This is a genomic window from Aeromonas sp. FDAARGOS 1406 (genome assembly GCF_019048565.1).
Lineage (GTDB): Bacteria > Pseudomonadota > Gammaproteobacteria > Enterobacterales > Aeromonadaceae > Aeromonas > Aeromonas caviae.
The window spans coordinates 4,551,332-4,608,417 of the sequence record NZ_CP077378.1 but is presented as its reverse complement, the minus strand read 5'-3'; the positions used below and the strand labels follow the sequence as shown (position 1 = coordinate 4,608,417).

Below are 57,086 nucleotides of genomic sequence, written 5' to 3'. Positions count from 1 at the left end.
TCCCGCAAACCCTGCATCACGCGCTGGTAATAACGCAGGTTGTGGATGGTATTCAGACGGGCACCGAGGATCTCGTTGCACTTGTCCAGATGGTACAGATAGCTGCGGGTGTAGTTCTTGCAGGTGTAGCAATCGCAGTCCGCATCCAGGGTGCTGGTGTCTTCCCGGTACTTGGCGTTGCGGATCTTGACCACGCCATCGGTGGTAAAGAGATGACCGTTGCGGGCGTTGCGGGTCGGCATCACGCAGTCGAACATGTCGATACCGCGGCGCACCCCTTCCACCAGATCCTCCGGCTTGCCCACCCCCATCAGGTAGCGCGGCTTGTCGGCCGGAATTTTCGGGCAGACATGGTCAAGGATGCGATGCATGTCCTCTTTGGGCTCACCCACGGCGAGACCGCCGACCGCGTAACCGTCGAAGCCGATCTCAAGGAGACCGTCCAGCGACACATCCCGCAGCGGTTCGTAGACAGAACCCTGAATGATGCCGAACAGGGCGTTCTTGTTGCCGAGCGCATCGAACTTGTCACGGGAGCGCTTGGCCCAGCGCAGGGACATCTCCATGGACTTGCGCGCTTCCTCATAGGTGGCCGGGTACGGGGTGCACTCGTCGAAGATCATCACGATGTCGGAACCCAGATCGTACTGGATCTCCATGGACTTCTCGGGGTCGAGGAAGATCTTCTCGCCGTTGATGGGATGACGGAAGTGCACCCCCTCCTCGGTGATCTTGCGGATATGCCCCAGACTGAACACCTGGAAACCACCGGAGTCGGTCAGGATCGGCCCCTGCCAGTTCATGAAGTCGTGCAGATCGCCGTGGGCGCGCATCACTTCCTGACCCGGGCGCAGCCAGAGGTGGAAGGTGTTGCCAAGCAGGATCTGGGCACCGGTCTCACGTACCTCTTCCGGTGTCATCCCCTTGACGGTGCCGTAAGTGCCGACCGGCATGAAGGCCGGGGTCTGGACCACGCCACGCTCGAACACCAGTTGACCGCGACGGGCACGCCCATCGGTGGTTTTCAATTCAAATTTCATTGCTACCTCTATTCAGTCAGAGAAACAGTCTGACAACAAAGGGCCCGAGGAGCCCGGTAATATGAAGCCGGCCGGCATACTGACAAGCAGAGCCTGAACGACTTCTGAAGGGCAAGGCTTAACCCTGCACCCGGCGACGGGTGACGAACATGGCGTCCCCGTAGCTGAAGAAACGGTACTGTCCCGCCACGGCGGCCTGATAGGCGGCCATCACGTTGTCATAGCCGGCAAAGGCGCTGACCAGCATGATCAGGGTGGATTCGGGCAGGTGGAAGTTGGTGATCATGGCATCGACCACCTGGAACTCGTAACCGGGGAAGATGAAGATGTCGGTGTCATTGAAGAAGGGCGCCAGCGGCTTGCCCTGGGCCAGGGTCGCCTTGGCTGCGCTCTCCAGGGATCGTACCGACGTGGTGCCCACCGCAACCACCCGACCGCCGCGGGCGCGGGTCGCCGCGATGGCATCCACCACCTCCTGGGGCACTTCGGCGTATTCCGAGTGCATGTGGTGATCTTCAATCTTGTCGACGCGCACCGGCTGGAAGGTGCCCGCCCCCACGTGTAGGGTCACGAAGGCCATCTCCACGCCCTTGGCACGGATCTGCTCGAGCAGCGGCTCGTCGAAGTGCAGACCGGCGGTCGGCGCCGCCACGGCACCCGGCTTCTGGTTGTAGACGGTCTGGTAGCGCTCCTTGTCGGCATCCTCGTCGGGACGGTCGATATAGGGAGGCAGCGGCATGTGGCCGATGGCATCCAGAATGGTCAGCACAGGGCGCGGGTCCAGGAAGTGGATCTCGAACAGAGCGTCGTGGCGGGCACGCATCTCGGCCTCGACGGGCACGCCGTCGGCACCGCCATCCAGAAGGAGACGGGTACCTGGCTTGGGGGACTTGGACGAGCGGACGTGCGCCAGCACGCTGTGCTCGTCCAGAATGCGCTCCACCAGCACCTCAAGCTTGCCGCCGCTGGCCTTCTGGCCAAACATGCGCGCCGGAATGACACGGGTATTGTTGAACACCAGCAGATCGCCGGGGTTGAGCTGGTCAAGCACATCGACAAAATGACCGTGGCGCAGGGCGCCGGTTTGACCATCGAGCTGCAGCAGGCGGCTGGCGGTACGCTCCGCCATGGGATAGCGGGCAATCAGCTCGTCTGGCAGATCAAAATGAAAATCGGATACTTGCATCTTTCACCTCGGGGGAATCGGCGGCTAGTCTAGTTATCCCCCTCTTCCAAGGCAACCCAAAAGACTAAAAACCCAAGGAAGACAAGGGATAGCGGGCCATTTTGTGAGGTTGGGCCCGTTAAAAAACCTTTAAGGTTTTGTATTGACCCCGATCATGTTCTGGCGACGGGGGCTGGGCTAGGGTGGAAGCAGACACACAAGGAGGCCCACTATGATGACCCTCTCCGAGATCATGACTGAACACCCCTTTACCCTGGGTCCGGAAAACAGCGTCAAGCAGGCGATGGAGCTGATGCAGCAGGAGCGGATCCGTCACGTTCCCATCGTCGATGAACACCAGCATCTGCTCGGTCTGGTCACCCTCTCGGACATCCTGGCCACCCGTGAATCCAAGCTGCTGCTGATCAACCTCGAGCGGGAGGCGGAGTTCACCGACAGCGTCCAGCTCGACGAGATCATGACCCGTCAGGTTGCGAGCGTGGATCCCCACGCCGGCATCAAGGAGGCGGCTCTGTATCTGCAGCGCCACAAATATGGCTGTCTGCCGGTACTCAAGGGGCGCAAGCTGGTTGGCATCGTCACCGAGTCGGACTTCATCGCCGTGGCCATCAATCTGCTGGAGCTGATGGAGGAGCAGGAGCCCCCAACCGACTTTTGATCTTAAAATTATGTAATAAAATTACAATAAAAGCGTTTTCAGCCTAATTAAACGGCCATTCAAGTGAAACACTTTCAATTTGACTGTAAAATTACACCACAAAACTTGCGTTGTGACATTCATCACACTATGATGCCCACCATGCAATGGTTGCCGAAGAGGAGATGAGGATTGTGCACCCGCCATCTTCTCTTCATATGTCTGCAAGTTTGCACACCCCGTAGTTAGTCTTTGCTGTAAAGCATATTTATCGCCATTCCTTGTTTGATGACCCGGCCCTGTCTGTGCGACGGCGCCGGGATTTTTTTATCCCTCTTTTTTCTACTGCGCCGCCTCGTCTGCCCCCTTCTCTGCTCACGCAATGAAAACAAATCCGGCCCAGCCCTTGAAAATGTGACATGCAGGACAGAAATTGAACTTCGACAATGAGTTATCTCCGAAGGCCTGAGATATTCATGTTAGGTACAGTTGTGATGGTCTATCTAATAAATAGATTTATGTGATTCAAAATTGTGGCTTTGACCGATTAGAAAAAGTCACTATGATGACTCCATCGAAAGTTAAGCGCCTCGTCTGGCACGACTCTTCAACACCAGACAGGCATATGTACATCACCAAGGAGCAAATACATGTCTACCTACATCAACACTGAAATCAAGCCGTTCAACGCCACCGCCTACCACAATGGCAAATTCGTTCAGGTGTCTGACGCTGACCTGAAAGGCAAGTGGTCCGTGGTGTTCTTCTACCCGGCTGATTTCACCTTCGTCTGCCCGACCGAGCTGGGCGACCTGGCCGACAACTACGCCGAATTCCAGAAGCTGGGCGTCGAGATCTACGCCGTCTCCACCGACACCCACTTCACCCACAAGGCCTGGCACGACACTTCTGACACCATCCAGAAGATCCAGTACCCGATGATCGGCGACCCCACCGGCACCATCACTCGCAACTTCGGCGTGATGATCGAAGAAGCTGGCCTGGCTGACCGCGGTACCTTCGTCATCGACCCGCAAGGCGTCATCCAGATCGTTGAAATCAACGCTGGCGGCATCGGCCGTGACGCACTGGAACTGCTGCGCAAGGTCAAGGCTGCCCAGTACGTTGCTTCCCACCCGGGTGAAGTGTGCCCGGCCAAGTGGAAAGAAGGCGACGCCACCCTGGCCCCGTCCCTGGATCTGGTAGGCAAAATCTAAGCCTCCCCGCTCTGAAGACCGGCCCGTTCAAGGGCCGGTCTTGTTTACGGCCCTCAGAAAATGCGCCGGTCTGCTGTGTGGACCTCTGTTTTCTGTATCCGGTCATCGTGCCGACCCGCATTCAGCAAGAAGGAATTCGACCATGTTAGATACCAACCTCAAACAACAACTCAACGGTTACTTGCAGTACATCGTCAATCCCATCGAGATCAGCGTGTCCGGCAATGACAGCGACAAATCCGCCGAACTCCTGGCATTGGCCAGCGAGATCGCCGAGATGTCCCCCAAAATTTCCCTGACCGATGGTCGTAACGCCCGCAAGCCTTCCATGAGCATCGCGCCCCAGGGCCAGGCCCCGCGCGTGCACTTTGCCGGCATTCCCATGGGTCATGAATTCACCTCCCTGGTGCTCGCCCTGCTGCAAAGCGGCGGTCACCCCTCCAAGGCCGATCCGGCCGTGCTGGAGCAGGTGAAGAACCTCAAGGGCGAGTTCCACTTCGAGACCTATATTTCACTCTCCTGCCACAACTGTCCGGACGTGGTACAGGCCCTGAACCTGATGTCCACCCTGAATCCCGGCATCACCCACACCATGATCGACGGTGCCCTGTTCCAGGATGAGGTGAACGAGCGTCAAATCATGGCGGTCCCGAACGTCTACCTGAACGGTCAGCCGTTCAGCCAGGGCCGTATTTCGCTGGAAGAGATCGTCGCCAAACTCGACACCGGCGCTGCCGAGCGCAAGGCGCAAGAGCTGAGCGAAAAAGCGCCTTATGACGTGCTGGTGGTGGGCGGTGGCCCGGCCGGCGCCGCCGCGGCCATCTATGCCGCCCGCAAAGGCATTCGCACCGCCATTGTCGCCGAACGTTTCGGTGGCCAGGTGATGGACACCGTCGGCATCGAGAACTTCATCTCCGTGCCCTACACCGAGGGCCCCAAGCTGGCCGCCAGCCTGGAGCAGCACGTCAAGCAGTACGGCGTGGAAGTGATCACCGAGCAGCGTGCCGCCGCCATCAGCAAGGATGGTTACGTCAACGTGGACCTCGCCTCCGGTGCCACCTTGAAGAGCCGCGCCGTGATCCTGGCGACCGGTGCCCGCTGGCGCGACCTGAACGTGCCGGGTGAACTCGAGTACCGTACCAAGGGTGTGGCCTACTGCCCGCACTGTGATGGCCCCTTCTTCAAGGGCAAGCGCGTGGCGGTGATCGGTGGCGGCAACTCCGGCATCGAGGCGGCCATCGATCTGGCCGGCATCGTCGAGCACGTCACCGTGGTGGAGTTCGCCGATACCCTGCGTGCCGACGACGTGCTGCAGAAGAAGGCCCGCTCCATGGGCAATATCGACATCATCATGAGCGCCCGCACCACCGAAGTGATCGGCGACGGCAGCAAGGTGGTGGGCATGGACTACGAAGATCGCACTACCGGCGAGATCAAGCATCTGGCGGTGGCCGGCATCTTCGTCCAGATCGGTCTGGTGCCGAACACCGAGTTCCTCAAGGGGAGCGAAGTGGCCCTGACCCGCTTTGGCGAAATCGAGATCGACACCAAGGGTGCCACCTCCCTGCCCGGCGTCTATGCCGCAGGGGATGCCACCACGGTACCGTTCAAGCAGATCATCATCTCCATGGGGGCAGGTGCCACCGCCGCCCTGGGTGCGTTTGATTACCTCATTCGCAACCCGGCGCCGGAAGCACAAGCTACCCAGGCCGATGCCGTGACCGCCTGATAACCGCCGCCCAACAAAAAACCGACTCGCTGGAGTCGGTTTTTTTATCCCTGTCGTTGGGTCGCCAGCCTTCAGCGCCCCTGCGGCGCGTCCCTCTCCTGCCCCTCTTCACTCACCGCTCTCTCTTCTGCATCAGGCACGGCATAGCTCGCCGGCACTGCCTCCCCTTCCAGATCCGTTCTTGGCTCCAGCTCCGCCGTCATGGGGGTGTTGGGGGGCACAGGCATGAAGACCTGATGCTCCGTCAGCGGAATGGGGGCTCGCTTACGCCTGCGCCAGCCGAGATAGGCCGACAGCAGCAGACCGCACAGGGCAAAGTAGACGAACAGCCCCTGTGGTCCGAACGTCGCCATGGTAAAGGGGGCCAGCAGCGGACCCGTCATGGCTCCCAGGCTGTAGGCAAGCAGCAGCCCCTGGTTTGCCCCCAGCACCTGATCCGGGCGCAGTTCATCGCAGGCATGGCTGAGGCTCAAGGGATAGATGGAGAACGCCATGCCCCCCAGCAGGAAGACAAGAGTCCCCTCGATTGGCTCGCGCCAGGGCCCCGGCAGCAGCACCATCAGCAACGCGATCAGGGTCAGCAGGGTGCAGAGCAGCAGGATCACCAACCGTCTGTCGTAGCGATCAGATGCACGCCCGATGGGATATTGCAGACACATCCCCCCCAGGATCACCAGCGCCATCATGTCCGCCACCTGGGAGAGGGAGGCGCCGCTGTCGGTGAAATAGAGCGGCAACAGCCCATAGATGGCCCCGAGGATGAGGCCCGAGGTAAAGCTGCTGCCCATTCCCGCCGGAGTGAGGCGCACCAGCTCCAGCACTCCCACCGGCTGGGGTGCCACCATGGCCGGCGTCGCCACCCGGGAGAGCGCCAGAGGCACCACGGAGAGGGTCGCCGCCATGGCGCACAGGGCGAACGGCGTCAGCACCATGGGGTCCACCTGCTTGAGCAGCAGCTGGCCCAGGGCGAGTGAGCCGTACAGCAGGATCATGTAGAGGGACATCAACCGCCCCCGGTTCGCCGGGGTGCTTGAGACCAGCATCCAGGACTCCAGCACCACGAACAGGCCGCCGGTGGCAAACCCCCCGATCAGCCGCAGCGCCGCCCAGGTGACAGGCTCCACCACCATGCCGTGCAGCAGAAACAGAAAACAGAGCAGGGAGGCATAAGCCGCATAGGCCCGGATATGACCCACCCGGATGATGAGGCGGGCATTGATGAAGGTCCCCAGCACCAGGCCGCCGAAATAGGCAGCCGACACCAGACCGATGGCCTGGGCGGACACCTGCTCGGCGGAGAGACGCACCGTCAGCAGGGTATTGAACAGACCGTGACCCAGAATGAAGATCACCAGACTGGTCAGGGGGGACAGCAACCTTGTCAGTGCCATGGAGCCTCCTCGCAACAAAAGGGTCATGGTAGCCCCTGCCTCCCGCCCCCTTCAACCCGAATGCCCTCCCCCTGCGGGCTATGCTTGACGGGAACCCCACATGGAGATCCGAAAGATGAGACTCATGCTGTTGTTGGCCGCCCTGCTCTTTTGCGGCAGCGCCCTCGCCTTCCACTGCCCCATGGACATGAAGAAGATAGACGACGCCCTGGCCGCAGGCCCCGCCCTCAGTGCCGAGCAACTGGCCGAGGTGAAGCAGTTGAGGGCGGACGGAGAGACCCTGCACAACGCGGGCAAGCATCAGGAATCGGTCGATACACTGGCCAAGGCCATGACCATTCTCGGCATCGATCAGGGCTGATACCACCCCTTCGCCGCGCGACGGTCTCTTTCGCATCACCCGGATACAGACCGCCAAAATGAAACAAGGCCCTCGCCATCACTAACGGGGGCCTTTTCACTGCGGATGTCAGCGCTGAACGGGGCTACACCCGGCCACTGTAGACCAGGGTGCAATAGTTGAAGGCTATCTTGCCGTCAACGGCATGGCGAGCAAACTCGCGGCGAACGAGCGCCGTCATCTGATCGTGGGCCGGCGTGCCCGCCACAGGCGCATAGGAGGAGGAGTTGAGCCGTCCAAGCACCCCGTCAAGATCGAACAGCTGGCTGTTCTCGAAGCGATCGAGCCGGTACTCCCCGGTGAAGAAGGCGCGAAAATCCGCCTCGCCGAGGTTGCGATGATTGACCTCCTCGTAATCCCCCGAGTAGGCGTGCAACCCCTCTTCATAGGCCTTGAGAAACGGGGTATTCGTCAGCCTGTCATTCCAGATGAGGGCGACCTGGCCACCGGGCTTGAGCAGCCGCTGGCACTCCTGCCGAAAAGCCGCGCGATCGAACCAGTGAAACGCCTGGGCGACCGTCACCAGATCCATCGCCCCCGTGGGCAGGCCCGTGGCTTCCGCACTGCCGTGCAGCCAGCCAATGTTCCCCACCTGGGCGAGCAGCCGTTTGGCGGCTGCCCGCATATCGTCGTTGGGCTCCACCGCCCAGACCCGCGCGACCCGGGGGGCCAGCAGGGCGGTCAGGATGCCGGTGCCGGCGCCGATGTCGGCCACCTGGGACTCGGGCCCCATGGCCAGCTCCCTTGCCAGAAAATCCAGCATGGCGGCGGGATAACCGGGCCGATACTTCACATAGGCCTCGACCCGGGTCGAGAATCGCTGGGTACTGTCCATGGCAGACTCCTCTCTTGCTGCGGCCTTCATGCCGGCTCCCGGCCTGGTGACCAGGATCCCCATGCCACTACACTTGACCCCATCATGCAAGCCCCAAGCGGGTGGCAAACGGCGTACAGGCTGGCTTGTCACCCAGCGAAGCAGCAGGCGCTGCGGGCGGCAGGATACCCATCGGGGCGCCCGCTCACGGGCGTCGAAGGACAAACACCAGGATGGAGCTGCGACACAATGAGACCAGTCAAGAACAGGATTTGCCTCTGGTATGACGGGGATGCCGAGGAGGCGGCACGGTTTTACGCCAGCCTCTTCCCCGACTCCGCCATCGGAGCCGTACACCGGGCCCCGGCCGACTATCCCGCCGGCAAGGAAGGGGATGTGCTGACGGTCGAGTTCAGCGTGATGGGGATCCCCTGCCTCGGCCTCAACGGCGGGCCCGGGGTCCGCCACAACTGGGCGTTCTCGTTTCAGGTGGCCACCCAGGACCAGGCCGAGACGGATCGCTACTGGCACGCCATCATCGACCATGGCGGTCAGGCGAGCGAGTGCGGCTGGTGTCAGGACAAGTGGGGCATCTCCTGGCAGATCACCCCTCAGGTCCTCATCGAGGCGATAAGCGATCCCGACCCCGAGGCAGCGAGACGCGCCTTCGAGGCCATGATGCAGATGGACAAGATTGACATTGCCACCATCGAGGCGGCGCGCCGGGGCGAGTAGCCCGTTCGCACGGGCGCCGCACACAACAAGGCCACCCCTGGGGGTGGCCTTGTGCATATTGGCTGTCAGCTCTTCACGGCGCCACGATTACTTGGCGTAATCCTCGGTGGGTACGCAGGAGCAGAACAGATTGCGATCGCCATAGACGTCGTCGATACGGTTGACCGACGGCCACAGCTTGCTGGCGCGCACCGCGTCGGATGGGAAGACCGCCTCGGCGCGGCTGTAGCCACGGTTCCACTCTGCATCCATCACGTCGTCCTGGGTGTGCGGCGCATGGACCAGGGGGTTGTCGGCAAGGCTCCAGTGACCGTCCTGCACCCGGGCTATCTCGGCGCGGATGGCGGTCATGGCTTCCACGAAGCGATCCAGCTCGCGCTTGGATTCGGATTCGGTCGGCTCGACCATCAGGGTGCCCGCTACCGGGAAGCTCATGGTCGGCGCGTGGAAGCCGTAGTCCATCAGGCGCTTGGCCACGTCCATCTCGCTGATGCCACTGGCTTCTTTGAGCGGGCGGATGTCCAGAATGCACTCGTGGGCCACCCGGCCGTTGCGACCTGTATAGAGCACGGGGAAGGACTCGCCGAGCTTCTTGGCCAGGTAGTTGGCGTTGAGGATGGCGACCTGGGTGGATTTCTTGAGCCCCTCGTCCCCCAGCATGGCGATGTACATCCAGCTGATGGGCAAAATGCTGGCCGAACCGAACGGAGCGGCAGACACGGCGCCGTTGTCACGGCTCTCCTTGTCGGTCTTGACCACGGCGTGACCGGCCACAAACGGTGCCAGGTGTTTCTTCACGCCGATGGGGCCCATGCCCGGACCGCCACCGCCATGAGGAATGGCGAAGGTCTTGTGCAGGTTGAGGTGAGAGACGTCCGCGCCGATAAAGCCTGGTGCCGTCAGCCCGACCTGCGCGTTCATGTTGGCGCCGTCGAGGTACACCTGACCACCATACTGGTGAACGATGTCGCACACCTCCTTGATGGTCTCCTCGTACACCCCGTGGGTGGAGGGGTAGGTCACCATCAGGCAGGAGAGCTGGTCTCCGACCTCGGCGGCCTTGGCGCGCAGGTCGTCCAGATCCACGTTGCCTGCCTTGTCACAGGCGGTGACGATGACCTTGAGGCCCGCCATCTGGGCGGAGGCCGGGTTGGTGCCGTGGGCAGAGGCCGGGATGAGGCACACATCGCGATGCCCCTCGCCGCGGGACTCGTGGTACTTCTTGATGGCGAGCAGGCCCGCGTATTCCCCCTGCGCGCCGGAGTTGGGCTGCATGCAGACCGCATCGTAGCCGGTCACCTTCACCAGCCAGTCTTCCAGATCTGCCAGCAGCAGCTGGTAGCCCTGGGTCTGCTTGAGCGGCGCGAAGGGGTGCAGCTTGCCGAATTCGGGCCAGGTCACCGGGATCATCTCGGCGGTGGCGTTGAGCTTCATGGTGCAGGAGCCGAGCGAGATCATGGCGTAGTTCAGGGCCAGATCTTTCGCTTCGAGACGGTGGATGTAGCGCAGCATCTCGGTCTCGGAGTGGTACTTGTTGAATACCTCGTGAGTCAGCACGGCGTCGGTGCGCAGCAGATCCTGCGGGATCGCCTGATGCGTCTGGGCGGCCTGGTCGAGGGCCTCCACATCGAGGCCGTGACCCGCCCCAAGGAACAGATCGAACAGCTCGGCCACATCGCCTCGGGTGGTGGTTTCAGAGAGGGACACACCGACCGCACCATCGAGATCCGCACGCAGGTTGATGCCGAGCCCTTCGGCCTTGGCAATGAGTGCAGCCTTGTCCGACGTCAGTACAGTGAGGGTATCGAACCAGCTTCCGTGCTTGAGGGCCACGCCCTTGGCGGTAAGGCCGAGCGCCAGGATGGTGGTCAGACGGTGCACGCGGGAGGCGATGGTTTTCAGCCCCACCGGCCCGTGGTAAACGGCGTAGAAGCTCGCCATGTTGGCCAGCAGCACCTGGGCAGTACAGATGTTGGAGTTGGCCTTCTCGCGGCGGATATGCTGCTCGCGGGTCTGCATGGCCATGCGCAGGGCGCTCTTGCCACGGGCATCCTTGGAGACGCCGATGATGCGACCCGGCATGGAGCGCTTGTAGGCGTCGCGGGTGGCGAAGAAGGCGGCGTGGGGGCCACCGTAACCCATGGGCACACCGAAGCGCTGGGCACTGCCGAACACCACGTCGGCACCCAGTTCACCCGGGGATTTGAGCAGCAGCAGGGAGAGCATGTCGGTCCCGACGCAGGCCAGCCCCTTCTGGGCCTGGACGGCGGCAATGAGGGAACGCAGATCGGTCACATTGCCGGTAGTGCCCGGGTACTGGAACATGGCACCGAATACCTCTTCGCTCACGGCCTCGCCCGCAGGGCCGACCACCACATCGAAACCGAAGTGGACCGCGCGCTCCTTGACCACGTCGATCACCTGGGGGTGAACGTCGTCGGCCACGAAGAAGAGGTTGGATTTGGATTTGGCCATGCGCTTGGCCAGCGCCATGGCTTCGGCGGCGGCGGTGGCTTCATCGAGCAGGGAGGCGCTCGCCAGATCCATGCCGGTGAGATCCAGGGTGAGCTGCTGGAAGTTGAGCAGGGCTTCGAGACGGCCCTGGGCCAGCTCGGGCTGATAGGGGGTGTAGGCGGTGTACCAGCCCGGGTTTTCCAGCACGTTGCGCAGGATGACGTGGGGCACGTGGGTGTCATGGTAGCCCATGCCGATGTAGCTCTTGGCGATCTGGTTCTTGGCCGCATAACCCTTTAGCTTGGCCAGGGCCTCCACTTCGGTCATGGGGGCGCCGATACCAAGCGGCCCCGGACGACGGATGGCAGCGGGGACCGTCTGCTCAATCAGATCGTCCAGGCTCTCGGCCCCCACGGTGGCGAGCAGGGCCCGCAGTTCTTCCTCACCCGGGCCGATGTGACGGCGGATGAAATCGGTTTTTTGCTCGAGTTCAAACAGTGACTGGGTCATTTCCCTATTTCCTGGTAATAGGTCCTGGCATGACATACTGACAACCAAGACCTGATGTTCCTGTAGCCGGTCGATACCGGCTCCACTCATGTTCTGTGTCCGCCGCGGGCAGACGGGGAATGCGGCAAGGGCATCCCGAAGGCGCAAAGACTGCGCCCTTCCTGCAACCGCCATGGCCGCATGATGGCAGTCATACAAGAGGGCCCTGCTGTGTTGGCAGGGCCCGGGGGCATTACTCTTCGTCCACCACGTTCTGGTAGCCTTCGGCATCCAGCAGGTTGGCGAGCTCGCCCGCGTCGTCCAGCTTGATGCGGAACAGCCAGCCGGCGCCGTAGGGGTCGGAGTTGACCAGCTCGGGGCTGCCTTCCAGCTCTTCGTTGACAGCCAGGATCTCGCCGCCCACCGGGCTGTAGATGTCGGAGGCGGCCTTGACGGACTCCGCCACGGCGCAATCTTCACCGGCGCTCACCTGCTTGCCCACTTCCGGCAGATCGACGAACACCATGTCCCCCAGCAGATCCTGGGCGTGCTCGGTGATGCCGACCACGGCTTCGCCGTTGGCTTCAACACGGACCCACTCGTGGGAGGTGGCATATTTCAGTTCGCTCGGGATATGGCTCATTTGTGCTTCCTTTATGCTCTTGGATCGCTTCAACAAAAATGGGGCGGGGAAGGTCAACCCTCGCCGCAATCAATGATTACACCAACGGCTGGCCGTTGCGCACGAAGGCCGGCTTGGTGACTTTCACGGTGACCTGCTTCTTGCGGATCTCCACCTGGGCCTGTTCGCCGATATCACGGGGCACCCGCGCCAGGGCAATGCTGTAACCCAGGGTGGGCGAGAAGGAGCCGGAGGTGATCACCCCTTCCCGTGTCTCGCCGCTCTCGCTGGTGAAGGTGACCGGCATGCCGGCACGCAGCACGCCCTTTTCTTCCATCACCAGACCCACCAGCTTGGGCTGGTTGCCGGCGGCCTTCTGGGCTTCCAGGGCGGCGCGGCCGATGAATTGGCGGGAGGCAGGCTCCCAGGCCAGGGTCCAGGCCATGTTGGCGGCAAGCGGAGAGATTGACTCGTCCATGTCCTGACCGTAGAGGTTCATGCCCGCTTCCAGGCGCAGGGTATCACGGGCACCCAGGCCACAAGGGGCCACGCCGTTGTCCAGCAGGGCCTGCCACAGATCGCATGCCTTCTCTTGGGGGACCACGATCTCGTAGCCATCTTCGCCGGTGTAGCCGGTGGTGGCGATGAAGAGATCCCCGGCCTGCACACCGAAGAAGGGCTTCATGCCTTCGACCGCCGCATTCTGCTCGGGGGTGAACACCTTGGCCGCCTTGGCCTTGGCGTGGGGGCCCTGCACCGCGATCATGGCAAGCTCGGGGCGCTCGGTCACGCTCACGGCAAAGTCGATGGCGTGATGGCGGATCCAGGCCAGATCCTTCTCGCGGGTGGCGGAGTTCACCACCAGGCGGTAGAAGGTATCGGTCAGGAAATAGGTGATGAGGTCATCGATGACGCCGCCTTCCGGATTGAGCATGCCGCTGTAGAGGGCCTTGCCGGGTACGGTGAGTTTGGCCACGTCGTTGGCCAGCAGGTGTTGCAGGAAGGCTTTGACCCGCTCGCCGGTCAAATCGACGATGGTCATGTGGGAGACATCGAACATGCCTGCATCGGTGCGCACCACATGGTGCTCTTCCAACTGGGAACCGTAGTTGATGGGCATCTCCCAACCGTGGAAGTCCACCATCTTGGCACCCGCTTCCAGGTGTTTCGGATGCAATACAGTAGTCTGGATCATCGCTGTGTTTCCTTAAGCGTTCGCGACAACACTCGCAATCCGCCCCGGCTCGTCGGGAACTACGGACCACAAGCTCTGTGCTCGTTCCCGCCCGGGCGGGCAGGAGTGATTCCTTGAACGGAGCGGATTATATGACAAGCGTGCCGGGGCACCGCTCAAAAAAAACTAATCCTCACCCGACTCACTGACACCAGACACTAAGGCAAAAACAGTGATAAAAACAGACAAAACCGCATTATTGCGGGATTTAATGTTGATTTTTACCGTTCCGTCACAATTTCCAGAAAAACGTTTCGCTTCTCGCCAACATTAAAGGCTGACACCCCGAAGGGGCATCTAGCCCAGTCAGATTAGTTTTTTTGTTAAAACCCCGGGGTAAGATTAGATTTTTTCACCCTTGGCCAGGGTGGGCAGCTCCCCATCCAGCCCCATGGCGGCCCGGATCATGCCCTGCTTGAGGGGGCCAAGACCGTCGACGGCGCGAAGCCCCACCCCGCGCACCAGCTTCTTGAGGGGGTTGCTGCCCGCAAACAGTCGCTTGAGCCCCTCCATGGCCGCCAGCATGCGCGCCGCCTCGCTCTTGCGCCAGCGCTCGTAGCCCCGCAGGTTGGCGAGCAGGCCGATGTCCGCGCCCTTGCCGTGATGAATGAGGATCTGCTCCGCCAGAGCGGCGGCATCCAGCAAGCCCAGATTCACCCCCTGCCCCGCCAGCGGGTGGATGGTGTGGGCCGCATCCCCCACCAGCACCAGGCGCTCGCGGGCAAAGTCGCGGGCGTAGCGGGCGGTCAGCGGAATGGCGCTGCGAGCCCCCTCCACCTTGCACAGCCCGAGGCGCCCATCAAAGGCGGCGGTGAGCTGGCGGTTGAAGCCGTCGTCATCCAGGGCGCAGAGCGCCTCGGCGCGGGCCGCGGGCACAGACCACACGATGGAGCAGAGGTCGGGCTGCCACAGGGGCAGGAAGGCGAGCGGCCCCTGAGGGGTGAAGATCTGGCGGGCCACCGCCTCATGGGGCTCGGCACAACGCACCGTCGCCACCAGGGCGTGATGACCGTAATCCCAGCTGGTGAGCGGGATATCGGCCTGACGGCGCACCCAGGAGTGGGCGCCATCGGCGGCCACCACCAGCTTGGCCGAGAGGGCCTGGCCATCTTCCAGCAGCAGCAGGGCGCCCGCTGGCCCGCACTGCAGGCTGGTGGCCCGGGCCGGGGTCAGCATCTGGATATTGCTTGCCCCCGCGATGGCGTCCAGCAGCGCAAGCTGGATCACCCGGTTCTCGACGATGTGGCCAAGGGCCCCCTGACGCAGGCTGGCAGCATCGAAATCGATGTGGCCGAAACTGTCCTGCTCCCACACCTGCATCTTCTCATAGGGCTTCAGGCGGCGCGCCACTATGGCGTCCCAGGCGCCGACCCCTTGCAGGATGTGCTGACTCGCGAGGCTCAGGGCACTGACCCTGTTGTCCGGCGTCTCACCGAGCGTTGCATCGGGCAGCCGGCCTTCCACGATGGCCACCTTGATCGCCCGGTTCTTGAGGGCGGCAGCGAGCCCCAGGCCCACCATGCCCCCCCCCACGATCACCACATCCACATCTTGCATCTGCATTCTCTTGTGTCCTTTCCGGGCGAGTCGCCAGGATCTGCGAGGCGACGCCCACAGGCGTGCCTCTTGCTCGAAATCGTCTTTGCCGCCGGGGCGACAGCGCTTATTGGCCGCACACCTCGTTCACGAATCCCAGGGTGCGGGAGGCGAGCGGTGCCTTGAGCCAGGGCACTCTGCCCATCAGGGAGAGCGCCAGATTGCGGCCCACCACCAGGGGAGCGTGATGGTTTGAGAAGAGCTGGGCCAGGGAGGACGTGAGCCAGACGGTCTGGGCCTGATCGTCCCGCCGCGACTGCCAGTAGCCGCTTAGCACCTCAAAGCCGCCGATGTCTTCCCCCGCCGCGAGCGCACGGGCCAGGGTCCGGGTCAGCACGTCCAGATCCCGCATGCCGAGGTTGAACCCCTGACCGGCGATGGGGTGCAGCAGGTGGGCGGCGTTACCCACCAGCACGGTGCGCTGGGCCAGCGGGTAGTCGGCCACCGTCAGCACCAGCGGATAGAGGTGGCGCACGCCGGTGCGCTCGATGCGCCCGAGGCGCCAGCCAAAAGCCTGCTGCAGACGGGCGAGAAAGGCGGCGTCATCCAGTGCAAGCAGCCCCTGTGCCTCGTCCCGCGGCACGCTCCACACCAGGGAGGAGAGGCCGTCCTGCATGGGCAGCAGGGCCAGCGGCCCTCCATCGGTGAAGCGCTCGAAGGCCCGTCCGGCGGGATCCTCGGCGGTCTTGACGGTGGCGATGATGGCGCTCTGGCCATAATCGTGGCGACTGACCGGCATCTTGAAATGCTGGCGCACGAAGGAGTGGCCCCCGTCGGCCGCCACCAGCAGCCGGGTGCGGTAGCGCGCGCCGCCCTCCAGGGCGAGCGTCACTCCCGCCTCGTCGGGGTCGATGGCCTCAAGCCTGGCCGGGCACAACATACGGATCTGCGGGCAGGCGGCGATCGCCTCTTGCAGCACGATACCCGCCGCCGACAGCTCGATCACCTGACCGAGGGCGGGTAGACCATACTCCGCCGCCGACAGCCGGGTCTGGCCACAGTGGCCCCGATCCGACACATGGATATGGGTGATGGGGGAGCAGTGGGGTACCAGGTGCGGCCAGAGGCCGTGACGAGCCAGCGCCTCGCAAGTACCGGCGGAAAGCGCGATGGCACGGGCATCGAAACCGGGATGAGCATTGAGCTCGGGCGCACTCGCCTCCAGCAGCAGGATCTGCAGGGGGGCGCCATCCTGTCCTTTCAGGGCGGCAAGGGAGAGGGCCAGCACGGCACCGCTCATACCACCGCCGACGATAGCCACGTCGACGTGAACCAGATCAGATTGAGACATGAGAAGAGGGCATAGGCGAAAAAACGTGGGCCAATCCTACCACAAAGGTGGCGGACGGGATGCGAAGCCACGGGCAAAAAACCGCTTTGGCGCCATGGGTTAGCAGAGTACCTCCCCTGCTCTCACCCCTTGTAAAACAGAAAGAGCGCCGTGATGCGCTCTTTCATTGACCCGCTGGGCGGGCAGATCAGTGCAGGGTCGGCGGCGTGCTCGGCGCGGCCGGGCGCTTGCCAAACTCCTCGAACGCCATCATGACCCCGAGGCGCACGTGTTCGTAGAGCACCAGGAAGGAGGCTTCGTTCTCTTCATCTTCCTGATCGAACTCGGCAGAGACCTGGGTGATGCTGGCGATGTCCTGAATCATCTCCTGCAGCTCTTCGGATGCCTTGGAGAGCTCCTGTTGGACCACGCCAAAGCCGGCTAGGAAGGCCTGGGACCAGTCCACCAGCGAGTCGATGCGCTCATCGAGCGGCGCCTCGTCGCTTGGCAGCAGCAACTCGACGCCCTTTTGTGCCATCAGGCTCTCGATCACCTCGTGATAGAGGTCGGTCATCACCTGGCGCACCGGTGCCGGCAGACCGAAACCGTCGTTGATCAGATCATTGAAATGGGGCTGCCAGCTTTTGTCGTCCAGGGCCACGCCACCGCACACCAGGCCGCAGATCACGCCATGGGCCTCGACGGCCGTCGCCATGAGGTCGTGCTGTGCCATCAGGTCCGCCACGGCGGCGTATTTCAGGGGGTTTGTTTTGCTCATCTAGGATCCGCTCAAAGTTCAGGCAAATATGCAGAATTTATGGCCGAGATCCTAGCATTCTCCCCCTGCCAGAGCCAGCAAGGCCTTGAAACTTCTGCATCTGCGCTATATAGTCCCGCCCAGTTGTCCACGTGGATAAAGGCGGAAATCAGCCCCGCCGTATTGAGGAAGGCATGAGCATAGAGGCCGTAGAAATCGTCATTCTGGGACGTCCCTACAAGGTGTCCTGTCCCCTGGGACAACAAGATGCCCTGCGCCAGGCCGCCGACCAGCTGACCGACAAGCTCATTGAGCTTCGTCAACGTTCCAAGGTCTCCAGCAACGAACAGCTGGCCGTCATGGCAGCGCTCAATTTCTGTCACGAGCTCTGCCTTGAAAAAGAGAAAAACCACCAATACTCTGAGACCATGGACAAGCGGATCAAGATGCTGCAACGCACCATCGAAGCCGCCTTGATCGAGCACGGACAATACGGTGAATCCAGCGAAGAGGCGCAACAGCCCTAATCGCACCGAGTTTTGAAATTCCCTGGAGTGTTTGTCAGCCGGTTCAAGTCCCCGAGCCGATATTCATACCAAACAGGGGGTCTGCCTTCTGGCTATTGAGCATGCTCGGCCCGACCGAGAAGCCTGCGGCCAGATTAGATCTCCGCCTTGAACCGACGGTTCAAGGGCCCAAACCGGCAACGGCATCTCCGGGGTACCTACCCAAAAAAGCCCGTCATCACGACGGGCTTTTTCTTTGCCTGCGCGGCAACCCCCTTCCACTCGACTGCGGCGTCTCGCCACCCGGCAGGAGGCAGTAAAAAGCCCGCCAACGGGGCGGGCTCTTGGCCGTGTCAGACGGCCATCTGCTCGTGGGGCGCGCCGTGGTGGCGCAGCCACACAAAGCTCAAGGCCACGATCAGCACCATCACCGTCATGATGGCCCCCAGGGTCACCTGCCCCGTCATCGGGAAGCTGGCGGCCAGCAGGGTTACCACGCCAGCCCCCAGATTCTGCATGCCCCCGAGCACGGCTCCCGCGGTGCCCGCCTGACCCGGGAAGGGCTCGATGGCACAGGAGGTGGCGGTCGGATAGAGGATGCCGCTGCCAATGAAGTAGACCGCAGCCCCGCCCACCAGGGAGGCAGCACTCACCATGCCGAGCAACCCGGGTACTAGGATGATGAGCGACCCCAGGGCCAGGAAGGCGATGCCAAGGCGCATCAGCTTGCCCTGGCTCAGGCGAAAACTCAGTCTGGCGGAAAGCCAGGCGCCGAACAGATAACCGGGCAGCGGCAGCACGAACAGTACGCTGACGGTGCGGGCACTCAGCTTGAGCACGTCCCCCAACAACACCCCGGCCGCCGCCTCGAACACCGCGAGGCCGGCAAAGGTGGCCATCAGACAGAGCAGGTTGCCTTGAAAGCGCGGGTTGCCGAGCACATGACGATAGGCGGCGCCCACCCGCAGCGAATGCTGGCGGGCGGATGCTGGCAGCGTCTCCCCAAACCAGGCCAGCAGCGCCAGGGTGGTCAAGGCACCAAAACCGAATAGGAACCAGTAGCCGGCACGCCAGTTGAACAGCTCGGTGAGCCAGCCGCCCAGCACAGGTGCCAGCAGCGGGGAGAAGATGACCCCCATGCTTACCAGGCTGTTGGCACGGTTGAGCTCGGCGCCACTGTAACGGTCGCGCATTACGGTCCGGCTCATGGCGCCCCCTGCCCCGGTGCCCAGCCCCTGGATCAGGCTGCCCGCCAGCAGGGCGGTGAAGCTTGGGATCAGCTGGATGGTGAGGGTGCCGACCAGGAAGATCATCATGCCGATGATGAGCACAGGGCGACGACCGATGCGATCCGACAAGGGGCCATAAACGAACTGGGAGAGGCCGTAGGGAATGAGGTAGCAGGCCATCACCGCCTGCATCTGGCCGGAGGCCACATGGAAGTCCCCCGCCATCATGGGAATGGAGGGCACATAGAGGGTCTGGGTCATCTGACCCACGGCGACCATCAGAATGGTCAGGAAAAACAGGGGATAGAAGCTGTGCCGATACATACTGTCGTCCGAAAAAGATCAAAAAGCCGCCACCCTCCGGGCAGGGATCTGCAGGAGGTGTCTGACAAAGGTCGTTGAAGAGGAACAAGGCGGAGGACCCGCACCCGCCAGCAGCAGGACGCTCTCTGGCTTACGACAATATTAGTGATTCATATCACAAAAAACGAACGAAACTTTATAATCTGCTTACCCAAGTTTTTCTAATGCGACGGGGCCCAAGGCCCCGTCACTGTCATCTCATCATGGGGGAAGGATTCATCCTGTCCCCTCTTTATCCCACTCTTCTCACCTCGGCCGACGCGCCTTCGAACATGGGGGTACCCGCCTCCCCCAGTCTCAGACAACGAGGAGCAACCTTGCCGGCCAGCCCCTCGTCATGGGTCACCAGCAGCAGGGCGCAGCCTATCTCTCCCAGTTCCTCCAGCAGACAGGCGATGGTCTGTTGCTGGCTCAGGGGATCGAGCCGGGACGTGGGCTCATCGGCGAACAGCAGCACGGGGCGCAGCAACAGGGCCCGGATAAGCGACAGCCGCTGCAGCTCCCCTCCCGAGACCTGGTTTGGCAGGCGCGTCAGCAGCCGTTCATCCAGCCCCAACCGGGCCAGATAGTCGACAAGCCGATGGCGAGGCAGCCTGTGCAGACGCAGCACATCATCGAACTGGGTGGCGAGGCGCACTCGGCTGGCAAAGGCCAGCACCGGATCCTGATAGAGCTTCTGCCAGCGGCAGGGGGCTATCCCTTCCCGGCGCAGCACCTCCCCTTGCAGGGGGCGTTGCAGACCCAGCAGCACGTTGCCGAGGGTGCTCTTGCCCGCGCCGCTCGGCGCCATGATGGCCATTCGCTCCCCTTGCGCCAGGGCAAGGTCGAGCCCCGTGAACAGGGGTTGATCCCCATATCCCATGGCAAGCCCCTTCCCGCGGATGAGCCAGTCACCGGTGGGAGGGATGGTCGCCTCGGGCCAGGCGGAGGGCTCCGCCGCCAGCAGGGCCCGGGTATAGGCATGGGATGGCGTGTGCAGCACACGCTCGGCGGGCCCCTGCTCCACGATCTCTCCTCCCTTGACCACCAGCACCCAGCCCCCCAATGCGCGAGCCAGGGAGAGATCATGGGTGATGGTCAGCAGATGGCGTCCACGGGCCAGGTAGCCCAGCAACAAGGCACCCAGCCTGGCTGCGGCCTGGCTGTCGAGCCCCTTGGTGGGCTCGTCGGCCACCAGCAGACGGGCCTCCCCCAGGGTGGCGGCGGCAAAGGCCGCGCGCTGGGCCATGCCTCCCAAGAGCTGGTGTACAAAAGCGCCCTCCCGCCCGGCCAGTCCAAGCCACTCGAGGGCGGCGCGGGCCCGCGATCGGGCCTCCTTACCCCCTGGCAGCCACCCCTCCTCCACCTGGGCAAGCAACCCCATGGTGGGATCCAGCGCCAGCACCGGCTCCTGGGGTAGCATCGCCAGCTCCCTCCCCCAGAGAGTGCGCAGGCGAGGCGTGTCGGCCAGGTTGTGATGGCGGCCACCCGACACCATCTCACCCCGGCCTGTCAGAGGGGCTGGCAACGTCCCCATCAGGGCATGAGCCAACAGGGATTTGCCCGAACCGCTCTCCCCGATCAGGGTCAGGGCGGTGCCGGGATGAATGGTGAAATCCAGCGCCTGCAACAGAGTTTTCTGGCCATCATCGACCTGCAACCCCTTGATTTTAATGGCCGTCATGAGGTGGCTCCTTGTGAAGATGGCATGTCAAGGCCGCGCGTCTGATGAAGCAGCACCAGAGCCAGCAACATCAGCCCCATGACAAGAATGGGGGCCAGTAGCAGACGGGGAGCCTCCTGATAGTGGGGCAGCGCCTCCGTCATCATCAGCCCCAGCTCGGGCGTGGGCGGCTGAATGCCCACTCCGACAAAGCCCAGGGTAGAGAGGGTTAGAATGGCACCCGCTAGGCCGAAGGCCATCATGGTGAGCAACTGGGGGGCGAGCTCGGGCCAGAGATGGCGCCGCACCACATGGGCATGGCCGAATCCCAGCAGACGGGACGCCTCCACCTGGGGCGAGGCGAGCAGCCCCCGGCTGCGGGCACGCACCACCCGGTAATACTCCACCCACTGGGCCATGGCCAACCCGAGATAGAGGATGGCAAAGCCCCCCTGGGCCATGGCGGAGAAGAGCAGCACCAGCAACAGGCCTGGCAGGGCCAGCACGCCGTCGGCCAGACTGCGCAGCAGACCGTCGACCCAGCCGCCGCGCCAGGCCGAGAGCCAGCCCAGCAATGACCCCAGCAGCGCCGCCGTGATGACGCACAGCAGTCCCAGCAGCAGGGAGAGCCGGGTCGCCGCCGCGAGGCGCGCCATCAGGCTGCGCCCCATCTGATCCCGCCCGAGGGGCTCCTGCCAGGAGGGATCAGCCAGAAACTGTGCCAGATCCTGAGCCGCCGGATCGGGCCAGAGCACGGGGCCCAGCAGGGCAAACAACACCACCAGCAGGAGCAGGCCCAGCCCCGTTTTGACAGACAACGACATGATCAGAACTCCTTGGGACCACGGGGGTCAATGGCAAGACAAAGCAGATCGGTGAGGGTATTGAGCAGCACGAAGAGCACCGCCAGCACCAGCACAGTCCCCTGAACCATGGGGATGTCGCGCCAGAAGATGGCGTGCACCAGCGCATGGCCGATCCCGGGCCAGGCAAACAGGCTCTCGACCACCACGACCCCCTCGATGAGCAGCACCAGCTGCACGCTGGTGTAGGCGATGATGCTGACCCCGGTGTTGCGCAGACCGTGGCGCCAGAAAACCCGGGCCGGCGAAAGCCCCTTGGTGAGGGCAAATCGGTAATAACCGGACTGCACCACGGTGAGCACGCTTTCACGCACCACCCGAGAGAGCACGCCGGAGAGCCCCAATCCCAGGGTCAGGGCGGGCAGCAGCAGGTTGCTCCCCTCCCCGTGCCCTGCCGCACTGACCCAGCCCAGCTCCACCGAGAGCATCACCATGAGCACCAGGCCGAGCAAGAAGGGGGGCAACGCACGCATCAGCACGCTCCAGCCCAGGGTCAGGCGATCACACCATCCCCCCGGGCGCAGCGCACTCAGGCTGCCAAGCGGCAGCGCCACCACCAGCGCCAGCACCACGGAGGCGCTCGCGAGCGTCAGGGTGGCGCCCAGGTGATGACCCACGTCGGTGGCGACCGGTGCGCCCGTCACCAGGGAGCTGCCGAGATTCCCTTGCAGCAAGGCCCACAGCCAGTCGCCAAAACGGGCAAGGGCCGAGCCGGCCAGCCCCAGCTCGCTGCGCACCGCGTTGGCCGCCTCGGCGGTGACATAGTCATAGCCATAACGACCCGCCGCGATGCGAAAGGCGATGTCTCCGGGCAGGGACTGCACCATCAGAAAACAGAGTCCGGCCACCAGCAGGGCAACCACCAGCGCCTGCATCAGACGCTGACCCAGTATCACCATGACGCGAGACAAGGGGGTCGCTGTCATCGTGCGCTCCATGTCAACTTGTCCAGGCCATAGCTGCGCTCCTGGGGATCGAGTTCAAACCCCTCCAGCCCCCGACTGACCGCCGCGCTCTGGCGGTACCAGGCGATGGGCAGGAGCGGCAACTCCTGTTGCAGTGTCGTGGCTATCTCCCGGCGAGCCGCGGCGGCGTCTGTGGGCGACAAGGCTTGCGTGGCAAGGCGGGTCAGTGTTTGCGTCATGGCCGGGGAGTGCCAGTTCATCACCCCCCAGTCCGCACCGGCAGGGGCCAAGTCCCCCAGCAAAGTGACCAGGGGATCCGGTACCAGGGCATAATTGCGGGCGTAGAGACCAAGCTGGAGCGAGCCGTCCTGATGGCCCGCCGGGATCTCGCTCGAGTTGCCCACCGCCACCTTGAGATCCACCCCCACCGCCTTCCACTGCGCCTGCAGTGCCGTGGCGAGGAGCGGCAGCTCCGGACGGTCAGGGAAGGTACGCAGGGTCAGGGCGAAGCGCTCTTCCCCCTTGCGCAGCACACCGTCCTCCCCCGGCTGCCAGCCTGCCGCCGCGAAGGCCGCCCGGGCCGCCTTGACGTCATAGGCAAGCGGCGTCAACCCGAGCTGGTGCCACTCCCCCAGAGTGGGAGGAAAGAGCTGGGTTGCCGCCATCTCGGGATCCCGCAACAGGGCGGCTGCCATACCACGACGATCGATGGCGAGACTCAGGGCACGGCGCACCACCGGATCACTCAGACGGGGATCGGCGCCATTGAGCTTGAGCTGGATGGTTCGTGGCAGGGTGACCGAGGCGATGGAGACCCGTGACGCCTGCTGCAAGCGGCGGATGCTGACCGGATCCAGCCCCCAGGCGATGTCGGCCTGACCGCTCTCGGCCATCAGGGTGCGGCTCTCTGCACGCCCCACCGTCAGGTAGCTGACCACCTCGATTGCGGGCCTGACCCCCTGCCAGCCGTCGAAACGCACAGTCTCTATCCGCTGGGGTTGTTGCAGGCGGGTGATGCGGTAGGGGCCAGAGCCTATCACCTGGGTTACCTCCCCCTTGGCATCGTAGGCGGCCTTCGCCAGGATCTGGGTGCTGGGATGGGCCAGCACGGCCGGCAGGGAGGCGAAGGGTTCGCTCAGGGTGACCTTCAAGACGCCATCTCCAGATCCGATGGACGCAATGGGAGTGCTGGTCATCACGCCGGGCTTGCGCCAGGCCTGTTGCAGGGCAAAAGCGGCCTGCTCGGCGCTCACCTCGCTGCCATCGTGAAAACGGGCCCCGGGGCGCAATGTGAATCGCCACTGCAGACCGTCATCGCTACGCGACCACTCACTGGCAAGCCCGGGTTGCAGATTGCCTTTCCCATCGACATCCACCAGGGTCTCCGCCACCTGCATGCGAGTAAAGAAGACCCCGTTGCTGGCGGGGTCGACACTGTGGATCTCCCAAGGCCCCACCATGGCAAGCGGTTTGCCGTCGGCTGCAGTCGTTCCTGCCATCAGAGCCAGGGCGAACCACCCGGCTGCGGTGCATTTTTTTGTCATCCTTTCCATCCAAGCTTCATGTTCATCAACCAAAGAGGCAACGTTATAACATAACAATTGATCAGGAAGAATGACTTTTGATTTTTGATAAATGGCTTATTTGAAAGACAAAAAGCGACTGCGATGCAGATCGTCAAACAACGGGGAGTCAAAGGGGAATAAAAAAGATGGCCCGTCAGGGCCATCATGATGGCGTCAGCGAGTCACCATCTGCTGCGCCCGCTTGACCTGATCCTCGGGGCTCTCATTGCGCGGTGGAATGGTGATGCCCTTCTGGCAGGCGGGCCTGGCTTCCATGCGTGCCATCCAGGCCTGCAAATGCACCAACCCCTCGATGGAGATACCACTCCAGTCGTGGATGCGCACCCAGGGCCAGGTAGCGATGTCGGCGATGCTGTACTCGTCTGCCAGATACTCATGGTGTGCCAGATGGCCGTCGAGCACCTCGAACAGGCGTCGCCCTTCCTTCTGGTAACGCTCGATGGCGGCCGGGATCTTCTCGGGGAAATAGCGATAGAAGACGTTGGCCTGCCCCATCATGGGACCGACGCCTCCCATCTGGAACATCAGCCACTGGATGGCCTGGGAGCGGCGCTTGGGATCCTGCGGCAGCAACTTGCCGGTTTTTTCCGCCAGATAGATAAGGATGGCGCCGGACTCGAACACCGCGAAGTCACCATTGTCCCGATCGATGATGGCCGGGATGCGGCCATTGGGGTTGATGGCCAGGAACTCGGGCTTCTTCTGCTCCATGGTCGCGAAATCAAGGGGAATGACCTTGTAGGGCAGCCCCAGCTCTTCGAGGGCGATCGACACCTTGAACCCGTTGGGCGTGGCGGCAGTGTACAACTCTATCATCTTGGACTCCTTGAACGTTCAGGGGAAAGGATCAGGCCTGGGCGCTGGACCGGGCACTTACCCGGTCATGCCAGTCCTGCAAATGGGGCTGTTCGGGGGTGAGACGCAGGCCGATCACCTTGCCAAAATCAATGGTACAGAGGGCAAGAATGTCGGCGATAGTGAAGCGTTCCCCCGCAATATAGGGCACCTCGGCAAGACGGGCATCGAGCTTGTCAAACCAGATCTGTGCCTGTTGCTTGCACTCCTCCCCCCATTCGGGGAAGACCCGCTCCCGGTCTTTGTAAAAACCGGTGATATGACGAAACGCCATACCGGTCGGCAACCAGAGGTTGAACTCGATGAAGCGACTCCACATCTCTATGGTGGCGCGCTCCAGCGCGGTGCTGCCAAACAGGTTCGGCTCGGGGTGGAGCTCTTCAAAATAGCGGCAGATGGCCAGGGTTTCACTCAGACAGGTTCCGTCATCGAGTTCCAGCACAGGAATGCGCCCGGCCGGGTTCTTGGTCAAAAAGGCGGGCGCCAGGTTTTCCCCCGCCCCCAGATCGACCTGTTGATATTCCATCTCGATCCCCTTCTCCGCCAGAAACATTCTGACCCGACGGGCATTGGGGGCTCGTCTCAGCTCATAAACCTTCATGTCACCTCCGTCGACGAACACACAGTGAGCCGCTGCGCAGGCCATAGCAAAGCGGCACAATATCGGTCAGTTATGACAAATATTGTGCCCCTTGAACAGCCCGCATCGAGGGGGAGATGATTAGCTGCTCAGTACCCCTGGTTGGCGCTGGCGCAGCAAGATAAGACGGGAAAGCAGCGGGAAATAGGATTCAAACTTGCTTTGCAGCACCAGGCTGCAGGCAGGATCCGCCAGTTCGGCCTCATCCAGCAGAATACCGTTGGAGACGAAATAAAAATGCGGATCCCGAACATCCGGCCCCTGTGGAGGATGTTCATACTGTCGATGCACCAACAGGGGAAGCACCGGCAATCCCAGTGTATTGCCTCCTGCAGGCCAGAGCGGAACAGGCCAGGCAGCGCCCTCTTCTTCCAGCAGCAGGATCGCCGCTTCGTCCTTCGACGGTTGCCACTGCTGGGGCTGCGCCACCCGGACCTCGGTGACATACTCGCTCTCTTCGCTGGCGGCACGCAGTGCGGCCAACACACCCATAGTCGTCGGCGACGACGGTTTCTGACTGACTAATGACAGATTCATGGCTCATATCCCTATGCTCACCACAGCCTGTTATCCGGCTGTCGCGATAAGACTAGTTGATTACAGGTCTTTATTGGAGCCGTCAGATCTGTCAGTCACCACCCTGACAGAATGAGGGTATAGCAGTTGCTATTCCCGAATATCTTGGTAAGATGTCGCGTCCTTTTATCCCCCGTTCTTTAACATCCAGTGGTGAACCTATGCATCCGATGCTGAATATCGCCGTGCGCGCTGCGCGCAACGCCGGTCAAGTAGTAGTAAAAGCCTTTTCTCAACCCGAGAACATCGAGGTTATCCAGAAAGGCAGCAATGACTTCGTGACCAACGTTGACCGTGACGCCGAAGCGGCCATCATTCACACCATCAAAAAATCTTACCCGGAACACAGCATCGTTGCTGAAGAGTCTGGCGAGATTGCCGGTACCAATCCGGACTACCAATGGATCATCGACCCACTGGATGGCACGACCAACCTGGTCAAAGGCATTCCGCACTTTGCCGTTTCCATCGCTCTGCGCGTCAAGGGCAAGACCGAACAAGCCGTTGTCTACGATCCCATCCGCGACGAGCTGTTCACTGCCACCCGCGGCAGCGGCGCCCAGCTGAACGGCTACCGCATCCGTGTCGGCAAGGCCAAAGAGCTCTCCGGCACTATCTTGGCCACCGGGTTCCCGTTCAAGCAGAAGCACCACATCGAACCCTACCTGAAGATGTTCCAGAGCATGTTCATCGAGTGTGCAGACATCCGTCGTGCTGGCTCCGCCGCGCTGGATCTCGCCTATGTGGCCGCTGGCCGCGTCGACGGTTTCTGGGAAATCGGCCTGAAACCCTGGGACACCGCCGCCGGTGAGCTGCTGGCCAAAGAAGCCGGCGCCATCGTCACCGACTTCGTCGGTGGTCACAACTACGAAAACTCCGGCAACATCGTGGTGGCCAACCCCCGCGTGCTGAAAGAGATGCTCGGCAAGATCCGTGAAAACCTGCCGGAATCCCTGGCCAAGTAATCCCGGATACCCGTGAAAAAAATGCCAGTCGGTTCGCCGACTGGCATTTTTTATTCCTTACTACAGCGAAAATCCCGCCCCTCTCGATGACTCAACGGGATCAGATAGTGCCGTTGCGTCCCATGTTGATCACCACCCGGCGGTTCTTGGCTCGGCCAGCTTCCGTTTCGTTGGAGGCCACGTGCTGTTTCTCACCGTGCCCTTCCACCGAGATCTTGCCCTCCTCGATGCCGAGATCCACAAACACCTGCTTGATGGCATCCGCTCGCTTCTCGGAGAGCTTCTGGTTTGGCCAGCGGCCGCCATAGCTGTCGCTGTAGGCGTCGATCACCACCACATCGATGCTCTTGTCTGCCTTCACATAGTCACCGATCATCGCCAGCCGCCGCTTGGAGGCCGGTGACAACTGATCGCTGTTCTTGTCATAGGAGAGCACGCTGAAGGCGATGTCGTTGAAGCTGTAGGGCAGCAAGCCACTCAGGCAGTCCATGAACGCCTGGTACTTGACCCTGAAATTGACCGACGAGAGCGATACCCGCACCGGCCTGTCCTGACGATACCAGTCGCGATACTGGAAAGTCGGCATACGCCCTCCTTCCAGCTCGTCCAGCATGGTCCAGGCGGTCTGCCCCGCCACCAGGCCGTCAAACTGCTGATAGAACTGCAACTGGCTGATCTGACGCCCGGCCACCCCGGGACGCCAGCTGGGGGGCATGATCCCGAGGCTCACTGTCTGGGTACGCGCCTGGGGTCGCTGCCCCTTGAGCTCGAAATCCAGATTGATCTTGCGCCCGGCCCGGCTGACAAAGGCCCCGGTTCCCCAGCGGGGAATAGGATGCTCCAGCCTGCACTCCACCTGGGTATCAGAGGTCAGGCGCCAGACGGATTGATCCAGACCGGCGCCAAATTCGGTCACGCCCGCCTGCAACTGCATACTCACTGATATGCTGATCAACCCCAACACCCAAGCATTCAACGGCTTGTCCTCCACACTATCTCGAATTATCTATCGGCAGCGGCAGGACAAGCTTTAGGTCAAAACGCTCAGTGGGGGGAAGAAGGGGCCATCAGCTTGAAGCTGGCGATGCGTCCCGCCAGATCCCGGGCCAGGGCATCCAGTTCGGCACTGTGTTGTTGCAGGGTATGGGAGTGCTGGCGATGGGCCTCATACACGTCACGGATGGTCATCACGTTTTGCTGGATGTCGTCGGTCACGTAACGCTGCTCCTCGGTGGCGGTGGCCACCTGGGCCGTCATGTCGCTCACCTTGCGCACCTCGTTGACGATGTCGGTCAGCTCGCTCCCCGCCCGTTTGGCCTCCGTCACGCTAAGGCCGGCCTGTTCGGTGCCCGTGTGCATGGCAGCCACCGCCTCGTTGGCCCCCTGGCGCAAGCGGCCCAGCATCCGCTCTATGTCATCCGCCGCCTGCTGGGTACGGGAGGCAAGCGCTCTCACCTCGTCGGCCACCACCGCAAAGCCGCGCCCGGATTCACCGGCACGGGCCGCCTCGATGGCGGCATTGAGGGCCAGCAGGTTGGTTCTGTCCGAGATCTGCTTGATGAGGCTCAAGGCCTCCCCCACCGACTCGGTATCCCGATGCAGGCTGTCCACCAGGTGCCGGGTATCCACCAGCGTGCCCGCGACCTGCTGGATGGTGTGGATGGTCTGATCCACCTCCTTGTCACCCTGCTTCGCCCGGCCGATGGCCTGCTGGGTCGCCTGGGAGGTCTGGGTGGCGTTGCGGGCAATCTCCGCGACAGTCGATGCCATCTCGGTGGCGGCAGTCGCCACCAGATCCACCTGCCCGCATCCCCTGACTACGCCGGCATTCACCTCGGCAATGACCTCGGCCGAGCTGGCGGCGCTGCGTATCAGCACGTCACAGGAGTGGCGCACAGCCAGCAGCAAACTCTCCAGGTGCCCGAGGAAATGGTTCAGATCCCGCGCCAGGGCACCCAGCTCATCCCCGGATCGCCAGTCGACCCGCACAGTCAGGTCGTTCTCCTGCACCAGGCGCTTGAAGGTCTGGTGCAGGGCCATGAAGCCCAGATGCAGATCCCGCACCACCCGCCAGCAGACGAAGGTGGTCAGGACGATGCACAGCAACACGCCAGCCGCCCCCCACCAGAAGTCACTGGCACTCCCGACCCGCATCTGTTCAACCCGCTCGAAGAGCTGCTGATAGAGGCTGTCTTCTATCTCCTTGAGCAGGCCTATCTTGTCGGTACTCAAGGCAAACCAGGCCTCCGCATCGACACCAAAACTGCCGCTTGCCGCCTTGTCCAGGGCCAGTTTCTCCATGGCGGCCACCTTGGCCACCACGGGTGAGGCGAGGCTGTCGTTCAGCAACTGACGCTGGGCTGGACTCGCCACCGCCTGGAAACGTTCGAGATAGGTGTTCTGGGCCGCCAGCAGGGAGATGAACTGCTGCAACAGCGCAGGCGTGAAGCTGTCACGGCCAAAGACGTTGCTGAGCGTCGCCCGCTCCAGCCCCGCACGCTCCTTGCTCTGCAGGAAGGCGGCGTAGGCATTGGTCTGCAGGGCGATGGTGGCATCCATGCTGTCGACGCTTATCTTGTCCACTACCGCCAGCAAGGCGGTCACGAGGCGGGTATAGAAGCCGACCTGTTCCGCCACCTCGACCCCCAGGGCGCTGACCCGCTCACGCATGGCGGTGAGTCCCGCCACTCCCTGCTGCACCTCCGTCAGAGCCAGCAAGGCAGGATCCTGATGAAAACGCTGCAACAGGCTGTCCACCACCTTGCGCTGGGCAGGCAGCGCATCGCGAAACTTGTTGCCGCCAGAGCCGAGGAAGCCGGCCGACATGCCGCGCTCCCGTTGCAGCTCATGGGCCAGCTGCGCCGCCTCCTTCACCACCGCCAGCGCGACCAGGGCGCCGCTCATCTCCTGTTCGACCCGATAACGTTCGTAGACGTACCGGCCGGAGAAAAACAGCAGGGCCAACAGCGGCAGACAGACCACCAACATCATCTTGTGTGCCAATCCCAGCTTCTTCATCGTCCTCTCCCTCCATGGTTGACGTCGCCAATTATAAGCACAGGTGTTTCAAAATGGCCCTCTTGCCGTCCCATGGCGGCAGATAAGGGACAAGGGCACGCTTTTTTGCCATAATGCCGCCTCCTTTCACGCCGACCGAGATACCATGACCGACGCCGTTCACACCCTCAAGGGCCGTTTTCGCGGCTTTTACCCCGTCGTCATCGATGTTGAAACCGCCGGATTCAATGCCAAGACCGATGCCCTGCTGGAAATAGCCGCCCACACCCTCAAGATGGATGAGCAGGGCTGGCTCGTCCCTGACCAGATCTTCCATTTTCATGTCCAGCCCTTTGAGGGCGCCAATCTGGAGAAAGCGGCGCTGGAGTTCACCGGCATCGACCCCTTCAACCCGCTGCGGGGCGCGGTGGACGAGAAGGAAGCACTCACCGAGATCTTCAAGGGGGTGCGCAAGGGCATGAAGGAGCAGGATTGTGGTCGCGCCATCATAGTGGCCCACAACGCCACCTTCGACCACGGCTTCGTGATGGCCGCCGCCGAGCGGGCCGGCCTCAAGCGCAATCCGTTCCACCCCTTCGCCACCTTCGACACCGCCGCCCTCTCGGGTCTTGCCCTGGGGCAGACGGTGCTGGCCAAGGCCTGTCAGAGCGCCAATATCCCCTTTGACAACAAAGAGGCCCACTCGGCCCTCTACGACACCGAGCGCACCACAGAGCTCTTCTGCCACATCGTCAATCGCTGGAAGAGCCTGGGAGGCTGGCCTCTGGCCAACCCGGATGAAACGACGGACACCGAAGACGAGGGCTGAACACTCCCAGCCCCTGCCCAGACAGGCTGCCCATGGCAGCCTGTCTGCATGAGGGGACCTGTCTGGGCAACGAAGAAGGGCCATTTTCCCGGTTCCCGTTCACCTCCAGCAGAAGATGCGTCCCTTGGCCGGGATCCGCCGATTTTTTTCTCGACATTTAGCCTGTTTTTCGCAAACTAGCTGGCTTTCACACGACTGACAGCAACACAATCCATAAGGAAATCAAATGAATCCTGTTGTTATCGCGGTGGCGCTGATGCTGGTGCTCAGCCTGCTGCGGATCAATGTGGTGGTCTCCCTCGCCATCGGTGCCATCGTGGGTGGCCTGCTCGGCGGACTCTCCCTCGAGCAGACCCTCAGCACCTTCACCGGCGGCCTGGGCGGCGGTGCAGAAATCGCCCTCTCCTACGCCATGCTGGGGGCTTTCGCGGTAGCCATCTCCCGCTCCGGCATCACGGATCTGCTGGCCCGCAAGGTCATCAACCAGCTCGGCAAGGATGCTAGCAGCACCCGCATTCTCTGGGTCAAGAGCCTGCTGCTCACCTCGGTGCTCGCGGTCTCCGTCTCCTCCCAGAACCTGATCCCGGTGCACATCGCCTTCATTCCCATCCTGATCCCGCCGCTGCTGCATGTCATGGCCCAGATGCAGATCGACCGCCGTCAGGTGGCCTGCGTCATCACCTTCGGCCTGACCGCTACCTACATGCTGCTGCCGGTCGGCTTTGGCGGTATCTTCCTGAACAACATCCTGGCCAAGAATCTCGTCGACAACGGCGTACCGGTGGAATTCAGCCAACTGCCCCTGGCGATGGCCATCCCGGTATTCGGCATGTTCCTCGGCCTGCTCATCGCCGTCTTCTTCAGCTACCGCAAGCCGCGTCAGTATGATCTGGAGCAGATCCTGGCCGCCGAACCCGAGACGGTCGAGCTCAATCTCAACCACATCTGGGTAGCCCTGCTGGCCATCGCCGTGGCACTCGGCCTGCAACTGATGACCAACAGCATCGTGCTGGGGGCGCTCGCAGGCTTCATCATCTTCACCTGCGGTGGCGTCATCAAATTCCGCGAGAGCCAGGATGCCTTCACCCAGGGTGTGCGCATGATGTCCCTCATCGGCTTCATCATGATCTCCGCAGCAGGCTTCGCCGCCGTCATGAAGGAGACCCACGGGGTGGAGAGTCTGGTGCAGTCCGTCTCCAGCATGATGGCAGGTCACAAGGGATTGGCGGCCTTCCTGATGCTGCTGGTGGGCCTGCTTATCACCATGGGGATCGGCTCCTCCTTCTCCACCGTGCCCATCATCGCCACCATCTATGTGCCCCTGTGCATCCACCTCGGCTTCTCGCCCATGGCGACCATCGCCCTGGTGGGCACCGCGGGCGCGCTGGGGGACGCGGGTTCCCCCGCCTCCGACTCGACGCTCGGCCCCACATCGGGCCTCAATGCCGACGGTCAGCACGACCACATCTGGGACAGCGTGGTGCCAACCTTCATCCACTACAACATCCCCCTGGTGATCTTCGGCTGGATTGCCGCCATGGTGCTCTGAGTCCATCCCGAGCAGACAGACAAAAGGCGACCCCGGGGTCGCCTTTCTTGTCTTGCACATGCCTCAGATGGCCGGTTGCAGTCCCCGCCTGCCGGCCAGGGCACAGAGACAGGCCACCAGGGCCAACCCCATGCCGGCTGCTCCCACCCCGAGCCAGTGACCCTGTTGCCAGACCAGCATCCCCAGGCTGGAGCCGAGGGTTCCCCCCAGGAACATGCCGGTCATGAAGAGGGTATTGATGCGCCCCCTGGCTTCAGGTCTCAGACCATAGATGCGCTGCTGATGGGCGATGAGTGCGCTCTGCACTCCGAGATCCAGCAAGATGACCCCGCACGCCAGCCCGGCCAGAGAGAGCCACAGCTCGAAGCAGATCCAGGCAAGCACCACCAGCACAGCACCGGCCAATACCACTGGTCTGGCCCCCAACCGATCCGCCATCCGGCCTGCCAGAGGGGCCGCCACCACCCCAGCCACCCCGATGACGCCGAAGAGACCCACCATGTCGGCCCCCAACCCATAGGCAGGTTCGGCCAGGTAGAACGCCAGCACGGTCCAGAAGGCGCTGAAGGAGGCAAACAGCAAGGCCTGGGTCAGGGTCGCGCGGCGCAAGGCGGGCTCCTCGCGCCACAGACCGACCAGAGAGTGAAGCAGACGGCCATAACCGAGGGGAGAGCGCGGCAATCCGGACGGTATCATCCTGGCCATCAGCAGGGCCCCCGACAGGGCCAGGGGAATGGCCAGCCAGAACATGGCGCGCCAACTGCCATAGGCGGTGACCAGGCCGGCGACGGTGCGGCTGAGCAGTATCCCGGCCAGCAGGCCGCTCATCACGCTGCCGACCACGGCACCACGGCGGGCGGGATCTGCCAGGGTCGCCGCCACCGGAACTATCTGCTGGGCAGCCGTGGCCCCGATGCCGAGCAGGACGGAGGCCAGCATCAAGGTGGTGGCACTCGTGGCCGTGGCCGCCAGCAGGGAAGCCAGCGCGATCAGTGCAAACTGCCCCGGAATGAGCCAGCGGCGCTCGACCACATCGCCAAGCGGCACCAGCAAAAGCAGACCCATGGCATAGCCAAGCTGGGTCAGCATGGCGATCAATGGCATGCCCGAGTGCCCGGGAAAGTCCTGCGCCATCACCGCCAGCATGGGCTGGTTGTAGTAGATGTTGGCAACTGCCAGGCCGCATGACAGGGCCATGGCGAAGAGCAGGGAGGGGCCGGGGGTTGCGGCCCCTCCGGCAGAAGGCGATGTACTCATGATCTTCTCCTCGTGGTAGAAGGGCTCCCGCCAGGATACGGGCCCCATGCGCACAGCCTACCCGGGGAGCGTCGCCACCAGTAGAGCGGTGGGGACCATAACAGTTATTCCGCTGGCGTATGCCCCACGCCGGGCAGGCCGGTCACGAATGCCAGAAAGGCGCTCGCCTTGGCACCAGGCTGGCGACCTGCCGGGAGCAGGGTCCAGAGCTCCTGCATGGGCAGTTGCCACTCGGGCAGCACCGCCACCACCTCGCCGCGGGCAAGCTCGGGGGCAAACATCCACTCCGAGGCGATACCGAGCCCCAGTCCAGCCAGCACGGCGGCGCGCATGCCTTCGGCCGCCGAGACCATCAGCCTGCCTTCTCCGGAAACCACCCTCTCCTCGACGCCACGGCGAAATCGCCACTGCTGCCCCATTCCGGGCCGTGGACTGTAAAGCACCAGGTCATGCTGTTGCAGGGCCTGAGGGGTCTCAGGCTCTCCTTTGGCGGCCAGATAGGCCGGCGTCGCCAGCACCCGCATGTCGCTTCGAGCGAGACAGCGGGCGACCAGCGACGAGTCGGCCTGTTTGCCGATCCGCAGAGCCACCTCGATGCCCGCCGAAATGAGATCCACATTGCCGTCATCCAGCAGGATCTCCAGATCCAGTCCCGGGTGAGCCGCCAGAAAACCGGCAAGATGGGGAATGATATGCAGGCGGGCGAAGGTGACGGGAGCGCTCACCCGCAGACGCCCGCTCAGGCCCGCCCGGCATTGCTGCACCATGGCATCGGCCTCGTGGACCTGGGCCAGGATCTCTCTCGCCCGCAGATAGTAGGCCTCTCCGGCCTCGGTGGGCGCCAGCCCCCGGGTCGAACGCAGCAACAGGCGGCTGCCAAGGTGCGCCTCAAGCTGGGCAATCAATCTGGAAACCGTGGGTTGCCCCATCCCCAGTCGGCGGGCCACCGCCGAAAACGAGCCGGTCTCCACCGCCAGCACGAACACCTCCATCACCCCCGTTCGTGGCACAAGGTAGCACCGGGCCTGCCCTCTCGCACCCTCGTTTTGGCTGGAGGCACAAGAAAACCGCGTCAAGGGCGGTCCTGCCATGGAAGAAAGGTGTCGGGATGAAATATCAACCAGGAACGATCGAACAGAGGGACTCGAAGACAAGGCTACAGGGGCTCGATTGCCCCAAGGCTACCCCAGTGCCACTTCCTGAATGGCGGCGCTGTGGGCGAAATAGCGGTGACAGAACTGCATGAACTCCGGCAGCGGCAAGGGACGCGAGTAGAAATAACCCTGGATCTCATCCACCCCTATGGTGAGCACCGCCTTGAGCTCATCGCTGTTTTCCACCCCTTCTGCCACGACACGCACCCCCAACTGATGAGAGAGGGTGGTGATGGTCTCGACGAACAGCGCCTGACGGGGATCCTTGTCGATGGCGGTGATGAAGGAGCGGTCGATCTTGAGCTTGTCGAAAGAGAGTTCACGCAGGTAAGAGAGCGAGGACCAGCCGGTCCCGAAGTCATCGAGGGCCACCCGCACCCCTATCTGGCGCAGGGAGTGAATGATCTGCTTGCTGAGGGCGATGTCATCGAGGGCGATGGTTTCGGTCAGCTCCACTATCAACTGGTGCAGCCCCAACGGCCCATCTTCCATCTTCTCTTCAATCTCCCTGGCCAACCCCATGTTGAACATGGAGTTGGAGAGGTTGATGGAGATCTCGAGCGGTGCTAGCACCTCCTCCGGGAAGCCGGACAGATCGAGCTGCATGCGCCGGATGATCCAGCCCCCGAGCGCCTCGCCCAACCCGTTCTCTTCTGCCAGCGAGATGATGTCGAGGGGGGCAATAAAGCCATATTCCGGATGATGCCAGCGGATCAGCGCCTCGGCCCCCAGCCTCACTACACTCTGGCCGCGCACGATGGGCTGATAGTAAAGGGCCAGTTGCGGGCATTGCGGGCAGTGGATAAGCTCCCGCAGCTCGGTCGACAGCCGGCGTTTGCGCTGATAGTGCTGATACATGCTGCTGGAGAAGAGCACATTGTCATTCAGCCGTTTGCGCTTGGCGCTGTCGAGGGCGATATCGGCAAACAACAGCATCTCTTCCGGTGAATGATCCGGTTTCACGTACTGGCTGGTGCCCATGAAGACCCGCACCCGGTGCGCCGGATCGGCGGCAAACACCAGATCCGCCAGCTCGCTGCGCAGTTGCTCCAGAAACGGGAAGCGCAGATAGGTGGGCATGGTGCCGGTGATGATGAGGGTGAACTCGTCACTGCCGGTTCGGGCAACGAAGATCCCCTGGCCAGAGGCGGCCTTGATCCGCGCCGCAAGCCGTTTGAGCAAGGCGTCCCCCACTTCGTAACCCAGACTGTTATTGACCTCCCTGAAATGCCCCAGATCCATGAGGCAGACGGTGATGCTGCTGCGCCGCCCGGGGTGGCTGGTCCACTGCTGGAGGTGCTTGATGAGCGCCGCCCGGTTAGGGAGACGGGTGAGAGGGTCGTTCCACGCCAGAAAATGCTGGCGACGCACTTCGCGAAACAGCACCATCAACATCACCATAGTCGCCAGCATCAGAAACCCCAGGATGAAGAAGTTCTGGGTTCTCGACTCGTTGAGCAGCTCACGCTGGGCGATGGCAGAAGGCCCGGTAAAGTTTTTCACCATCACGTCCCGCACCCCGCGCATCTCGTCATCGAGTGCGGCCGTGAACATCTTGAGTGCGGGGGAATCCGGCTCCCCTTGCACCACATTCTGCTCATAGCGTTCGAAGAGGGCGAGGATCTTGCCGACCGCCTTGTCCGCACCGAATCGGGCCCTGACCGACTTTGCCTCCTTCCCGTGCAGGAAGACATCGAGCCGGTTCCAGGCAATGTCAAAGCGTTTGTTCATCTCCTCCCGGCTGACGGCACCGGCACGATAGAGCTTCAAACCCTCTTCGAAGGCGTGGATCTCCAGCTCGAGCTGGGCCAGTGCCCAGGCGGAGAGCTGGGTGTAGCGCGTCACCTCATTGAACGCGCGGTCATAGTTCCAGACCGACCAGAGGGTCACCCCCAAAAAGGTGGTCACCATCAGGATCAGGCTCAAGAACTTGCTGCTCAGCATCTTATTTGCTCTCCAGCGCCGTCATCTGCCACACCATCCGGCTGTGATAGATCTCCTTGTTGAGTTCGGGATGGTCGGTGAGGGGATAAATGACCCAGAGCGGCCCCTTGTTGCGCAGGGTCATAGCCTTGCCATCCTGCTTCTCGGCCACCAGCACCGGGTACTTCTCCCCGTCTTCCAGCGGCAGTGCGGCCCAGTATTCATTGACCGCGAGGGCCTTGACCTCCTGGCTCTTGAGACCGTAGATCCTGACCAGGTCCCGCAGCAACACCCCGCGATAGAGGTGCTCCCCCTCGGTCCAGGGCGTCCCCGTCTTAACTTCCGTCTGCGGCAAGGCCTCAAACTCGGCACGGGTCAGCACCACCTCCCCCTTGCCATTGCAGCACCCCGCCCCCGCAATTCTGAAGAAGGGCTCCTCCGCCAACACCATACCCGACACGAGCCATCCAGATATCAGCAACACCTTGCCAAGCCACTTGCCCATCACGCACCCCCCTGTCATACGGTTTATTTATTCATCTCACTCTGCTGACTCATATGCAAACAACAGAATGCACCTTCAGACCAAAGTCGCAGTCGTTTGCAACCAGCAACGATTGTGCGTCTTCCAAAAGTATCCAATCGCTTCCCAAAGAATGACACCAGGCGCCACCCCCAGGCAAATGGATTGCACCATTTTTCTTTCACTGGCTCCTCATCAAACCGGATGCCCACCACGGCCGGAAAAAGGTGACAATCTTCGCTACGCATCTGAAAAACAGACACAAAAAGGGCCACTCCATGGAGCGGCCTTCTCATCAGTGCAGTCAGGGTTTAGCTGTCGCGGCGCTTGTTGCCACCGAATTTGCGACCCTTGTCGAAACCGCCTTCACGGCGATCCTTGTTGAAGGGACGGTCACCCTGGGGACGGCGATCCTTGTTGAAAGGACGGTCGCCACGGAACGGACGATCACCACGGGGCGGACGGGGAGCAGTGTTGCCACCGGCCGGCACTTCGGTGTAACGGGTGATCTGCAGCGGACGCTGGCAGACACGGGCCTTCTTGATCACTTCCAGCACCTCGGCGCTCATGCCCTTGGGCAGATCGACGGTGGAGAAGTCATCGGCGATGTCGATGTTGCCGATGAAGCGGCTCTCGATGTTCGCTTCGTTGGCGATGGCACCCACGATCTGGCCCGGCTTGACGCCGTGATGGGCACCCACGTCGACGCGGTAGCGCTCCATCTCCACGTCCGGGTTGTCTTTCAGTGGACGCGGCTCCAGGGACGGCATGCGACGGGCCGGACGATCGCCACGGTCACCGAAGTCACGACCGCCACGGTCGTTGAACTCACGACGCTCGAAGCCACCGCGATCGTTGCCGGCGTTGAACACCGGATCCGGAATGGAGTCATCCAGCAGCAGCGGTTGGTCGCCCTGTACCAGCTTGGCCAGTGCAGCAGCCAGCTCCAGCGGATCGGCAGAATCTTCTTCGATCAGCTCGTTCACCAGGTTGTGGTAGATCTCGAGCTCTTCACCCATCATGGTTTCGCGGATGCGCTCCTTGAACTTGGCCAGACGGTGCTGGTTGATGTCCTCGGTGCTCGGCATCTTCATCGGCTCGATCGCTTGACGAGTTGCGTGCTCGATGGCGCGCAGCATGCGACGCTCGCGCGGTGCCACGAACAGGATGGCTTCACCCTTGCGACCAGCACGGCCGGTACGGCCGATACGGTGAACATAGGATTCGGTGTCGTAGGGGATGTCGTAGTTCACCACGTGGGTGATGCGCTCAACGTCCAGACCGCGGGCGACCACGTCGGTGGCGATCAGAATGTCCAGCTGGCCCTGACGCAGCTTGTCGACGGTACGCTCACGCAGCTTCTGCGGGATGTCACCGTGCAGCGCTTCACAGGCGTGACCACGGGCAGCCAGCTTGCCTGCCAGCTCTTCGGCGGCGTTCTTGGTACGCACGAACACCAGCAGGGCTTCGTAGGATTCCACTTCCAGCAGACGGGTCATGGCGTCCAGCTTGTGCAGACCGGTCACCTGCCAGTAACGCTGGCGAATGGTGGTTGCGGTCGCGGTCTTGGAAGCGATCTTGATCTCTTTGGGCTGCTTCAGGTGCTTCTGGGCAACACGACGGATCTGCTCCGGCATGGTGGCAGAGAACAGGGCAACCTGACGACCGGCCGGGCACTGATCCATGATCCAGTCCACGTCGTCGATGAAGCCCATGCGCAGCATTTCGTCCGCTTCGTCCAGCACCAGGGCTTTCAGACCGGAGAGGTCCAGGTTCTTGCGACGGATCAGGTCCATCACGCGGCCCGGGGTACCCACGACAACCTGAGCACCGCGGCGCAGGGCGCGGGTCTGGGTTTCGTAGGAAGCGCCGCCGTAGATGGGCAGCACGTGGAAATCGGGCATGTGGTGGGCATAGCGTTGGCACGCCTCTGCCACCTGCAGGGCCAGCTCGCGGGTCGGGGCCAGCACCAGGATCTGGGTGTTGCGGTTACCAGCTTCCAGACGAGACAACAGAGGCAAGGCAAAAGCAGCGGTCTTCCCTGTACCGGTTTGTGCCTGCCCCAGCAGATCGTGTCCCGCCATCAGGTGGGGAATTGCTGCGGCCTGGATGGGAGACGGACGCTCATAGCCCACGTCCTGCAGCGCTTTCAATACAGGCGCGGCCAGTCCAAGCTCACTAAAAAGGGGCAGTTGTTCGGTATCAGACATAGATTCTTCCAGATTAAGGCAGGCGGCTAACACCGCGGAATAGCAAAAAGGCGGCGATTATAGCGCCACTTTGTTCTGCTGTCTTGAAAAATGTGATAGGTGTCTCAAGACGTTGGCAATTATAGAGGGATCTCGCGACTATGGCTTGCTTATTTTTCACTCATGATGCGTTATTGCGGATCACGCTTCGCCAGAGTCCTTGTCCCGCTTGTGCTTGAGCACCGCCATGGTCAATCGGCTGGTGCACAATAAACGACCACGTTCATCGCGAATTTCGATCTGCCACACCTGAGTCGTGGTCCCCAGATGCAGCGGGCTGCAGCGCCCCGTCACCACCCCTTCCCGCTTGGCCCTCAGGTGGTTGGCATTGACCTCCAGCCCCACACAGTAACTCTCCTCCCCGACCGCCATGTTGGCCGCAAGCGATCCCAGCGTTTCCGCCAGCACCACGGAGGCGCCTCCGTGCAGCATGCCGAGTGGTTGATGGGTGCGGTGATCCACCGGCATGGTGGCCTCCAGCCAGTCGGGGCCAAAGGCGCTGTAGACGATGTCGAGGTGGGCCATCAGGGTGTTGCGGGAGCTGGCGTTGAGCCCCTCCAGGCTCATGGGTTTGCGCCAGATGGGGCTGCTTTCTTGACTCATGGTGAGCGGACTCCTTGCGTGATCAACGGGTTATCGCTGCGCTGTAGCGGCAAACCAGCAGTGTCGGCGAAAAAGGCGCAAAAAAAAAGATGCCCACGCCGGGGCATCTTGCATCGAGGTTTGCCCTCACCAGGGATAGGTCACCCCTGGCCACTCGGCCCAGGGACCGTCCCGCCCCGGCAGGCGCGGCTCGGACCAGCGCCATACCTTGCCGAGCCAGGTGCGCAGTTCGGCTTCGAGTTCGCTGTCAGTGAGCGGCGCCTCGGCCACCTTCCAGAGGAAGAGCTCCACCTGCACCTCCGGCAGCACCGACGGATAGAGGTAAACCCCGCCCCAGAAGCGGGGCTCCCTGTCCGGGCTCCAGAGGCCATAGGCAAAGGAGCGCTTGGCCAGGAACTCGGAACGTTGCCACTCAAGATCGGCCTCGTGTTGGCTCAGGCTGAAATGGGCGGAAGGCCACACATCGTCCGGGCGAAACAGCTGATGAAGCTGCTCGCGCTCGCGCAGGATGGCGACAAACTCCACCACGGCCTGGGACGGCGTGGTGGGGAGCAACAGAAAATGCGGGTGCCGATAGGCCTTTGGCACCCGGAATCCCTTGGTAAAGTGGAGCATCAGAGCAGTTCCAGCAGGGCCTGCAGCGGATGCTTGAGCTTCTCCCCCTCCATCCGCTTGACCTGGCTGCGGCACGAATATCCGGTGGCCAGGCAGCGAGCCTTGGGCAGGCGTTCAAGAGGCTCGGCCCAGCTCAGGCCATAGATCCCCTTGGAGTTCTCCACCTGTTTGGCGTCGTGACCATAGGTGCCCGCCATGCCGCAGCAACCCACCCACACCGGCTGCAAACGTGCACCGAAGCGACCAAACAGGGTGCTCCAGTCACCGTGGGTGGTGGGCTTGGCGGTCTTCTCGGTGCAGTGGGCAAACAGATACCAGGGGTCGGTGCCAACCTCTTCCCGCAGCGGCAGCGCCTCGGCAGGCAGGGAGAGCAGCCACTCCTGGGGCAGCAGCACCTGGAAGTCGCCGCGGGCGGTGCCGAGCGCCTTCACGTACTCGTCCCGGTAGCAGAGCACCAGAGAGGGGTCCACCCCCACCATGGGGATGCCGAGGGCCGCCACCTTGTTGAGGAACTGGGCGCTGCTGGCTGCGGTGCGGGCGAAGGCGCGCAGGAATCCCTTCACGTGCTGGGGCTTGCCATTGGGTTTGAACGGCAGCAGGTAGGGCTGATAGCCCAGCTTGCTGGCCAGCTTCACCAGGTCACGCACCACGGGGGCGTCGTAGTAGCTGGTGAAGGGATCCTGCACGATGAGCACCACTTTATGGCGCTGCTCGGGGCTCATGGCCTCGAGGCCCGGCAGGTCGAAATAGCGGGCGCGATGGTCGCGCAGCTCCTCGGCCAGGGTCGGTACGCTCAAGAGCGGCACGTCCACCATGCCGATGCTCTTCTCGGTCGCCTTCTGGGCCCAGTCTTTTTCGAGGAAGAAGTTGACCAGTTTCGGCGCCTTGGCCAGCAGGGGCGCATAGCTCTCTACCGTGCCCACGAAGTAATCCTTGGGGCCGCGCAGATAGCGGCTGTGATAGAGCTGCATGAAGCGGGCACGGAAGGTGGGCACATCCACCTTGATGGGGCACTGGCTGGTGCATGCCTTGCACGCAAGGCACCCCTCCATCGCCTCCATCACCTCGTGGGAGAAGTCATACTCGCCCCGGGCGCGGGCCACCGTATTGCGGAACTTGTCGACGATCTGCTTGAAGCGCAGACCGCCGCTTTGCAGCGCCACCTCTTCGGCAAGGGGATCGAAGCCCTGCTCCGACAACTGGCGCAGCCATTCACGCATCAGGCCAGCCCGCCCCTTGGGGGAGTGACGGCGGTCGCGGCTGATCTTGACCGAGGGGCACATGGGGGAGTCGGTCTCGAAGGTGAAACACAGACCGTTGCCGTTGCAATCCAGCGCCCGTGTATAGCTCTCGCGCACGGCAATCGGGATCTGGCGGTCGAACTTGCCGCGCTTGGGCCCGTCCACCGAGACAAGCGAAGCGCCGCTGCCATAAGGCATGCAGATCTTGCCCGGGTTGATGCGGTTGGCCGGGTCGAACGCCCCCTTGACCCGTTGCAGCTCTTCCCACAGCTCGCCGAAGAAGGCGGGGCTGTATTCGGAGCGAAAGCCCTTGCCGTGCTCCCCCCACATCAGGCCGCCGTATTTGGCGATGAGCGCCACCACCTGATCGGAGATGCGCCGCAGCAGCACCTCCTGCTCGGGATCGCACAAGTCCAGCGCCGGGCGCACGTGCAGCACCCCGGCATCGACGTGGCCGAACATGCCGTAGTCAAGGCCGTGAGCATCCAGCAGGGCACGAAACTCCATGATGAAGTCCGCCAGCGACTCCGGCGGCACGGCGGTGTCTTCGGTGAAGGCCACCGGCTTCTTGCGCCCTTCGGCGTTGCCGAGCAGCCCCACCGACTTCTTGCGCATGGCGTAGATGGTCTCGATGCTCGGCAGGTGGTCGCACACCTGATAGCCAATGACCCCGGCTTCACCACGCGACAGCAGGGCGTCGATGCGCCGGCACAGCTCCGCCACCTTGGCCTTGTGCTCATTCTCGTCGGTGTCGGCAAACTCGACGATGTTGAGCCCCTGCAGATCCTTGCCGGGCACATCCTGGATGAGATCCTTCACCGAGTGCCAGATGATGTCGGCGCGAGCCAGTCCCAGCACCCGGGAGTCCACCGTCTCCACCGACAGGGCGTGGGCCTGTACCATAAAGGGGGCGTTTCTGAGCGCGGAGGGGAAGCTGTCGTACTTGACGTTGACCAAGGTGCGGTAGCGCGGGATGGGGGTGATGTTGAGCCGGGCTTCGGTGATGAAGCCCAAGGAGCCTTCCGAGCCGCACAGCACCCGGCTGACGTCCAGGGTGTCGCTCTCGGGTTGATAGAGGTGCTTGAGATCGTAACCGGTCAGAAAGCGGTTGAGCTTGGGGAAGGTGGCCTCAATGTCGGCGCGCCGCTCGCGGCCGATGCGATAGAGGGTGCGATAGATCTCCCCTTCACGGGTCTCGAGGGCCAGCTTGTCCGCCAGACGCTGACCGGTCACCGGCTCGGTCGCCATGAGATCGCCGTTTTCCAGCACGGCCTTGAGGCCGAGCACATGATCCGAGGTCTTACCGTACACCAAGGAGCCCTGCCCCGAGGCATCGGTGTTGACCATGCCCCCCAGGGTGGCCCGGTTGGAAGTGGAGAGATCCGGCGAGAAGAAGTAGCCGTGGGGCTTCAAAAAGGCGTTGAGCTGATCCTTGACCACCCCGGCCTGGGCCCGCACCCAACCCTCTTCCAGATTAATTTCCATGATCTGGTTCATATGGCGCGAGAGATCGACGATAATGCCGCCGCCCAAGGATTGACCATTGGTGCCGGTACCGCCGCCGCGAGGGAAGAAACTCAAGGTCGCGTACTCGGGCCCCTGGGCCAACTTGAGCATCACCGCAATATCGTCCGCGCTGCGCGGATAGAGAACCGCCTGAGGTACGACCTGATAGACGCTGTTATCCGTCGCCATCGCCAACCGGCTTGCATAAGACTTTTCGATATCACCACGAAATGCTGATCGCGCCAGCAACTCAAGAAACTGCAGGGTTGTAGGTGACAAACTGTCCTGGTAATCGAGTCTCGGGATCATGAATCCTTGTTCCCATCCTTTGCTTGATGCCGGCATTCCGGCGACAACGACCGTTCGGACCAGCCTCTTTGCGGGTGTCCGAACCAGTCCGCTCACATGTGAGCGGGCAGTATATCAGCTAGAAAACCGCTTGCGCGCGCAATCTTCACCATTTGAAAGGAGGACTTTTATGGCTCACTACAGCCATGTTATCAGTACGCTTATTCGCACCGAAAAACAGGCGCTGACCCTGTCGCTGTTTGGTTGCATCACCTTTGCCATCTTCGGGATCGGTTATGGCCTCTTCGTCGGTTCCAACGCCATCATGCTGGACGGCATCTTCACTCTGTTCAGCATGGGCATGACGGGCCTTGGGCTCATCACTGCCTACCTGGTTACTCGCCCCTCCGACGCCCGTTTCCAATACGGCTACGCCCACTTCGAACCCATCGCCAACGCCATCAACGGCGCCATCATTCTGCTGCTTTGCCTTGGCGCCCTCTATGGCGGCATCACCTCCCTGCTGGCGGGCGGACGAGAAATAGATCTCGGCCACGCCCTCATCTATGCCGTCGTCTCCACCTTCTTCTGCGGCATCCTCTATCTCATCGAGGCCGACGTGGCCGAGCGGGTCAACTCCGAGCTGGTGCGGGTGGACTCCAAGGAGTGGCTGGTGGATACCCTGCTCAGCGCCACCCTGCTCATCGGCTTTCTGGTCGCCATCGGGCTCGATACCCTGGGTTACGGCCACTACAACCGCTATATAGACCCGGTGCTGGTCTCGCTGCTGGCCCTGTGTGCCACCCTCATTCCCATCAAGGTGCTCGGTCGCAACCTGCGGGAAGTGCTAAAAATTGCCCCCAAGGGGGATGTTTCCCGGCTGGTGGCCAGCGAAGTCGAAGCCCTGCGCCTGCGCCATGGGGTCGAGTGCTACAGCCACCTGGCAAAAAGCGGCCGCCGCTTCGATCTCGAGCTCAACATCCTGGTGGCCCCCGGCCAGGAGTGGCCCGTCGAACGCCAGGATGCCCTGCGCCAGGAGCTCTGGTCCCGCCTCGGCGACACCCTGGGAGACGCTTGGCTCTCGGTCTGCTTCACCCGGGAAAAACGCTGGTTGTAAGCCGCAAGGCGGGGGCTTGCCTGGCAAGCTCCGCCTGTCCCTGTTGCCCTGTTGGGCGAGCGCCTCTCCCTGCGCGTCCAGACCCCCTTGCCAAATGGCGGCGAGTCGTTATCATCAGGGCTCACTTTTGACCCGAGGTTTTATTGCCCATCATGGACAATCCCCGAAGTAGCCCTTCGTCTTTTCCCATCAAAGCCTATCTGTACCTGCTCAACCAACGCCTCTGAAGCGATCGTCTCCGTCACCACGGCCACGCCGTGACCACGATTCACTGCATCTGTCTTCATTGAGGTCAATCACATGGAATTCTTGCTGGACCCGTCAATCTGGGTCGGTCTGCTTACCCTGATCATCCTGGAAATCGTTCTCGGGATAGACAACCTGGTCTTCATCGCCATCCTGGTGAAAAAACTGCCCCCCGCCCAGCGGGACAAGGCGCGCATCATCGGTCTCTCCCTCGCCCTGCTGATGCGCCTGGGACTGCTCACCATCATGTCATGGCTGGTCACCCTCACGGCTCCTCTGCTGCACATCTGGGATCACCCCTTCTCCGGTCGGGATCTCATCCTGATGGGAGGCGGACTCTTCCTGCTGTTCAAGGCCACCTCCGAGCTGCATGAGCGACTCGAGGCCAAGCCCGAGGAGCAAGGCGGCACCGGCGTCTATGCCGGGTTCGGGGTGGTGATCGCCCAGATCCTGGTGCTGGATGCCATCTTCTCGCTGGACTCCATCATCACCGCCGTCGGCATGGTGGATCACCTCGGCGTCATGATGGCGGCCGTGACCATCGCCATGGTGGTGATGGTGCTCGCCTCCAAGCCCCTGACCCGCTTCGTCAACGCCCATCCCACTGTGGTGGTGCTCTGCCTGAGCTTCCTCTTGATGATCGGCTTCAGCCTGGTGGCGGAGGGCTTCGGCTTCCACATTCCGAAGGGCTACCTCTACGCGGCCATCGGCTTCTCGGTGCTCATCGAGTTCTTCAACCAGCTCGCCCAGCGCAGTGCCCTGCGCCACGAGGCGCGCCAGCCCCTGCGCGAGCGCACCACCGCCGCCATCTTCAAGCTGATGGGGGGGAACAAGCGCTCCGCCCACCCGCAGGAGGACGAAGAAGAGGTGCAGGCTCAGCCCCTGCCCCCTGGTTTCGGTGAAGAGGAGCGTTACATGGTGAGCGGCGTGCTGTCGCTGGCCGAGCGTTCCATTCGCACCATCATGACCCCGCGCTCCGAGATGGAGTGGATCGACATGAGCGACAGCGAGGACGAGATCCGCGCCCTGCTGCAACGGGCCCCCCACAGCCTGTTCCCGGTCTGTGACGGGGAGCTGGACGAGATCATCGGGGTGGTCAAGGCTCGGGATCTGCTGTTTGCCCTCAACGAGGGGCAATCCCTGGCAGCACTAGCCAGACAGAACGAGCCCGTCATCGTGCCCCAGACCATCAACGTGATCCGGCTGCTGGCGGAGCTGCGCCAGGCCAGGGGCAGCCTCATTCTGGTGGCGGACGAGTTTGGCGTCATCCAGGGGCTGGTCACCAACCACGATCTGCTGGAGGCCATCGTCGGCGAGCTGCCGGACGAGGACGAGACCCCCGATGTGGTGCGCGAGGGCGAGCATTGGCTCATCCACGGCACCACCAACATCCATCAGGTGGAGCAGGCCCTGAACTGCGACGGTCTGGTGAGCGAGAGCGACGAGTACGTGACCCTGGCGGGCATGCTGCTCTCCCACTTCGGCAGCCTGCCCGACGTCGGTCAGCAGTTGCACCTCGGCCAGTTCTGCTTCGAGGTCATGGCCGTGAGCGAGCGGCGCATCGAGCGAGTACGGGTCACCCCACTCTCCCCCTGATCATCGGTGGCAATGCAGCAAAAGAGGGCCTTTGGCCCTCTTTTTTCTGGCCCGAGCCCGGCCCCTCCCGCGCCATTGCTGCGATAACGGCAATTCTCTTCTGCAATACCCCCTCTTTTTCACAATAAAAATCCCCTTTAGAGTCACCTCACGCCCAAAGATTGAGGAATCCATCATGCATCACGATCCCCTGTTCTGCCCCCTTCGCCTCGGCCAGCTGCACCTTGCCAACCGCATCGTCATGCCCCCCATGACTCGCTCCCGCGCCAGCCAGCCCGGGGACGTGGCCAACGCCATGATGGCGACCTACTACGCCCAGCGTGCCGGGGCCGGCCTCATCATCAGCGAAGGCACCCAGATAGATCCCTTGGGCAAGGGCTACGCCTGGACGCCGGGCATCCACAGCGCCGAGCAGGTGGCAGGCTGGAAGCAGGTAACAGACGCGGTCCACGCCCAGGGGGGCATCATGTTCGCCCAGCTCTGGCACGTGGGCCGGGTCACCCATCCTGGCAACATCGGCGGCGCCCAGCCCCTCTCCTCCTCCGCCATCCAGGCCAAGGGAGTGAAGGTGTTCGTCGACAACGGCAGCGATGCCCCGGGGTTTGTGGAGACCGTCACCCCGCGCGCCATGACCCAGGCCGACATCGACGCCGTGGTGGGGCAGTTTCGCCGGGCCGCCCGCAACGCCATGGAAGCGGGCTTTGACGGCATCGAGTTGCACGCCGCCAACGGCTACCTCATCAACCAGTTCCTCGACTCCGAGTCCAATACCCGCACCGACGGCTATGGCGGTTCGCTCGAAAACCGGCTGCGTTTCCTCAAAGAGGTGACCGAGGCGGTCTGTGACGAGATCGGTCCCGACCGGGTCGGGGTACGCCTTGCGCCGCTCACCACCCTCAACGGCACCGTGGATGCCAACCCCCAGGAGACCTATCTGGCCGCCGCGCGCCTGCTGGGCCAGCTCGGCGTGGTCTATCTGCACGTCGCCGAAGCGGACTGGGACGACGCCCCCTTGATGGCGGAGAGCTTCAAGCAGGGGCTGCGCGATGCCTTCCCCAACACCCTCATCTACGCCGGCAAGTACGATGGGGAACGCGCACGCGCCGCCATCGAGGCGGGCTGGGCCGACATGATTGGCTTCGGTCGCCCCTTCGTGGCCAACCCCGACTTGCCGAACCGCCTGCGCCACGGCCATCCGTTCGCCCCCCATGACCCCGCCACCCTGTTTGGCGGCGGCGAGAAAGGGCTGACGGACTACCCCGTCTATGGGGCAGAGCGGGCATAAGGCGGCTGGCGCCGAACCTCTTCCAGGGCGGGCCCTCCAACAGGGGGCTCGCCTTGTTGTCTTGCCAGTGCAACAGCAGTTCAAGGCATTGTTACGCCATGTAATTCAATCAAGGCACCCACCCCTCTCATCCAAGGAGTCACCATGACCCATACCCAGGCCTGGTGCTGGCACGCCCCCGGTGAACCGGACCAGCTCACCCTCACCCGGCAAGCGCTCCCCACCCCCGGGCCCGACGAGGTCCTCGTCGCCAACCGGATCATCGCCTTCAATCCGGTGGACTGGAAACTCATCGAACAGGGTCATCCCCACTGGCAGCCAGGCCATGTGCCCGGCGTCGATGGCATGGGCACCCTGGTGGCGCCAGGGGCCAACGTCACCCACCTGCGCCCCGGCACCCGGGTCGCCTATCACACCGACTTGCGCCACGGCGGCAGCTTTGCCCGCCACACCCTGGTGCCGGCTCGCGCCCTGATGCCGGTGCCCGATGCCCTGAGCGACGAGGCGGCCGCCGCGCTCCCCTGCCCCGGCCTCACCGCCTGGCAGGCACTGGCCAAGCTGCCTCACCTGCACGGGGAGGCCCTGCTCATCACGGGGGCTGGCAGCAGTGTCGGCCGCTTCGCGGTGCAACTTGCCCTCCAGAAGGGGGCCCGCGTCTTTGCCAGCGCCAGCCCGCGCCATCACCAGTGGCTCAAACAGCTAGGCGTGCAGGGGGTGGCGGACTATCGGGATCCCGACTGGCTGGCCCAGTTGCAGGCCGCCAACGGCGGTGAACCCTTCGAGGGGATCATCGATCTGGTCTCCAGCCAGCAGGCAGAAGCCTTGCTGCCTGCCCTTGGCTATTACGGCCACATGGTGACGGTGCTCGGGCGCATCGCGCGCAACCCGCTGCCCGCCTTTAGCCATTGCCACTCGTTGCACGAGATTGCCCTCGGCGCCCAGCACGCCTTTGGCTCGGACAAACAGTGGAGCCGTCTGGTAGCGGCCGGTGTCGCCATGATGGCGCAGATGGCGAGCGGCGAGCTGACCCTGCCGCCGCTGGTGGTGGGCGACTTCGACGCCCTGCCCGCCCTGCTCACCCGCGTCAAGCAGGAGGGACAAGGGGAAAAGTATCTGGTGAGGGTGGGTTGATACCCGCCCAACGATGGCACAAAGAGGCCCGCCATGGCGGGCCTCCTGCATTCAAGGTGTGCAAGGCGGCCTGCTCAGTGCAGGCTCACCCCGTGCAGGGCGGCATGGAGGCGAATGTCCCGGGTCAGACGCACCTTGTCCGCGAGGCTCAGCCAGCTCGCCTCCACGGCATTGAGACTGAGGCGGCACAACTGCTCCTGGCTGGCGCCAAGCCCGTCGGCCAGGGCCTGGAAGTTGGCCCCCAGGTATCCCCCGAAATAGGCGGGATCGTCGGAGTTCACGGTGACGCAGAGCCCCTGCTCCAGCAGCCTCAGCACATTGTGGTGGGCCATCTGGTCAAACACCCTGAGCCGCACGTTGGAGAGGGGGCAGACGGTGAGGGGCAGCCGGGTGTCGGCAAGATAGCTCAGCAGCGCGGGATCCTCGACGCAGCTCACCCCGTGATCGATGCGTTGCACTCCGAGCTCCCGGATCGCCTGCCAGATGTAGTCAGCCGGCCCCTCCTCGCCGACATGGGCCACCAGCGGCAACCCCAGCTCGCGGCAGCGAGCGAAGACCCGGGCGAACTTGCTGGGCGGGTTGCCCTGCACCCCCGAATCGAGGCCGACCCCGTGCAGGCGCGCCAGGTGCGGCGTGGCCTCTGCCAGGGTGGCGAATGCCGCCTCTTCACTCAGGTGGCGCAGGAAGCTCATGATGAGCCGCCAGCTGATGCCAAAGGCTGCTTCGCCAGCCTGCAGCGCCCGCTCGATACCCCCCAACACGGTGGCAAAGGGCACGCCGCGGGCGGTGTGGGTCTGGGGGTCGAAAAAGATCTCCACGTGCACCACGTGATCGGCAACGCAGCGCTCGAGATAGGCCCAGGTGAGGTCGAAGAAATCCTGTTCGTGGATGAGCACGCTGGCACCGAGGTAGTAGAGATCGAGGAAGGATTGCAGGCCGTCGAACTCATAGGCGGCGCGCAGGCTGCCAACATCGGGCCAGGGCAGCGCCACCCCGTTGCGCTGGCCGAGCGCGAACATCAGCTCGGGTTCGAGGGTTCCCTCGATATGCAGCTGCAGTTCCAGCTTGGGCAAGCCGGCAATAAAGTGCTCCATGATGACGGCTCCATCGTCAGACTCCGTGCGGGCACCACCGGGGCGGCGCCTCCCTTCGCCTTCATTGTGCACCCATCTGGCCCGCCGGAGGAGACTTGTCATCAAAGGGCCTTATAATGGCGGCACAAAAACCATAACCGATTGAAGAGACGAACAGAGGGATGCCCTGTCCCCGCTCTTGCGCCCTACAAGGAGAATTCATGAAGAAAAACGTCATCTGTGACATTGACGGCGTCATCCTGCACAACAACGATCTCATTCCCGGCGCCGACCGCTTCGTCCACCGCCTGCTGGAGCAGGGCAGCAAGCTCCTGTTCCTCACCAACTACCCGGCCCAGACCCAGAAAGATCTGCAAAACCGCTTCCGATCCGCCGGAATAGAGGTGCCCGAGGAGTGCTTCTACACCTCCGCCATGGGCACCGCCGACTTTCTCAAGCGCCAGGATGGCAAGAAGGCCTATGTGATTGGCGAAGGGGCCCTGACCCACGAGCTCTACAAGGCCGGCTTCACCATCACCGACATAGACCCCGACTTCGTGGTGGTGGGGGAGACCCGCAACTACAACTGGACCATGATGCAGCAGGGCGCCAAGTTCGTGGATCAGGGGGCCCGCTTCATCGCCACCAACCCCGATACCCACGGCCCCCTGATGTACCCGGCCTGCGGCGCCCTGTGTGCCCCCATCGAGCGGATGACCGGCAAGAAGCCCTTCTATGTCGGCAAGCCGAGCGCCTGGATCATTCGCGCGGCCCTCAACCGGATGGAGGCCCACTCCGACGACACCATCATCATCGGCGACAACCTGCGCACCGACATCCTGGCAGGCTTCCAGGCCGGTCTCGAGACGGTGCTGGTGCTCTCCGGGGTGAGCAAGGTGGCGGACATCGACCGCATGCCGTTTCGACCGAACCACATCTTCGACTCCGTGGTGGACATCGACATCGTCTGATCCCGGGTGCCGCCCTTCCGGTAGCCTTCAGCCTGCACGGGCCCCCTTGGCAAAGGGGGCCCGTTTCGTTTAACGTAAGCGCAACATCGTTAAACAAACTAAACGGGAGCAGGATGCTCCCCTCGCCACCCCAAGGACGCACCATGAAGAGCCTGAACGACTGGATCCTGCTGGACAAGCACACTGTCTCCCCCACCCCGATGATGCCAGCCCCCGAGCGCATCAGGGCCGGAACGCCGAGCCAGACGGCATGGAACCACTACTCCGACCCGAGCCAGCAGTTTCACGTGGGCTTCTGGGCTTGCGAGCCGGGCTGCTGGGCCGTTCACTATACCGAACACGAATACTGCCAGATGCTGGAAGGGGAGGCGGTGATCCACGACGAGCAGGGCGGCCGCCTGCACCTCAAACCGGGGGATCAGTTCGTCATTCCCGCCGGTTTTGTCGGGCAGTGGGAGACCCTCACCCCTTGTCGCAAGCTCTATGTGATCTTCGAACCCGCCGCGACTTGACGCGCACGTCAACCCTGACCCTCTCTCTTCAGGCGGCCGGGCGGCCGCCATCCCCTGCGCAACTTGACGCTTACGGCATGATTTTCTGCGGTTTTCCCGCTTGCAAAAGGGTTTTCCGCTAGGCATTGTGATTGGCGAGGAATGTAAATGGAATTTCGAGCCCAAACGTGGGGGGCTCATATAAAAATCAAGAGGATTACCGCCAATGTGTTCTATTTTCGGCATTCTGGACATCAAGACCGACGCCACTGCCCTGCGCAAATCGGCCTTGGAGATGTCCAAGCGACTGCGTCACCGCGGGCCTGACTGGTCCGGCGTCTACAGCTCCGACAAGGCCATCCTGGTGCACGAGCGCCTGGCCATCGTCGATCCGGGCAACGGCGCACAGCCTCTCTACAACCCCGAGCGCACGCACGTATTGGCCGTCAACGGCGAGATCTACAACCACAAGGAGCTGGAGAAGAACCTCAAGGTCGACTTCCAGTTCCAGACCCACTCCGACTGTGAAGTGCTGCTGGCCCTCTACAAGGAGAAGGGCCCGGCGTTCCTGGACGATTTGAACGGCATCTTCGCCTTCATCCTCTATGACGCCGAGCAGGATGCCTACCTGATTGGTCGCGACCACATGGGGATCATCCCCCTCTATACCGGCCGCGACGAACACGGCAACTTCTATGTCGCCTCCGAGATGAAGGCCCTGGTGCCGGTGTGCAAGAGCGTCGAGACCTTCCCGCCGGGACACTACCTGTGGAGCAAGGATGGCGAGCTTAAAACTTGGTACAAACGGGACTGGATGGAATACGCGCCGGTCGAGCACAACGTCAGCGACAAGGCCGAGCTCAAAGCGGCCCTGGAAGCGGCGGTCAAGCGCCAGCTGATGTGCGACGTGCCCTATGGCGTGCTGCTCTCCGGTGGTCTGGATTCGTCCGTCATCTCCGCCATCACCAAGCTCTATGCCGCCCGCCGGGTGGAAGACGATGGCAAGAGCGAAGCCTGGTGGCCGCAACTGCACTCCTTCGCCGTGGGCCTGGAAGGGTCGCCGGATCTCGCTGCCGCCCGCAAGGTGGCCGATCACCTCGGCACCATCCACCACCAGATCCACTTCACCGTGCAGGAAGGACTGGATGCCCTGCGTGACGTCATCTATCACCTCGAGACCTATGACGTCACCACCATCCGCGCCTCCACGCCCATGTATCTGATGGCCCGCTACATCAAGGCGATGGGGATCAAGATGGTGCTGTCGGGAGAGGGCTCCGACGAGCTGTTCGGCGGCTACCTCTACTTCCACAAGGCCCCCAACGCCCGTGAGTTCCACGAGGAGAACGTGCGCAAGCTCGCCTCCCTGCACCTCTATGACTGCCTGCGCGCCAACAAGTCCATGGCCGCCTGGGGCGTGGAAGGCCGCGTGCCCTTCCTCGACAAGGAGTTCATGGACGTGGCGATGCGCCTCAATCCCGCCGACAAGATGTGCGGCAAGGGCAAGATCGAGAAGCACATCCTGCGGGAAGCCTTCGAGGATCTGCTGCCCCACGAAGTGGCGTGGCGCCAGAAGGAGCAGTTCTCCGACGGCGTGGGCTACTCCTGGATTGACAGCCTGAAAGCCATGGTCGAGGAAGAGGTGACGGATCAAATGTTCGAGGCCGCGGCCTTCCGCTTCCCCGTCAACACCCCGCTCACCAAGGAGGCGTACTACTACCGCGCCATCTTCGACGAGCACTTCCCGCTGGAGTCCGCCGCCCGCACCGTGCCCTACGGCAAGTCGGTCGCCTGCTCCACCCCGACCGCGCTCGAATGGGATGCCAAGTTCAAGGAGATGGCCGACCCCTCCGGTCGCGCCGTGATGGACGTCCACCAGCAGGGTTACTGATCGCCCCTGACCTGAATACAAAGCCCCTCTCGAGGGGCTTTGTTGTTTTCTGCCATTCCATTGCCGCTTTTTGCCTTCCCCTTCCCTGTTTGCGGCTTGGCGCAGGAAACGCCTCGTGTCACATTGTCTGCGCCTGGAAGCAAAGATAACGACACAAGGAAGAGACCATGAAACGACTGTTACTGCCCCTGATACTGGGCACCCTCCTTTTCAATGGCGCCGCCTGCGCGGGCGACCACCTCTGGAGTCAGAGCCTGCCCGATTACAGCCAGGGTTATGACGAGACGCGGGATCCGGCCCGCGATCTCGCCGCCGCTACCGCCAAGGCCAGTGCCGAGGGCAAGAAAGTCCTGTTGCTGGTGGGGGGCGAATGGTGCAGTTGGTGCCAGGAGATGAACCGCTTTCTAGACCGGGAACCCGATCTCGCCGGCCAGCTCAACCGCACCTTCGTGGTGGTCAAGGTGAACGTCAGCGAGCAGAACAAGAATGAATCCTTCCTGAAAGCCTATCCCGAGTATCTGGGGGTCCCCCACTTCTACGTGCTGGATGCCAAAGGCAGGCTGCTCGAGTCCTTCAACACCGGGCTGCTGGAGAAGGGGAAGAGTTACGACGGGGAGAAACTCGGCAAATTTATCGCCTATTTCCAGCCCAGGACCACCCACGGCTGACTCGCCAGTCAATCAAACAGGGCCCCGCACGGTCAGTGACAGTACAGGGCCTTGATGGCAGCGCAAACAGGGAAGTGGCATGTCTGCGACACACCGACCATCCATCACCCAGGACAAGGACGAAAAAGATGTTGCGAATACTGGGCAAGGCGTCGTCAATCAATGTGCGCAAGGTACTGTGGACCTGTGCCGAACTGACCCTCCCGTTCGAGCTGGAGGAGTGGGGATCCGGCTTCAGACCCACGGACACCCCGGCGTTTCTGGCACTCAACCCCAATGCCATGGTGCCCGTCATTCAGGATGAGGATTTTACGCTGTGGGAGTCGAACACCATCATCCGCTACCTGGCGACGCGCCATGGTGCCAATGCACTCTATCCCGCCGAGGCGAGAGCCAGGGCCAGGGTCGATCAATGGATTGACTGGCAGGCATCGGACTTGAACACCGCCTGGCGCTACGCCTTCCTGTCGCTGGTGAGGCGCTCCCCCCAGCATCAAGACCATCAGGCCCTTCACGCAGCTTGCCTGCAGTGGTCTCACTGCATGGAGATCCTGGAGAGACAGCTTCAAACAACCGGAGGATATGTGGCCGGTCCGCACTTCTCGCTGGCAGACATTCCCATCGGGCTGTCAGTCAACCGCTGGCTGGAGACGCCCTATGATCGCCCGTCGCTACCCGCCGTGGACGACTACTACCAGCGACTGAAAGAGCGGCCGGGGTTTCGACGCTACGGGGCCAATGGCACGCCCTGAGGCGAGCAAGATAACCCGGGCAAGGAAAGAGACGGCAGACCGGGCCAACGCGCTGGCCCGGTCTGCACAGCTTCAGGGCTGGGCATCCGGCTGATTGGCGGGGGCGGCCTTGATAAAGGCCTGCAACTGCTCGCAGTTGGCGACGATGCGCGCAATGGTGGGGTAGTCATCCAGGGTCATGTCGAAGCGACGGGCGTTGTAGACCTGGGGCACCAGCATGCAGTCCGCCAGGGTGACCTCGTTGCCCACGCAATAGATGCCGGCGGTGGTCATGAGAAGCTGTTCCAGCGCGGTGAAGGTCTCGTCTATCCAGTGGCGATACCATGCATCCCGCGCCATCTTGCTCTGCCCCAACTCCTGCTCCAGGTAGTGCAGCACGCGCAGGTTGTTGAGGGGGTGGGTGTCACAGGCGATCATGTTGACGATCTGGCGCACCCGGGCACGTTCGATGGGGGCGGAGGGCATCAGGGGGTAGGCGGGATAGGTCTCGTCGAGGTACTCCATGATGGCCACCGACTGACCCAGATGCACGTCATCGTCCACGAGAAACGGCACCAGTCCCTGGGGATTGACCCGGCGGTAGGCCTTCTCCTTCTGCTCACCCTGCCGCAAGTTGACCGGGTGCTGCTCATAATCGAGCCCCTTGAGTTGCAGTACCAAACGCACACGAAAGCTGGCCGATGAGCGCCAATATCCAAACAACTGCAGCATAGTGTGTCCCTGTGGTGGCAGGTGTCTGCCACCTGCCGTGTCGCCCGCCCCTCCCGGGGTCGGGCTCTCCTAGCTAGCCCGCTTGGCCGTTGCTTGCGTGACCCGCTGCAAAATGGTGCCAAACAGACTCATCCCGTTGCGATCCTGCATCGCGATGGACACTGTATCACCAAAGCGCAGAAAGGGTGTAGTGGCTTGACCTGACTCGATAATTTCCAGCATCCGCCGCTCGGCAAGGCAGGAGGATCCCCGGCTTCTGTCGTAGTTGGAGACGGTGCCCGAGCCGATGATGCAGCCCGCCCCGAGCGGCCTTGTCTTGGCGGCATGGGCAATCAGCTCATCAAAGTTGAAGGTCATGTCCACCCCGGCGTCGGGCTGCCCGAACAGGGCGCCGTTGAGGTGGGTCACCAGGGGCAGGTGGACCTTGCCATCGCGCCAGTCATCCCCCAGCTCGTCCGGGGTGATGGCCACCGGCGAGAAGCTGCTGGAGGGCTTGGACTGGAAGAAGCCAAAGCCCTTGGCAAGCTCCCCGGGAATGAGGTTGCGCAGGCTCACGTCGTTGACCAGCATCAAGAGCTTGATGTGGCTCGCCGCCCCCTGCGAACGGGTGCCCATGGGCACGTCGTCGGTGATGACGGCGACTTCCGACTCGAAGTCGATCCCCCACTCCTCGGAGCCCATCACGATGGGGCCACGGGGCGGCAGGAAACTGTCAGAGC

Annotated in this window: 49 protein-coding genes and 1 other RNA gene (2 of these 50 running past the window's edge); 19 read left to right on the top strand and 31 right to left on the bottom strand. The window is 62.6% G+C overall.

Annotated features, from left to right (window positions below; all coding sequences use genetic code 11):
- Positions 1-1,040, bottom strand: partial view of a tRNA guanosine(34) transglycosylase Tgt gene (gene tgt, locus I6L36_RS21605; protein ID WP_010675071.1) — the 5' portion only. The gene continues 97 nt to the left of window position 1, outside the view; 1,040 of the gene's 1,137 nt are visible here — the first part of the coding sequence; the start codon lies at positions 1,038-1,040; its stop codon lies beyond the left edge, outside the window.
- A gap of 118 nt (positions 1,041-1,158) precedes the next feature.
- Complete coding sequence (gene queA, locus I6L36_RS21600) at positions 1,159-2,226, bottom strand: tRNA preQ1(34) S-adenosylmethionine ribosyltransferase-isomerase QueA (protein ID WP_010675072.1); 1,068 nt, start codon at positions 2,224-2,226, stop codon at positions 1,159-1,161.
- A gap of 211 nt (positions 2,227-2,437) precedes the next feature.
- Here queA and I6L36_RS21595 point away from each other — a divergent pair, with 211 nt between their 5' ends.
- From I6L36_RS21595 to ahpF, 3 genes are all read left to right on the top strand, one after another.
- Positions 2,438-2,884: a CBS domain-containing protein gene (locus tag I6L36_RS21595; protein WP_109111996.1), complete on the top strand. Its 447-nt coding sequence runs from the start codon at positions 2,438-2,440 to the stop codon at positions 2,882-2,884.
- A gap of 629 nt (positions 2,885-3,513) precedes the next feature.
- Complete coding sequence (gene ahpC, locus I6L36_RS21590) at positions 3,514-4,080, top strand: alkyl hydroperoxide reductase subunit C (RefSeq protein WP_010675074.1); 567 nt, start codon at positions 3,514-3,516, stop codon at positions 4,078-4,080.
- Positions 4,081-4,222: 142 nt separating this feature from the next.
- Positions 4,223-5,809, top strand: coding sequence for an alkyl hydroperoxide reductase subunit F (gene ahpF / locus I6L36_RS21585; RefSeq protein WP_041215014.1), 1,587 nt, complete (start codon positions 4,223-4,225; stop codon positions 5,807-5,809).
- Between the two features lie 71 nt (positions 5,810-5,880).
- Here ahpF and I6L36_RS21580 read toward each other — a convergent pair whose 3' ends face one another.
- Complete coding sequence (locus I6L36_RS21580; RefSeq protein ID WP_109111995.1) at positions 5,881-7,200, bottom strand: MFS transporter; 1,320 nt, start codon at positions 7,198-7,200, stop codon at positions 5,881-5,883.
- Positions 7,201-7,315: 115 nt separating this feature from the next.
- Here I6L36_RS21580 and I6L36_RS21575 point away from each other — a divergent pair, with 115 nt between their 5' ends.
- Positions 7,316-7,561, top strand: a complete 246-nt coding sequence (locus tag I6L36_RS21575) for a hypothetical protein (protein WP_109113220.1) — start codon at positions 7,316-7,318, stop codon at positions 7,559-7,561.
- A gap of 124 nt (positions 7,562-7,685) precedes the next feature.
- On the opposite strand, the gene I6L36_RS21570 is transcribed toward I6L36_RS21575, so the two are convergent.
- Entirely contained in the window at positions 7,686-8,435 is a 750-nt protein-coding gene (locus tag I6L36_RS21570; RefSeq protein ID WP_042863985.1) for a class I SAM-dependent methyltransferase, read from the bottom strand.
- 228 nt (positions 8,436-8,663) lie between these two features.
- Here I6L36_RS21570 and I6L36_RS21565 point away from each other — a divergent pair, with 228 nt between their 5' ends.
- On the top strand, positions 8,664-9,149 hold the full coding sequence (locus tag I6L36_RS21565; RefSeq protein ID WP_109113219.1) for a VOC family protein: 486 nt from the start codon (positions 8,664-8,666) through the stop codon (positions 9,147-9,149).
- 87 nt (positions 9,150-9,236) lie between these two features.
- Here the strand turns inward: I6L36_RS21565 and gcvP are convergent, their stop codons facing one another.
- The 6 genes from gcvP to I6L36_RS21535 all read right to left on the bottom strand — a co-directional run bounded on the left by gcvP (position 9,237) and on the right by I6L36_RS21535 (position 17,592).
- Positions 9,237-12,113, bottom strand: a complete 2,877-nt coding sequence (gene gcvP, locus I6L36_RS21560) for an aminomethyl-transferring glycine dehydrogenase (RefSeq protein WP_109112846.1) — start codon at positions 12,111-12,113, stop codon at positions 9,237-9,239.
- A gap of 232 nt (positions 12,114-12,345) precedes the next feature.
- The gene (gene gcvH, locus I6L36_RS21555; RefSeq protein WP_109112845.1) at positions 12,346-12,735 is read right to left on the bottom strand and encodes a glycine cleavage system protein GcvH; all 390 of its coding nucleotides are present in this window, start codon (positions 12,733-12,735) and stop codon (positions 12,346-12,348) included.
- A 76-nt stretch (positions 12,736-12,811) separates the two neighbouring features.
- Positions 12,812-13,909 (bottom strand): glycine cleavage system aminomethyltransferase GcvT, encoded by a 1,098-nt coding sequence (gcvT, locus tag I6L36_RS21550; protein WP_010675082.1) that lies wholly within the window; start codon positions 13,907-13,909, stop codon positions 12,812-12,814.
- Positions 13,910-14,290: 381 nt separating this feature from the next.
- Positions 14,291-15,511, bottom strand: a complete 1,221-nt coding sequence (locus I6L36_RS21545; protein WP_162540620.1) for an FAD-dependent 2-octaprenylphenol hydroxylase — start codon at positions 15,509-15,511, stop codon at positions 14,291-14,293.
- Positions 15,512-15,611: 100 nt separating this feature from the next.
- The gene (gene ubiH, locus I6L36_RS21540) at positions 15,612-16,835 is read right to left on the bottom strand and encodes a 2-octaprenyl-6-methoxyphenyl hydroxylase (RefSeq protein ID WP_052816375.1); all 1,224 of its coding nucleotides are present in this window, start codon (positions 16,833-16,835) and stop codon (positions 15,612-15,614) included.
- Positions 16,836-17,022: 187 nt separating this feature from the next.
- Positions 17,023-17,592 (bottom strand): UPF0149 family protein, encoded by a 570-nt coding sequence (locus tag I6L36_RS21535; protein WP_042864005.1) that lies wholly within the window; start codon positions 17,590-17,592, stop codon positions 17,023-17,025.
- Positions 17,593-17,765: 173 nt separating this feature from the next.
- Here I6L36_RS21535 and zapA point away from each other — a divergent pair, with 173 nt between their 5' ends.
- Both zapA and ssrS read left to right on the top strand, forming a co-directional pair.
- Positions 17,766-18,098: a cell division protein ZapA gene (gene zapA / locus I6L36_RS21530; RefSeq protein WP_010675086.1), complete on the top strand. Its 333-nt coding sequence runs from the start codon at positions 17,766-17,768 to the stop codon at positions 18,096-18,098.
- A gap of 16 nt (positions 18,099-18,114) precedes the next feature.
- A non-coding RNA gene (gene ssrS / locus I6L36_RS21525) (6S RNA) lies at positions 18,115-18,297 on the top strand.
- A gap of 133 nt (positions 18,298-18,430) precedes the next feature.
- Here ssrS and emrD read toward each other — a convergent pair.
- From emrD to I6L36_RS21485, 8 genes are all read right to left on the bottom strand, one after another.
- Entirely contained in the window at positions 18,431-19,630 is a 1,200-nt protein-coding gene (gene emrD / locus I6L36_RS21520; protein WP_109112651.1) for a multidrug efflux MFS transporter EmrD, read from the bottom strand.
- 271 nt (positions 19,631-19,901) lie between these two features.
- Positions 19,902-21,332 carry an ABC transporter ATP-binding protein gene (locus I6L36_RS21515; protein ID WP_216986916.1) on the bottom strand — a complete coding sequence of 477 codons (1,431 nt, stop codon included), beginning with the start codon at positions 21,330-21,332 and terminating at the stop codon, positions 19,902-19,904.
- Positions 21,329-22,135, bottom strand: a complete 807-nt coding sequence (locus I6L36_RS21510) for an ABC transporter permease (protein WP_010675089.1) — start codon at positions 22,133-22,135, stop codon at positions 21,329-21,331. The genes I6L36_RS21515 and I6L36_RS21510 overlap by 4 nt, the downstream gene beginning before the upstream one ends.
- A 2-nt stretch (positions 22,136-22,137) precedes the next feature.
- Positions 22,138-23,100, bottom strand: coding sequence for an ABC transporter permease (locus I6L36_RS21505; protein ID WP_052816372.1), 963 nt, complete (start codon positions 23,098-23,100; stop codon positions 22,138-22,140).
- A complete protein-coding gene (locus I6L36_RS21500; protein WP_052816371.1) occupies positions 23,097-24,623 on the bottom strand; it encodes an ABC transporter substrate-binding protein in 1,527 nt (508 codons plus the stop codon). The genes I6L36_RS21505 and I6L36_RS21500 overlap by 4 nt, the downstream gene beginning before the upstream one ends.
- 195 nt (positions 24,624-24,818) lie before the next feature.
- On the bottom strand, positions 24,819-25,481 hold the full coding sequence (locus tag I6L36_RS21495) for a glutathione S-transferase family protein (RefSeq protein ID WP_052816370.1): 663 nt from the start codon (positions 25,479-25,481) through the stop codon (positions 24,819-24,821).
- Between the two features lie 31 nt (positions 25,482-25,512).
- Complete coding sequence (locus I6L36_RS21490; protein ID WP_109112649.1) at positions 25,513-26,121, bottom strand: glutathione S-transferase family protein; 609 nt, start codon at positions 26,119-26,121, stop codon at positions 25,513-25,515.
- A 120-nt stretch (positions 26,122-26,241) separates the two neighbouring features.
- Positions 26,242-26,697, bottom strand: coding sequence for a hypothetical protein (locus I6L36_RS21485; protein ID WP_109112648.1), 456 nt, complete (start codon positions 26,695-26,697; stop codon positions 26,242-26,244).
- Between the two features lie 200 nt (positions 26,698-26,897).
- Between I6L36_RS21485 and suhB the strand changes: the two genes are divergently transcribed.
- The gene (suhB, locus tag I6L36_RS21480) at positions 26,898-27,701 is read left to right on the top strand and encodes an inositol-1-monophosphatase (RefSeq protein WP_039038754.1); all 804 of its coding nucleotides are present in this window, start codon (positions 26,898-26,900) and stop codon (positions 27,699-27,701) included.
- A gap of 100 nt (positions 27,702-27,801) precedes the next feature.
- Here the strand turns inward: suhB and I6L36_RS21475 are convergent, their stop codons facing one another.
- Positions 27,802-28,677: an OmpA family protein gene (locus I6L36_RS21475; protein ID WP_039038755.1), complete on the bottom strand. Its 876-nt coding sequence runs from the start codon at positions 28,675-28,677 to the stop codon at positions 27,802-27,804.
- A gap of 68 nt (positions 28,678-28,745) precedes the next feature.
- The gene (locus I6L36_RS21470) at positions 28,746-30,719 is read right to left on the bottom strand and encodes a methyl-accepting chemotaxis protein (RefSeq protein ID WP_162540591.1); all 1,974 of its coding nucleotides are present in this window, start codon (positions 30,717-30,719) and stop codon (positions 28,746-28,748) included.
- Positions 30,720-30,864: 145 nt separating this feature from the next.
- On the opposite strand from I6L36_RS21470, the gene rnt reads away from it, so the two are divergent.
- Together rnt and I6L36_RS21460 are read left to right on the top strand one after the other, a co-directional pair.
- A complete protein-coding gene (gene rnt / locus I6L36_RS21465) occupies positions 30,865-31,527 on the top strand; it encodes a ribonuclease T (protein WP_010675098.1) in 663 nt (220 codons plus the stop codon).
- Positions 31,528-31,753: 226 nt separating this feature from the next.
- Positions 31,754-33,076 (top strand): Na+/H+ antiporter family protein, encoded by a 1,323-nt coding sequence (locus tag I6L36_RS21460; protein WP_103858439.1) that lies wholly within the window; start codon positions 31,754-31,756, stop codon positions 33,074-33,076.
- Between the two features lie 63 nt (positions 33,077-33,139).
- Here I6L36_RS21460 and I6L36_RS21455 read toward each other — a convergent pair whose 3' ends face one another.
- From I6L36_RS21455 to I6L36_RS21420, 8 genes are all read right to left on the bottom strand, one after another.
- Positions 33,140-34,333: an MFS transporter gene (locus I6L36_RS21455; RefSeq protein WP_103858451.1), complete on the bottom strand. Its 1,194-nt coding sequence runs from the start codon at positions 34,331-34,333 to the stop codon at positions 33,140-33,142.
- A 104-nt stretch (positions 34,334-34,437) separates the two neighbouring features.
- Positions 34,438-35,343, bottom strand: coding sequence for a LysR family transcriptional regulator (locus tag I6L36_RS21450; protein ID WP_109113183.1), 906 nt, complete (start codon positions 35,341-35,343; stop codon positions 34,438-34,440).
- A gap of 171 nt (positions 35,344-35,514) precedes the next feature.
- A complete protein-coding gene (locus tag I6L36_RS21445) occupies positions 35,515-37,431 on the bottom strand; it encodes a bifunctional diguanylate cyclase/phosphodiesterase (protein WP_109113182.1) in 1,917 nt (638 codons plus the stop codon).
- A 1-nt stretch (position 37,432) separates the two neighbouring features.
- A complete protein-coding gene (locus I6L36_RS21440) occupies positions 37,433-37,915 on the bottom strand; it encodes a molybdopterin-binding oxidoreductase (RefSeq protein ID WP_216986915.1) in 483 nt (160 codons plus the stop codon).
- A gap of 329 nt (positions 37,916-38,244) precedes the next feature.
- Positions 38,245-40,143, bottom strand: coding sequence for a DEAD/DEAH box helicase (locus I6L36_RS21435; RefSeq protein ID WP_029314717.1), 1,899 nt, complete (start codon positions 40,141-40,143; stop codon positions 38,245-38,247).
- 180 nt (positions 40,144-40,323) lie between these two features.
- Positions 40,324-40,785, bottom strand: a complete 462-nt coding sequence (locus tag I6L36_RS21430) for a hotdog fold thioesterase (protein WP_103858442.1) — start codon at positions 40,783-40,785, stop codon at positions 40,324-40,326.
- 126 nt (positions 40,786-40,911) lie between these two features.
- Positions 40,912-41,400 (bottom strand): hypothetical protein, encoded by a 489-nt coding sequence (locus I6L36_RS21425; RefSeq protein ID WP_109113087.1) that lies wholly within the window; start codon positions 41,398-41,400, stop codon positions 40,912-40,914.
- Positions 41,400-44,456 (bottom strand): FAD-binding and (Fe-S)-binding domain-containing protein, encoded by a 3,057-nt coding sequence (locus I6L36_RS21420; protein WP_216986914.1) that lies wholly within the window; start codon positions 44,454-44,456, stop codon positions 41,400-41,402. The genes I6L36_RS21425 and I6L36_RS21420 overlap by 1 nt, the downstream gene beginning before the upstream one ends.
- Positions 44,457-44,625: 169 nt before the next feature.
- Here I6L36_RS21420 and I6L36_RS21415 point away from each other — a divergent pair, with 169 nt between their 5' ends.
- The 4 genes from I6L36_RS21415 (at position 44,626) to I6L36_RS21400 (ending at position 49,810) form a co-directional block, all read left to right on the top strand.
- Entirely contained in the window at positions 44,626-45,552 is a 927-nt protein-coding gene (locus I6L36_RS21415) for a cation diffusion facilitator family transporter (RefSeq protein ID WP_109113114.1), read from the top strand.
- Positions 45,553-45,852: 300 nt separating this feature from the next.
- On the top strand, positions 45,853-47,394 hold the full coding sequence (locus tag I6L36_RS21410; RefSeq protein WP_109113113.1) for a TerC family protein: 1,542 nt from the start codon (positions 45,853-45,855) through the stop codon (positions 47,392-47,394).
- A gap of 175 nt (positions 47,395-47,569) precedes the next feature.
- A complete protein-coding gene (locus I6L36_RS21405) occupies positions 47,570-48,679 on the top strand; it encodes an alkene reductase (protein ID WP_109113112.1) in 1,110 nt (369 codons plus the stop codon).
- Between the two features lie 144 nt (positions 48,680-48,823).
- Positions 48,824-49,810: a zinc-binding dehydrogenase gene (locus tag I6L36_RS21400; protein WP_210556057.1), complete on the top strand. Its 987-nt coding sequence runs from the start codon at positions 48,824-48,826 to the stop codon at positions 49,808-49,810.
- Between the two features lie 74 nt (positions 49,811-49,884).
- Here the strand turns inward: I6L36_RS21400 and I6L36_RS21395 are convergent, their stop codons facing one another.
- Positions 49,885-50,904, bottom strand: a complete 1,020-nt coding sequence (locus tag I6L36_RS21395; protein ID WP_109113014.1) for an adenosine deaminase — start codon at positions 50,902-50,904, stop codon at positions 49,885-49,887.
- A gap of 200 nt (positions 50,905-51,104) precedes the next feature.
- Between I6L36_RS21395 and I6L36_RS21390 the strand changes: the two genes are divergently transcribed.
- The 5 genes from I6L36_RS21390 (at position 51,105) to I6L36_RS21370 (ending at position 55,656) form a co-directional block, all read left to right on the top strand.
- A complete protein-coding gene (locus I6L36_RS21390; protein WP_010675115.1) occupies positions 51,105-51,854 on the top strand; it encodes an HAD-IIA family hydrolase in 750 nt (249 codons plus the stop codon).
- 143 nt (positions 51,855-51,997) lie between these two features.
- Positions 51,998-52,366, top strand: coding sequence for a cupin domain-containing protein (locus I6L36_RS21385; protein ID WP_039038770.1), 369 nt, complete (start codon positions 51,998-52,000; stop codon positions 52,364-52,366).
- Positions 52,367-52,571: 205 nt separating this feature from the next.
- Positions 52,572-54,236 carry an asparagine synthase B gene (gene asnB / locus I6L36_RS21380; protein ID WP_041213050.1) on the top strand — a complete coding sequence of 555 codons (1,665 nt, stop codon included), beginning with the start codon at positions 52,572-52,574 and terminating at the stop codon, positions 54,234-54,236.
- 167 nt (positions 54,237-54,403) lie between these two features.
- Positions 54,404-54,904 carry a thioredoxin family protein gene (locus tag I6L36_RS21375; protein ID WP_109113015.1) on the top strand — a complete coding sequence of 167 codons (501 nt, stop codon included), beginning with the start codon at positions 54,404-54,406 and terminating at the stop codon, positions 54,902-54,904.
- Positions 54,905-55,032: 128 nt separating this feature from the next.
- Positions 55,033-55,656, top strand: a complete 624-nt coding sequence (locus I6L36_RS21370; protein ID WP_048208735.1) for a glutathione S-transferase family protein — start codon at positions 55,033-55,035, stop codon at positions 55,654-55,656.
- Positions 55,657-55,728: 72 nt separating this feature from the next.
- Here I6L36_RS21370 and maiA read toward each other — a convergent pair whose 3' ends face one another.
- Positions 55,729-56,367 carry a maleylacetoacetate isomerase gene (maiA, locus tag I6L36_RS21365; protein ID WP_010675120.1) on the bottom strand — a complete coding sequence of 213 codons (639 nt, stop codon included), beginning with the start codon at positions 56,365-56,367 and terminating at the stop codon, positions 55,729-55,731.
- A 69-nt stretch (positions 56,368-56,436) separates the two neighbouring features.
- Positions 56,437-57,086: the 3' portion of a fumarylacetoacetate hydrolase family protein gene (locus I6L36_RS21360; protein ID WP_109113303.1), read on the bottom strand. It continues 349 nt past the right edge of the window; 650 of the gene's 999 nt are visible here — the last part of the coding sequence; its start codon lies beyond the right edge, outside the window; it ends in the stop codon at positions 56,437-56,439.

What these genes read in the sequence shown, in the direction of transcription:
- queA (WP_010675072.1), bottom strand. Translation starts at nt 2,226, where the DNA reads ATGCAAGTATCCGATTTTCATTTTGATCTGCCAGACGAGCTGATTGCC.
- I6L36_RS21595 (WP_109111996.1), top strand. Translation starts at nt 2,438, where the DNA reads ATGATGACCCTCTCCGAGATCATGACTGAACACCCCTTTACCCTGGGT.
- ahpC (WP_010675074.1), top strand. Translation starts at nt 3,514, where the DNA reads ATGTCTACCTACATCAACACTGAAATCAAGCCGTTCAACGCCACCGCC.
- ahpF (WP_041215014.1), top strand. Translation starts at nt 4,223, where the DNA reads ATGTTAGATACCAACCTCAAACAACAACTCAACGGTTACTTGCAGTAC.
- I6L36_RS21580 (WP_109111995.1), bottom strand. Translation starts at nt 7,200, where the DNA reads ATGGCACTGACAAGGTTGCTGTCCCCCCTGACCAGTCTGGTGATCTTC.
- I6L36_RS21575 (WP_109113220.1), top strand. Translation starts at nt 7,316, where the DNA reads ATGAGACTCATGCTGTTGTTGGCCGCCCTGCTCTTTTGCGGCAGCGCC.
- I6L36_RS21570 (WP_042863985.1), bottom strand. Translation starts at nt 8,435, where the DNA reads ATGGACAGTACCCAGCGATTCTCGACCCGGGTCGAGGCCTATGTGAAG.
- I6L36_RS21565 (WP_109113219.1), top strand. Translation starts at nt 8,664, where the DNA reads ATGAGACCAGTCAAGAACAGGATTTGCCTCTGGTATGACGGGGATGCC.
- gcvP (WP_109112846.1), bottom strand. Translation starts at nt 12,113, where the DNA reads ATGACCCAGTCACTGTTTGAACTCGAGCAAAAAACCGATTTCATCCGC.
- gcvH (WP_109112845.1), bottom strand. Translation starts at nt 12,735, where the DNA reads ATGAGCCATATCCCGAGCGAACTGAAATATGCCACCTCCCACGAGTGG.
- gcvT (WP_010675082.1), bottom strand. Translation starts at nt 13,909, where the DNA reads ATGATCCAGACTACTGTATTGCATCCGAAACACCTGGAAGCGGGTGCC.
- I6L36_RS21545 (WP_162540620.1), bottom strand. Translation starts at nt 15,511, where the DNA reads ATGCAGATGCAAGATGTGGATGTGGTGATCGTGGGGGGGGGCATGGTG.
- ubiH (WP_052816375.1), bottom strand. Translation starts at nt 16,835, where the DNA reads ATGTCTCAATCTGATCTGGTTCACGTCGACGTGGCTATCGTCGGCGGT.
- I6L36_RS21535 (WP_042864005.1), bottom strand. Translation starts at nt 17,592, where the DNA reads ATGAGCAAAACAAACCCCCTGAAATACGCCGCCGTGGCGGACCTGATG.
- zapA (WP_010675086.1), top strand. Translation starts at nt 17,766, where the DNA reads ATGAGCATAGAGGCCGTAGAAATCGTCATTCTGGGACGTCCCTACAAG.
- emrD (WP_109112651.1), bottom strand. Translation starts at nt 19,630, where the DNA reads ATGTATCGGCACAGCTTCTATCCCCTGTTTTTCCTGACCATTCTGATG.
- I6L36_RS21515 (WP_216986916.1), bottom strand. Translation starts at nt 21,332, where the DNA reads ATGACGGCCATTAAAATCAAGGGGTTGCAGGTCGATGATGGCCAGAAA.
- I6L36_RS21510 (WP_010675089.1), bottom strand. Translation starts at nt 22,135, where the DNA reads ATGTCGTTGTCTGTCAAAACGGGGCTGGGCCTGCTCCTGCTGGTGGTG.
- I6L36_RS21505 (WP_052816372.1), bottom strand. Translation starts at nt 23,100, where the DNA reads ATGACAGCGACCCCCTTGTCTCGCGTCATGGTGATACTGGGTCAGCGT.
- I6L36_RS21500 (WP_052816371.1), bottom strand. Translation starts at nt 24,623, where the DNA reads ATGACAAAAAAATGCACCGCAGCCGGGTGGTTCGCCCTGGCTCTGATG.
- I6L36_RS21495 (WP_052816370.1), bottom strand. Translation starts at nt 25,481, where the DNA reads ATGATAGAGTTGTACACTGCCGCCACGCCCAACGGGTTCAAGGTGTCG.
- I6L36_RS21490 (WP_109112649.1), bottom strand. Translation starts at nt 26,121, where the DNA reads ATGAAGGTTTATGAGCTGAGACGAGCCCCCAATGCCCGTCGGGTCAGA.
- I6L36_RS21485 (WP_109112648.1), bottom strand. Translation starts at nt 26,697, where the DNA reads ATGAATCTGTCATTAGTCAGTCAGAAACCGTCGTCGCCGACGACTATG.
- suhB (WP_039038754.1), top strand. Translation starts at nt 26,898, where the DNA reads ATGCATCCGATGCTGAATATCGCCGTGCGCGCTGCGCGCAACGCCGGT.
- I6L36_RS21470 (WP_162540591.1), bottom strand. Translation starts at nt 30,719, where the DNA reads ATGAAGAAGCTGGGATTGGCACACAAGATGATGTTGGTGGTCTGTCTG.
- rnt (WP_010675098.1), top strand. Translation starts at nt 30,865, where the DNA reads ATGACCGACGCCGTTCACACCCTCAAGGGCCGTTTTCGCGGCTTTTAC.
- I6L36_RS21460 (WP_103858439.1), top strand. Translation starts at nt 31,754, where the DNA reads ATGAATCCTGTTGTTATCGCGGTGGCGCTGATGCTGGTGCTCAGCCTG.
- I6L36_RS21455 (WP_103858451.1), bottom strand. Translation starts at nt 34,333, where the DNA reads ATGAGTACATCGCCTTCTGCCGGAGGGGCCGCAACCCCCGGCCCCTCC.
- I6L36_RS21445 (WP_109113182.1), bottom strand. Translation starts at nt 37,431, where the DNA reads ATGCTGAGCAGCAAGTTCTTGAGCCTGATCCTGATGGTGACCACCTTT.
- I6L36_RS21440 (WP_216986915.1), bottom strand. Translation starts at nt 37,915, where the DNA reads ATGGGCAAGTGGCTTGGCAAGGTGTTGCTGATATCTGGATGGCTCGTG.
- I6L36_RS21435 (WP_029314717.1), bottom strand. Translation starts at nt 40,143, where the DNA reads ATGTCTGATACCGAACAACTGCCCCTTTTTAGTGAGCTTGGACTGGCC.
- I6L36_RS21430 (WP_103858442.1), bottom strand. Translation starts at nt 40,785, where the DNA reads ATGAGTCAAGAAAGCAGCCCCATCTGGCGCAAACCCATGAGCCTGGAG.
- I6L36_RS21425 (WP_109113087.1), bottom strand. Translation starts at nt 41,400, where the DNA reads ATGCTCCACTTTACCAAGGGATTCCGGGTGCCAAAGGCCTATCGGCAC.
- I6L36_RS21420 (WP_216986914.1), bottom strand. Translation starts at nt 44,456, where the DNA reads ATGATCCCGAGACTCGATTACCAGGACAGTTTGTCACCTACAACCCTG.
- I6L36_RS21415 (WP_109113114.1), top strand. Translation starts at nt 44,626, where the DNA reads ATGGCTCACTACAGCCATGTTATCAGTACGCTTATTCGCACCGAAAAA.
- I6L36_RS21410 (WP_109113113.1), top strand. Translation starts at nt 45,853, where the DNA reads ATGGAATTCTTGCTGGACCCGTCAATCTGGGTCGGTCTGCTTACCCTG.
- I6L36_RS21405 (WP_109113112.1), top strand. Translation starts at nt 47,570, where the DNA reads ATGCATCACGATCCCCTGTTCTGCCCCCTTCGCCTCGGCCAGCTGCAC.
- I6L36_RS21400 (WP_210556057.1), top strand. Translation starts at nt 48,824, where the DNA reads ATGACCCATACCCAGGCCTGGTGCTGGCACGCCCCCGGTGAACCGGAC.
- I6L36_RS21395 (WP_109113014.1), bottom strand. Translation starts at nt 50,904, where the DNA reads ATGGAGCACTTTATTGCCGGCTTGCCCAAGCTGGAACTGCAGCTGCAT.
- I6L36_RS21390 (WP_010675115.1), top strand. Translation starts at nt 51,105, where the DNA reads ATGAAGAAAAACGTCATCTGTGACATTGACGGCGTCATCCTGCACAAC.
- I6L36_RS21385 (WP_039038770.1), top strand. Translation starts at nt 51,998, where the DNA reads ATGAAGAGCCTGAACGACTGGATCCTGCTGGACAAGCACACTGTCTCC.
- asnB (WP_041213050.1), top strand. Translation starts at nt 52,572, where the DNA reads ATGTGTTCTATTTTCGGCATTCTGGACATCAAGACCGACGCCACTGCC.
- I6L36_RS21375 (WP_109113015.1), top strand. Translation starts at nt 54,404, where the DNA reads ATGAAACGACTGTTACTGCCCCTGATACTGGGCACCCTCCTTTTCAAT.
- I6L36_RS21370 (WP_048208735.1), top strand. Translation starts at nt 55,033, where the DNA reads ATGTTGCGAATACTGGGCAAGGCGTCGTCAATCAATGTGCGCAAGGTA.
- maiA (WP_010675120.1), bottom strand. Translation starts at nt 56,367, where the DNA reads ATGCTGCAGTTGTTTGGATATTGGCGCTCATCGGCCAGCTTTCGTGTG.